The following is a 55,426-nucleotide window of genomic DNA, read 5'->3' as shown; positions in this document are numbered from 1 at the left end:
GCCGCCTGGAAGCGCTGCTGAACTTCCAGACCCTGATCAGCGACCTCACCGGCCTGCCGATCGCCAACGCCTCCTTGCTCGACGAAGCCACCGCCGCTGCCGAAGCCATGACCTTCTGCAAGCGCCTGTCGAAGAACAAGGCCAGCCACACTTTCTTCGCCTCCGTGCACTGCCACCCGCAGACCCTCGACGTGCTGCGCACCCGTGCCGAACCGCTGGGCATCGAGATCGTGGTCGGCGACGAGCGTGAACCGGGCGATGTCAGCGCCTTCTTCGGCGCCCTGCTGCAATACCCGGCCAGCAACGGCGAAGTGTTCGACTACCGCGAAGTCGTCGCGCGTTTCCACGCCGCCAACGCCCTGGTCGCCGTTGCCGCCGACCTGCTGGCCCTGACCCTGCTGACCCCACCGGGCGAGTTCGACGCCGACGTAGCCATCGGCAGCGCCCAGCGCTTCGGCGTGCCACTGGGCTTCGGTGGCCCGCACGCGGCCTACTTCGCCACGCGTGATGCCTTCAAGCGCGACATGCCGGGCCGCCTGGTCGGCGTGTCCATCGACCGCTTCGGCAAGACCGCCCTGCGCCTGGCCATGCAGACCCGCGAACAGCACATCCGCCGCGAGAAGGCCACCAGCAACATCTGCACCGCCCAGGTGCTGCTGGCCAACATCGCCAGCATGTTCGCCGTGTACCACGGCCCGGCCGGCCTCAAGCGCATTGCCGAACGCACCCACGCCCTGACCGCGATTCTGGCTGCCGGCCTGAAAACCCTGGGCCTGGAAGTGGTGGGCGAAACCGCCTTCGACACCCTGACCCTGGCCACTGGCAGCGCCACCGCCGGCCTGCACGACAAGGCCCGCGCCCAACGTATCAACCTGCGCCAAGTCGACGCCGCCCACCTGGGCCTGTCGCTCGACGAAACCAGCACCCAGGCCGACGTCGAAGCCCTCTGGCAGCTGTTCGGCGCTGACCAGGCCCAGCCTGACTTCGCCGCCCTGGCCGCCAGCAGCGGCTCGCGCCTGCCGGCCGCCCTGCTGCGCCAGTCGGCCATCCTCGAGCACCCGGTGTTCAACCGCTACCACAGCGAAACCGAGCTGATGCGCTACCTGCGCCGCCTGGCCGACAAGGACCTGGCGCTGGACCGCAGCATGATCCCGCTGGGCTCGTGCACCATGAAGCTCAACGCTGCCAGCGAAATGATCCCGGTGACCTGGGCCGAATTCGGCAACCTGCACCCGTTCGCCCCGGCCGCACAGAGCCAGGGCTACCTGCAGATGACCACCGAGCTGGAAGCCATGCTCTGCGCCGCCACCGGCTACGACGCCGTGTCGCTGCAGCCCAACGCCGGTTCCCAGGGTGAGTACGCAGGCCTCTTGGCCATCCGTGCCTACCATCGCAGCCGTGGCGAAGGCCACCGCGACATCTGCCTGATCCCGTCCTCGGCCCACGGCACCAATCCGGCGACCGCGCACATGGCCGGCATGCGCGTGGTGGTCACTGCCTGCGACGCCCGCGGCAACGTCGATGTCGAGGACCTGCGCGCCAAGGCCATCGAGCACCGCGAGCGACTGGCCGCGCTCATGATCACCTACCCGTCGACCCACGGCGTGTTCGAGGAAGCGATCGGCGAAATCTGCGCGATCATCCACGACAACGGCGGCCAGGTTTACATCGACGGCGCCAACATGAACGCCATGGTCGGCCTTTGCGCCCCGGGCAAGTTCGGCGGCGACGTTTCCCACCTGAACCTGCACAAAACCTTCTGCATTCCCCACGGCGGTGGCGGCCCGGGCGTCGGCCCGATCGGCGTCAAGTCGCACCTGGCGCCGTTCCTGCCAGGCCACGCGCAGCTGGAAAACACCGAAGGTGCGGTATGCGCCGCGCCGTTCGGCAGCGCCAGCATCCTGCCGATCACCTGGATGTACATTCGCATGATGGGTGGAGCCGGCCTCAAGCGTGCTTCGCAGATGGCAATCCTCAACGCCAACTACATCGCCCGCCGCCTGGAAGAGCACTATCCTGTCCTGTACACCGGTGGCAATGGCCTGGTCGCCCACGAATGCATCCTCGACCTTCGCCCGCTCAAGGACACCAGCGGCATCAGTGTCGATGACGTGGCCAAGCGCCTGATCGACTTCGGTTTCCATGCGCCGACCATGTCGTTCCCGGTGGCCGGCACGCTGATGATCGAACCGACCGAGAGCGAGTCCAAGGAAGAACTGGACCGCTTCTGCGACGCGATGATCCAGATCCGTGAGGAAATTCGCGCGGTGGAAACCGGCAGCCTGGACAAGGACGACAACCCGCTGAAGAACGCCCCGCACACCGCGGCCGAGCTGGTTGGCGAATGGGCCCATGGCTACAGCCGAGAGCAGGCGGTGTACCCGCTGCCGAGCCTGGTGGAAGGCAAGTACTGGCCACCGGTTGGTCGGGTCGACAACGTGTTTGGTGACCGCAACCTGGTCTGCGCCTGCCCGTCGATCGAGAGCTATCAGGACGCCTGATAGCGTTCTGACCCATTTCCTGATCTGAGGTATGGGCCTTTGTGGGAGCGGGCAAGCCCGCTCCCACAGGGTTCATCGTCCGCCCCACGAACCTGGCAGGAGGTCACCATGTCACTGAGCGTCTTCGACCTGTTCAAGATCGGCATCGGCCCCTCCAGCTCCCACACGGTTGGCCCGATGCGCGCCGCCGCACGCTTCGCCGAAGGGCTGCGCCGCGATGGCCTGCTGGCCAGCACCGTTTGCGTCAAGGCCGAGCTGTATGGCTCGCTCGGCGCCACCGGCAAGGGCCACGGCAGCGACAAGGCGGTATTGCTCGGCCTGGAAGGCGAGCACCCTGATACCGTCGACACTGAATCCATCCCCGCCCGCCTGCAGGCCATCCGCACCAGCGGCCAGCTCAGCCTGCTGGGTGAGCAGACCATCGCCTTCGTTGAGAAGCAGCACCTGGCGATGATCCGCAAACCCCTGGCCTATCACCCCAACGGCATGATCTTTCGTGCCTTTGACGCTGCCGGCTTGCAAATCCGCAGTCGTGAGTACTACTCGGTGGGCGGCGGTTTCGTGGTTGACGAAGATGCCGCCGGCCAGGACCGCATCGTCGAGGACAGCACCGTGCTGACCTACCCTTTCAAGACCGCCAAGGAGCTGCTCGGCCACTGCACCGCGCAGCACCTGTCGATCAGCCAGGTGATGCTGGCCAACGAAGGGGCCTGGCGCCCGGAAGCCGAAACCCGCGCCGGGCTGCTGCGCATCTGGCAGGTCATGCAGGACTGTGTCGAGGCCGGCTGCCGCCACGAGGGCATCCTGCCTGGCGGGCTCAAGGTCAAGCGCCGTGCTCCGGCGTTGTACCGGCAACTCAGCCGCCACCCGGAAGCGAGCCTGCGCGATGCCCTGTCGGTACTTGACTGGGTCAACCTCTACGCCTTGGCAGTCAATGAGGAAAACGCCTACGGCGGGCGCGTGGTCACCGCACCGACCAATGGCGCTGCGGGCATCGTCCCTGCGGTGTTGCACTACTACATGCGCTTCGTCCCTGGCGCCAGCGAGGACGGCGTGGTGCGTTTTCTGCTCACCGCTGCCGCGATCGGCATCCTTTACAAGGAAAACGCCTCGATTTCCGGAGCCGAAGTCGGCTGCCAGGGCGAGGTCGGCGTGGCCTGTTCGATGGCCGCAGGCGCCCTGTGCGAAGTGATGGGTGGTACCCCGCCGCAAGTGGAGAACGCTGCTGAAATCGGCATGGAACACAACCTCGGCCTGACCTGCGACCCGATAGGCGGCCTGGTTCAGGTGCCTTGCATCGAGCGCAACGCCATGGGCTCGGTGAAAGCTATCAATGCCGTACGCATGGCGCTGCGCGGTGACGGGCAGCACTACGTGTCGCTCGACAAGGTGATCCGTACCATGCGCCAGACCGGTGCCGACATGAAAAGCAAATACAAGGAGACCGCCCGCGGCGGTCTGGCCGTCAACATCATCGAATGTTGACCCAATAAAAAAACCAAGGAGTCACCGATGTCCGAAACACTGCAAAAGACCCCGCTGCACGCCCTGCACCTGGAACTGGGCGCGCGCATGGTGCCGTTCGCCGGCTTCGACATGCCGGTGCAGTACCCGCTGGGCGTGCTCAAGGAACACCTGCATACCCGCGAACAAGCCGGCCTGTTCGACGTCTCGCACATGGGCCAGATCGTCCTGCGTGGCGCCGATGCAGCCAAGGCGCTGGAGTCGCTGGTGCCGGTGGACATCATCGACCTGCCGGTGGGGATGCAGCGTTATGCCATGTTCACCAACGAGCAGGGCGGCATCCTTGACGACCTGATGGTAGCCAATCTCGGTGACGACACCCTGTTCCTGGTGGTCAATGCCGCCTGTAAGGAGCAGGATCTGGCGCACCTGCAGAAACACATCGGCGCACGATGCGAGGTGGAACCACTGTTCGAGCAACGCGCCCTGCTTGCCCTGCAAGGCCCGGCGGCGGTGAATGTGCTGGGGCGCCTGGCGCCGGAAGTGGCGGGCATGACCTTCATGCAGTTCCGTCCGGTGAAACTGCTGGGTGAAGACTGCTTCGTCAGCCGTTCGGGCTACACCGGCGAAGATGGCTACGAGATCTCGGTGCCAGTCGGCGCTGCCGAAACCCTGGCGCGTCGTCTGCTGGCCGAGCCTGAGGTGCAGCCTATCGGCCTGGGTGCTCGCGACTCGCTGCGCCTGGAAGCCGGCCTGTGCCTGTATGGTCACGACATGAACACCACCACTACGCCGATCGAAGCCAGCCTGCTCTGGGCAATGTCCAAGGTCCGCCGCGCCGACGGTGGCCGTGCCGGTGGCTTCCCGGGTGCCGAGGCGGTATTCGCTCAGCAGAAACAAGGCGTAGCCCGCAAACGAGTGGGTTTGTTGCCACAAGAACGTACGCCCGTACGTGAAGGTGCGGATATTGTTGATGCGTTCGATAAAACTGTGGGCAAAGTCTGCAGCGGCGGTTTCGGCCCGACACTCGGCGCCCCTGTTGCGATGGGCTATGTCGATATCGAACACAGTGCACTCGACACCGCTCTGTTTGCCTTGGTACGCGGCAAGAAGGTTGCCTTGAAAGTCAGTAAAATGCCTTTCGTTGCACAGCGTTACTACCGGGGTTGAAAGCACGGCCTGAGGTTTGCGGGCGGGCTCCACATATTCGATTTCGAACCTGCCCAATAACTTTTGAACATGGCGCCAGGCCAGGCGCCATGCCGTTTCCGACAAATCCGTCGGTTATCGGCAAAAGGCCAATTTTCCATACGACCAAGGGCTTGTTTTTTTCTCGGGAGTTGGCGTAGAGTCAACGCACTGTGTTTGCATGGGTCGCAACAGTTCGTGACCTGGGCCAGTAGCCGAGATTTGCTACAACCCGTTCGACGTCTCTTACTTTCCTGCAACCCAGCCCAGTAGTCTTTCACTCATATATAACGTGAAAGAAACTGTCATCAAAATTTAAGCTTCATAGGAAATAAGACAATGGCTGAGCGTCAGAACGGTACCGTCAAGTGGTTCAATGACGAAAAAGGTTACGGTTTCATCACCCCAGAAAGCGGTCCGGATCTGTTCGTGCACTTCCGTGCCATCGAAGGCAACGGCTTCAAGAGCCTGAAAGAAGGCCAGAAGGTCACCTTCGAAGCAGTCCAAGGCCAGAAAGGCATGCAGGCTGACAAAGTCCAGCCTGTCTAAGCACAAGCCCGACTCCTAAAAAGCCCCTGCCATGTGCAGGGGCTTTTTTTTGCCCGTAGAATAGCGCCTTAGCCATTCGGAGCTGTTCTGCATGTCCAAGCCTCTGCTTTCCCCCCAGGGTGATTTCCCACCGGTCGGCCTGGGCCGACGTCTGGCGGCGATGTTCTATGACTTCCTGCTGTGCACGGCACTGCTGATCGTCACTGCCGGGGCCTACAAGATGATCCAGATGACCATCATCGGCGAAGCCCGCATGCGTGAACTGACCGAGGCCGGCGCGCTGGATGGCGACCCACTGCTCTCGACCGTGCTGCTGTTCGCCCTGTTCGGCTTCTTTGCCAAGTTCTGGACCCATGGCGGCCAGACCCTGGGCATGCAGGTGTGGGGCGTGCGCGTACAGAACGCCGACGGCAGCGCTATCAGCCTGTGGCAGGCACTGTTGCGCTTCGTGGTGTCGATTGCCTCCTGGCTTTGCCTGGGGCTTGGGTTCTTCTGGTCGCTGATCGACAAGCGCAAACGCGGCTGGCATGACATCTATTCGGACACCCAGCTAGTGCGGGTACCGAAGCAGAAAAAGTAGGCACAAAAAAGCCGACCCTTGGGTCGGCTTTTTCAGCTGCTCAGGCCATCAACCCGCCCGGCGCAACAACCACACCCCAGCCAAGGCACAGATGCCTGCAGGAATCACCACTGCCAGCAACGGCGGGAAGCCGAACACCTGGCTCGACGGACCCAGCAGGTCCTGGCCGATGCGGAACGCGAAGCCCACCAGTACGCCGGTGAACACGCGCTGGCCGAGGGTAACCGAACGCAGCGGGCCGAAGATGAAGGAGATCGCCATCAACACCAGTGCCGCGGTCACAATCGGTTGCATCACCTTGGTCCAGAACGCCAGCCAGTAGCGGGCGTTGTTCAGGCCCTGGTCGGACAGGTAGTGGATGTAGTCCCAAAGCCCAGTGATCGACAGCGACTCGGGGGCCATGATCACGGTATTGAGCAGTTGCGGCGTCAGCGAAACGTCCCAGAGCTCCGTCGGTGCCTTCACCACTTCGGTGCGGTCACCGTGGAAGTAGGTGGTGCTGATATCGCTGAGCGTCCAGTGGTCGTCGTTGTACTCGGCACGACGGGCAAAGCTCGAGGTCTGGATCTTGCGTTCGTTGTCGAAGCGGTAGCGCGTCACGCCCAGCAGCAAGCCATTGGGCTGCACCGAGTTGATGTGCACGAACTCCTCGCCCTGGCGGTGCCACATGCCATGCCTCGAGCTCTGCGCTTCACCACCTCCCTGAGCCAGGGAACGGTCGGCCTGGGCCTTGTTCTCGGTGACCGGGGCGACGTATTCACCAATCAGCAGGCCGACCAGCATCAGCACCAGCATCGGCTTCATCACCGCCCAGACGATGCGACCGATGGAGACCCCAGCGGCGCGCATGATAGTCAGTTCGCTGTTGCTGGCCAGGCTGCCGAGGCCGATCAGGCAACCAATCAGTGCCGCCATCGGCAGCATTTCGTACAGGCGCCGAGGTGCCGTCAGCAGGACGAAATTGCCCGCGTCCAGCAAGGTGTAGGTATCGCTCAGTTCACCCATCTCGTCGATGAAGGCGAACAGCGAGGCCAGGCCGAGGATGATCCCCAGCACGGCCAGGATGGCCAGCAACACGCTCATGCCGATGTAGCGGTCGAGCTTACCCATGGGCCACCTCCGCACGACGAGCAGCCATTTTCAGGCGCAGCGGTTCCCAATACATCAAGGTCAGGCCGATCAGCAGGAACAGGCCATGCACCCACCAGATGCCCAGGCTGATCGGCAATTTGCCCTTCTCCAGAGCGCCGCGTACGGAAATCAGCATTGTCAGGTAAGCCATGTACAGAAGAATCGCCGGCAGCAGCTTGAGGAAGCGGCCTTGGCGCGGGTTGACCCTGGCCAGCGGCACCGCCATCAGGGTCACGATGAACACCAGAATCGGCAGCGACAGGCGCCATTGCAGCTCGGCACGCTCGCGCAGGTCGGTCTTGCCGAACAGCTCAAGGGTCGGGATGGCTTCGCGATCGGTCACGTCTTCGGCGACTTCAGGCTTGGGCAGCAAGACACCATAGGTGTCGTACTTGATGGCACGGTAGTCGGCCTGGCCAGGATTACCGTCGTAGCGGTAGCCGTTCTCCAGCACCAGGTAGCGATTGCCATCGGCCTGGATTTCCTGATGGCCTCTTTCGGCAACCAGCACCGAAGGCGCACGATCCTTGGTCTTGTCCTGGTTGAAGCGCTTCTCGGAAATGAACACCCCGCCAAGTTTGACGCGATCGTCCGACAGCTGTTCGGTGTAAGTGACCCGTGAACCGTCGCGCAGGGTCTGGAAACGGCCCGGCACCAGGGTGTCGAACTCGGTCATGGCATCCTGCTGGGCAACGATCTTCTGCACCTGCGCAACGCCCAGCGGAGACAGGCTCAGGCTCAGCCAGGCCACCAGCAGGGCGACCAGGGCCGCCGGCGCCATGGTCAGGGCCAGCAGACGCTGCTGGCTCATGCCGGTCGCCGACAGGACGGTCATTTCGCTTTCCAGGTACAGCCGGCCGTAGGCCAGGAGAATGCCGAGGAACAGGCCCAGCGGCAGAATCAGCTGCAGGAAACCTGGCATGCGGAAGCCCATGATCAGGAACAGCACGCCAGGGTCGAGAATGCCCTGGGCCGCCTGGGCCAGGTACTTGATGAAGCGCCCGCTCATGATGATCACCAGCAGCACGGCACTGACGGCGCTCAAGGTCACCAGGACCTCGCGGGACAAATAACGAAAGACGATCAAACCAGACACTCCTGGGTTGTCAGGGGCGGACTGCCAAACATTGGCCTGTGACAGCCAGGACCAAAGCCGGTTCGCCAACGGCGAACCTCCATATGAAGTGCGCGCATTATCCTGTGATTGGCCGCGCCTGTCACTTGGCCGCGCATGAAGGCCCACATCGGGCTTGTCAGCACGCTTGCGGGAGGCTCAAACTGGCAGCTTTTCCACTGGCACGCGACAACGCGGCCAGGCCCGTCCAGAGCGCGAAATCGCATAGCGCCAACTGCATAGATCATTCGGGGACCCTGACATGGAACTGGTTGTAAAAAGCGTAGCCGCTGCATCCGTAAAAACCGCCACTCTGGTCGTGCCGGTCGGTGAAGGGCGCAAGCTCGGTACCGTTGCCAAGGCCGTCGACGACGCCTGCGAAGGCGCCATCAGCGCGGTGCTCAAGCGTGGCGACCTGGCCGGCAAGCCTGGCCAGACCCTGTTGCTGCAGAGCGTGCCTGGCCTGAAGGCCGAGCGCGTGCTGCTGGTCGGCAGCGGCAAGGACGAAGCCCTCGGTGACCGCGCCTGGCGCAAGCTGGTGGCCAGCGTGGCTGGTGTACTCAAGGGCCTGAACGGCGGCGATGCCGTGCTGGCCCTGGACGACATCACGGTCAGCAACCGCGACGCCCACTACGGCAAATACCGCCTGCTGACCGAGACGCTGCTCGACGGTGAATACGTGTTCGACCGTTTCAAGAGCCAGAAGGCCGAACCGCGCGCCCTGAAGAAGGTTACCCTGCTGGCCGACAAGGCCGGCCTGGCCGAGGTCGAGCGCGCCATCAAGCATGCCAGCGCCATCGCCACCGGCATGGCCTTCACCCGTGACCTGGGCAACCTGCCGCCCAACCTGTGCCACCCGAGCTTCCTGGCCGAGCAGGCCAAGGAACTGGGCAAGGCCCACAAGGGCCTGAAGGTCGAAGTGCTGGACGAGAAGAAGATCAAGGACCTGGGCATGGGCGCGTTCTACGCCGTGGGCCAGGGCAGCGACCAGCCGCCACGCCTGATCGTCCTCAACTACCAGGGTGGCAAGAAGTCCGACAAGCCGTTCGTACTGGTGGGCAAGGGCATCACCTTCGATACCGGCGGCATCAGCCTCAAGCCAGGCGCCGGCATGGATGAAATGAAATACGACATGTGTGGCGCCGCCAGCGTGTTCGGCACCCTGCGCGCGGTCCTCGAACTGCAGCTGCCAATCAACCTGGTGTGCCTGCTGGCCTGCGCCGAAAACATGCCGAGCGGCGGTGCCACCCGCCCGGGCGACATCGTCACCACAATGAGCGGCCAGACCGTCGAAATCCTCAACACCGACGCCGAAGGCCGCCTGGTGCTGTGCGACACCCTGACCTACGCCGAGCGCTTCAAGCCGCAGGCGGTGATCGACATCGCCACCCTGACCGGCGCCTGCATCGTCGCTCTGGGCAGCCACACCTCGGGCCTGATGGGCAACAACGACGAGCTGGTTGGCCACCTGCTCGATGCCGGCAAGCGTGCCGACGACCGTGCCTGGCAGCTGCCGCTGTTCGACGAGTATCAGGAACAACTCGACAGCCCGTTCGCCGACATGGGTAACATCGGTGGGCCGAAAGCCGGCACCATCACCGCTGGCTGCTTCCTGTCGCGCTTCGCCAAGGCCTACAACTGGGCGCACATGGACATCGCCGGCACGGCCTGGATCAGTGGCGGCAAGGACAAGGGCGCTACCGGTCGCCCGGTCCCGCTGCTGACCCAGTACCTGCTGGACCGCGCTGGCGCCTGATGCCGTGAGGCCGATGGCGCCCCTGGCGCCATCGGCTGGCAGACCACACCATGAGCAAAGTCGATTTCTATATCCTGCCCACCGACTCGCTGTCGGCGCGGCTGGACTTCGCCTGCAAGCTGTGCGAGAAGGCCTGGCGCCTCGGCCACCGGGTCTACCTGCATTGCCAGGACGCCGAACAGCGTGCCGAACTGGATCAACGCCTGTGGCGCTTCAAGGGAGAAGCCTTCGTGCCCCACGACCTGGCCGAAGTGCACGCAGATGCCAGGGTAGCCTTGGGCCTCGCCGACGATGCCGGCGAACACCGTGACCTGCTGATCAACCTGGGCGCCGGTGTACCGGGGTTTGTCGGCCAGTTCGAGCGGGTTGCCGAGATCGTTGTCGAGGAGCCCGGCATTCGCCAATCGGCCCGCGAGCGGTTCCGTTTCTACCGCGAACAGGGCTATGCTCTGCAAGACCACCGCTTACAGCGACTTTGACGACGATGGACAAGCCTTCCGCCCTACCCGATTCCGCCCATCTGCTGGATGATCTGGAGTCGATTCGCCAGCTGCTCGGCGATGCCGACCTGCAGCCGCCGCTGCTGACCGAAACGGTCGAGCAGATTCCCCTGTTGCTCGATGTACCTGCAGGTAACGCGGCGCCAGCCCCTGAAGCTGAGCCCGCAGCAGCAGCTGAACCCGAGGATGATCCGCAGACCCGCCGCCAGGACACCCTGCTGCACCTGGAGAGCGAGTTGCGCGCCGCGGCGCAGATGATCATGCAGGACGTGATCAACGACTTCACCCCGCACATCGAGAACGAGATCAAGCGCCGCCTGGATGCGCGGATCGAACGTCTCATCAAGCGTTCCGAGTAACCCGGTAGATCGGCGCCGCCTGCTTCGCGGGTAAACCCGCTCCCCAAGTGCACCGCAGCTCTTGCGGGTTGGCGTGCACCTGTTGGGAGCGGGTTTCCCCGCGAAGAGGCCAATCCTGCCTTGCCAGATAGCAGCAGCTTGTCGCCTGCGGCCCCCAGCTTGGTTATACTTCTCGGCTTTCCCGAATAAATGCACAGGGTCCCGCCGCGCATGGATAAGACCTACCAGCCGCACGCCATCGAAACTTCCTGGTACAACACCTGGGAGTCCGAAAACTATTTCGCTCCACAAGGTGCAGGTGAGTCCTACACCATCATGATCCCGCCACCGAACGTGACGGGCAGCCTGCACATGGGCCACGGCTTCAACAACGCGATCATGGACGCCCTGATCCGTTTCCGCCGCATGCAAGGCCGCGACACCCTGTGGCAGCCCGGTACCGACCACGCCGGTATCGCCACGCAGATGCTGGTCGAGCGCCAGCTCGAGGCCAAGGGCCAGAACCGTCACGACCTGGGCCGTGAGAAGTTCCTGGAGAAAGTCTGGGAATGGAAGGATCAATCGGGTGGCAACATCAGCCGCCAGATCCGCCGCCTGGGCTCGTCGGTCGACTGGAGCCGCGAACGCTTCACCATGGACGAAGGCCTGTCTGAGGCGGTCAAGGAAGCCTTCGTGCGCCTGCACGAGGACGGCCTCATCTACCGCGGCAAGCGCCTGGTCAACTGGGACACCAAGCTGCACACGGCCATTTCCGACCTCGAAGTGGAAAACCACGACGAGAAGGGCCACCTGTGGAACCTGCGCTACCCGCTGGCCGACGGCGCCAAGACCGCCGAAGGCAAGGACTACCTGGTGGTCGCCACCACCCGTCCGGAAACCCTGCTCGGTGACGCCGCCGTTGCCGTCAACCCGACCGACGAGCGCTACCAGGCACTGATCGGCAAGTTCGTCGAACTGCCGCTGGTCGGCCGCCGCATCCCGATCATCGCCGACGACTACTGCGACCCGGAATTCGGCACTGGCTGCGTGAAGATCACCCCGGCCCACGACTTCAACGACTACGAAGTCGGCAAGCGCCACAACCTGCCGCTGCTGAACATCTTCGACAAGAACGCCCTGGTGTTGTCCGCCGCCCAGGCCTTCAACCTCGATGGCAGCCTCAACGAGCAGATCGACACCAGCCTGCCTGCCCAGTACGCCGGCCTCGACCGTTTCGTCGCGCGCAAGCAGATCGTTGCCGACCTGGACGCCCAGGGCCTGCTGGTAAGCATCGACGACCACGCTTTGAAGGTGCCGAAAGGCGACCGTTCGGGCACCGTCATCGAGCCCTGGCTGACCGACCAGTGGTACGTCTCCACCAAGCCACTGGCAGAACCTGCCATCGAAGCCGTGGAAGACGGCCGCATCCAGTTCGTGCCCAAGCAGTACGAGAACATGTACTTCTCCTGGATGCGCGATATCCAGGACTGGTGCATCAGCCGCCAGCTGTGGTGGGGGCACCGCATTCCGGCCTGGTACGATGAGGCCGGCCAGGTCTATGTCGGCCGCAATGAAGAAGAAGTGCGTGCCAAGCACAACCTCGGCAGCGATGTGAACCTGCGCCAGGACGACGACGTCCTCGACACCTGGTTCAGCTCGGGCCTGTGGACCTTCTCTACCCTGGGCTGGCCGGAACAGACCGAGTTCCTGAAGAAGTTCCACTCCACCGACGTACTGGTGACTGGCTTCGACATCATCTTCTTCTGGGTTGCGCGCATGATCATGCTGACCATGCACCTGATCAAGAACGAGGACGGCACCCCGCAGGTACCGTTCAAGACCGTGTACGTGCACGGCCTGGTGCGCGATGGCCAGGGCCAGAAGATGTCCAAGTCCAAGGGCAACGTGCTCGACCCGCTGGACATCGTCGACGGCATCACCCTCGATGCCCTGCTGGAAAAACGCACCAGCGGCATGATGCAGCCCAAGCTTGCCGAGAAGATCGCCAAGCAGACCAAGGCCGAGTTCCCGGAAGGTATCGCCAGCTACGGCACCGACGCCCTGCGCTTCACCTTCTGCTCGCTTGCTTCCACCGGCCGCGACATCAAGTTCGACATGGGCCGCGTCGAAGGCTACCGCAACTTCTGCAACAAGATCTGGAACGCCGCCCGCTACGTGCTGGACAAGGGTGAGGACTGCGGCCAGAACGGCGAAGCCTGCGAACTGTCGCTGGCGGACCGCTGGATCATCTCGCAGCTGCAGCGCACCGAAGCCGAAGTGACCCGCCAGCTGGAGCAGTTCCGCTTCGACCTGGCCAGCCAGGCGCTGTACGAGTTCATCTGGAACCAGTACTGCGACTGGTATCTGGAGCTGTCCAAGCCTGTGCTGTGGGACGAGAACGCCCCGGTCGAGCGCGCCCGTGGCACCCGTCGCACCCTGGTCCGCGTACTGGAAGTGGCGCTGCGCCTGGCGCACCCGTTCATGCCGTTCATCACCGAAGAAATCTGGCAGCGCATCGCGCCGCTGGCCGGTATCGAAGGCAAGACCATCATGCTGCAGCCATGGCCAGTGGCCAATGAAAGCCGCATCGATGCCGCCGCCGAAGGTGATATCGAGTGGCTCAAGGAGCTGATGGTCGGCCTGCGCAACATCCGCGCCGAGATGAACATCGGCCCGGGCAAGCCACTGCCGCTGTTCCTCAAGAACGCCAATGCCGACGACCAGCGTCGCCTGCAGGAAAACGAAGCCCTGCTGAAGAAGCTGGCCAAGGTCGAATCGTTCACCGTGCTCGGCGATGCCGACGAAGCACCGCTGTCGGCCACCGCTCTGGTTGGCGACCTGCAGGTGCTGGTGCCGATGGCTGGCCTGATCGACAAGGACGCTGAACTGGCGCGCCTGAGCAAGGAAATCCAGCGTCTGCAGGGTGAAGTCCAGCGCGTGGGTGGCAAGTTGTCCAACGCCGCCTTCGTCGACAAGGCGCCGCCTGCCGTAATCGAGAAGGAACGCGCCAAGCTGGCCGAGTCCGAACAGGCCCTGGCCAACTTCACCGAGCAGCACGCGCGGATTGCAGCGCTGTAACTTAAAGTGAAGCCATAGCGGGCTGCATTGCAGCCCATCGCCGGCATGCCGGCTCCCACAGGTGCTGCACTATCCTGTGGGAGCCGGCTTGCCGGCGATGCTTTTTCAGGACCCCACCATGACTGACAAACCCACCCTGCACCCGCGCAACCGCCACCAGGGCCGCTACGACTTCCCCAGCCTGATCAAGGCCCACCCTGACCTGGCCCGCTTCACCATCACCAACCCCCACGGCAAACCCAGCATCGACTTCGCCAACCCGCAAGCCGTGCGCGTGTTCAACCGTGCCCTGCTCAAGGCGCAATACGGCATCCAGCACTGGGACATCCCGGCCGACTACCTGTGCCCGCCAATCCCCGGCCGCGCCGACTACATCCACGTGGCCGCCGACCTGCTGGCCGAGGACAATGCCGGCGAGGTGCCCAGAGGCGCCCAGGTGCGTGCGCTGGATATCGGCGTAGGCGCAAACTGCATCTACCCACTGCTCGGCCATAGCGATTACCGTTGGCGCTTCCTCGGCTCGGACATCGACCCGGTGGCATTGGCATCGGCCAAGGCCATCGTCCAGGCCAACGGTTTGAGCAAGGGCATCAGCCTGCGCCAGCAAGCCAGCCTCAAGCACATCCTCAGCGGCCTGTTGCACGCGGATGAGCGTTTCGACCTGACCCTGTGCAACCCACCCTTCCATGCCTCGCGCGAGGAAGCCACCCGTGGCAGCCAGCGCAAGTGGAAAAACCTCGGCAAGCAAGACCCCAAGCGCAAACTGCCAGTGCTCAACTTCGGCGGGCAGAACAACGAACTGTGGTGCGAGGGCGGCGAGATCCGCTTCGTCACCCAACTGGTCGACGAAAGCGCGCAATACGCACAGCAGGTGCTGTGGTTCACCAGCCTGGTGTCCAAGGCCAGCAACCTGCCTGGCATCGAGGCGGCACTGAAGAAAGCCGGTGCCAAGGCGGTGCGCATCGCCGAGATGGGCCAGGGCCAGAAGCAGAGCCGCATGGTCGCCTGGAGCTTCCACGATGACATCGCACGCCAGGCCTGGCACGCCGGGCGCAAATCGCAGGCATGAAAAAACCGCGCCCGGGCAAGCCGGGCGCGGTTAGGGTCAACGCATCAACAATTACTTGTTGATGGAATCGTTCAGGGCTTTGGCCGGAACGAACTTGACGACTTTCTTGGCAGCGATTTCGATGGCAGCGCCAGTCGAAGGGTTGCGGCCGGTACGGGCAGGACGCTCGGAGACTTTCAGCTTGCCGATGCCTGGCAGGGTGATTTCAGCGCCGTTTTCCAGTTGGTCGGCAACGATCTGGCCCAGTTGCTCCAGTGCGTTGCGAGCGGTGGTTTTTGGCGCATCGATGGCTTCAGCGATGTCGGCAATCAGTTGGTCTTTGGTCAATGCCATGGTGGTGTTCCTTCCCTATCTAAATCAGTGGTTATGCAGCGTTCTACGACGTTATCGGGCCAGCCCCTGAGTTCTGGAGGGCCGCGCCAATCGCGCATGTAGATGCGTAAATCGGCGTTTGGTTCGACACGGTATGAGCACACTGCCAGCAATGCGCCACACGAGGGGCGCAAGACCGCGCAAAGCTACCACAGGAATGGATAAATATCCGCTACCCGCTTCGATTTAGTGCAGGTTTTTCGGGGGTTTCAGCCGAAAACCTACAAATCTGAACAAAAAACGAACAACCGGCATTTCTGCCAACATCCGGCCACTGCAGCGCCTGTTGCTTGGGGTAAACTGGACGACTTTTGCAGCGCGGCCCATGGCCGCCCCAGACTCACCGAGAATTCCATGCCAATCCGACATTGCATCGTTCACCTGATCGACAAGAAGCCCGATGGCAGCCCCGCCGTGCTCCATGCGCGGGATACCGAGCTGAGCGCATCGGACGCCATCGAAAACCTCCTGGCCGACCTCAACGACAGCTACAACGCCAAGCAAGGCAAGGCCTGGGGCTTCTTCCACGGCGAGTCCGGCGCCTATCCGCTGAGCGGCTGGCTGAAGCAGTACCTGGAAGACGAGAAAGACTTCGCCGCGTTCAGCCGGGTGGCAGTCGAGCACCTGCAAAAGCTGATGGAAGAGTCGAACCTCTCCACCGGTGGCCACATCCTGTTCGCCCATTATCAGCAAGGCATGACCGACTACCTGGCCATCGCCCTGCTGCACCACAGCGAAGGCGTGGCGGTGAACGCCGAACTGGACGTGACACCGTCGCGCCACCTCGACCTCGGCCAGCTGCATCTGGCGGCGCGCATCAACCTGTCCGAGTGGAAGAACAACCAGAATTCCAAGCAGTACATCTCGTTCATCAAGGGCAAGAACGGCAAGAAGGTCTCGGACTACTTCCGCGACTTCATCGGCTGCCAGGAAGGCGTCGATGGCCCAGGCGAGACGCGCACTCTGCTCAAGGCCTTCAGCGACTTCGTCGAAAGCGAGGACCTGCCGGAAGAGTCCGCCCGCGAGAAGACCCAGACCCTGGTCGAGTATGCCACCACCCAGACCAAGCTGGGTGAGCCAGTGACCCTGGAAGAACTGTCGAGCCTGATCGACGAGGACCGCCCGAAGGCGTTCTACGATCACATCCGCAACAAGGACTACGGCCTGTCGCCGGAAATCCCCGCAGACAAACGCACCCTGAACCAGTTCCGCCGCTTCACCGGGCGTGCCGAAGGGTTGTCGATCAGCTTCGAAGCGCACCTGCTGGGTGACAAGGTGGAATATGACGAGGCCGCCGGCACCCTGATCATCAAAGGCCTGCCGACCACACTGGTGGATCAGCTCAAGCGCCGCAAGGACTGATCAGACGGCCACATAGGAGGCCACTAGCGCCTCCTTGGCCGACTTGCGCAACTTCTTCACCAGACGCTCCTGGCGCAGCGCCTCCCCCTTGTCCGGCCACTGTTCGACATAGACCAGCGCCTGCGCCGGGCTGGTCTTGAAATAGCGGGCGCCCTGCCCTTTCTGGTGCGCAGCGAAACGCCGCTGCGGGTCATCGCTGACACCGCAGTACAGCGAGCCATTGGCAGCCCGCACCAGGTACACGTACCACGGTTTGCACAGCGGGGTTAAGTCGACTTCGTTGACGATGCTCATGGCAGACAGCTTAACCGCTCAATGCGCTTGCTGGAACGCCCGCAGCCCTTTGAAAGCCTGCTGGCGCACCTTGTTCTGCAACATCGGCGACCAACCCAGCAGCAACCCTGGAGTTCCCAGCGCCTGACGCGACCAGCGCCACAGATCGAAGCTGTCGTCATGCTGGCAGATCAGCCCATCGCGAATGACGAAGCGCGCCTGGATATCGTTGACCACGGTGCGGCCGGTCTGGCTGAACAGGTAAGTTGCAACCCAGTGCGCGCAGCCGCTGCGTGGGTCGGCACGGACCTGGTCGAAAGTCAGGGTGAAGTCCTTGGCGCGCGCCGTGAGCATGCGCCACATGTCACCGGCATCACGACCGCGCAGGGTGCCGAATACCGGGTCGCTGAAAACGATGTCGTCGCTGTAGCAGGCCACCATGGCCTCGGCGTCCAGGCGCTGGAAGGCCTGGTAGAAGCGGGTGATCAGGTCACGGTTGGCGTCAGTCATGAGAAGCAGATCCGTCCTGGGAGTCGAAGTCTGCACGATAATCTGCCAACAATGCTTTCGCCAGCGCCGGCCTCCATATCAGAGTTTTTCGCTAGTCACCTGCACATGCAGCGCCCGCCCGGCGCCAAGCCCGAACACGATGGCCCCTACACCCAGCACTGCAAAAATCCACCCCACTGCTGCCCATCCACCGGTCAGGTCATGCACCAGGCCAACCGCGAACGGCCCCATGGACGCCAGGGTATAACCCACCCCCTGGGCCATGCTCGACAGGTTCGCCGCCACATGGGCATCCTTCGAACGCAGCACGATCAGCGTCAACGCCAAGGCAAAGGTACCGCCCTGCCCCAGCCCCAGCAGCACCGCCCAGCCCCACAGCCCGCCGATCGGGGCATACAGACATCCGAACAGCCCCGTCAACGTAACCAGCATCACGATTACGATGGCCAGCCGTTGGTCCTTCCCGCGGGTCGCCAGCCAGGGCGCGCCCAGCGAACTGATCAACTGCACAATCACCGAGCCGGACAGCACCAGCCCAGCCTCAGTCGGGCTCAGGCCACGGCCAATGAGGATCGATGGCAACCAGCCAAAGACGATGTAGGCCAGCGACGACTGCAGCCCCATGTACAACGTGACCTGCCATGCCAGCGGGTCGCGCCACAAACCGCGCACCCGGTAGGCTGCCTTGTGCAGACCATGGCCCTGACGCGCTTGCGGTAACCAGATGAGCACGGCCAAAAGCGCCGGTAGCATCCAGAAGCCCAGGCCAAAGGCCCAGTTGTCATCGAAATGCTGGGCCAACGGCACGGTAGCCCCCGCCGCCATAGCCGCCCCCAGGCACAGGGCCATGGTGTAGACGCCAGTCAGGGTGCCCGCATGCTGCGGGAAGTCACGCTTGACGATACCGGGCAGCAGTACGCCGATGATGCCGATGCTGGCCCCAGCCATGACGCTGCCGAGGAATACGCCGACAGCCCCCAGGGCGCTGCGCACCACGATCCCCAGCGCCAGCGTGAGCAGGATGCCCAGGATCACCCGCTCGCTGCCGAATCGGCGCGCCAGGAGCGGGGCCAGCGGTGCGAACAGCCCCAGGCAGAGCACCGGCAAGGTGGTCAGCAGACCCGCTTCGGAGGCATTCAGGCCCAGCCCCGCAGAGACCTGCCCGAGCACCGGCGCCATGCTCGACAACGCCGGGCGCAGGTTCAATGCCACCAGCACCAGGCCCAGCAGCAACAGCCAGGGCCGCTGCAGGGCCGGTGGCTGTTGCTGCACCTGGGCATCGTCGGCCTCGGCATCGATCAGCAGTTCTTCCAATTCGCGCTCGCGGGCAGGCGCGTCTCGGGTCATTGGTTCAGCCATGGCTTTCTCGTCTTCAGGATTCGATGAGGGTCCGGCTCAGGGCCTTGGCCCGTTGCGGATCGCGTTGTTCGATGGCGTCGAGGATCTGCCCGTGCAGGTCGAAGGTCGCCTGGCTGCGCGGGACAGTCGCCATGTTGTGTTGCAGCGCTGCGGCGACGACGCCGGAAAAGTAGCGATACAGCTCACTCAGTGCCGGGTTGTGCGCGGCGTCGATCAAGCGCTGGTGAAATACCAGGTCGCAGCTGACATAGGCATCGACATCACCGTGAAAGTGCTCGGCACTGCCCGTCAGTGCTGCACGCAGGCCTTGCAGGTCCTCGTCGGTACGGCGCAACGCCGCCAGGCCGATCGCCTCGGATTCGAGGATGTGCCGTGTCTCGCGGGCCTGCTCCAGGGTGCAGCGCGCCATGGCTTGCACAGCCTGCAGTGGGTCCTGGCAGGTGCGCAGGTAGCTGCCGTCACCCTGGCGGATCTCCACCAGGCCGCTGAATGCCAGCACGCGCATGGCTTCACGCACGGTATTGCGGCTGATGCCCAACTCCAGCGCCAGTACTGGCTCGGTTGGCAGGCGCTGCCCGACTTGCCAATCGCCGTGCAGGATGCGCTCACGCATGCGTTCGACCGCAAGTTCGACCAAGGAACGCTTGGCCAATTCGCTGCTCATTTCACTCAACCAATCATCCGATGAATTCGCAAAGCTTAATGGAACGCCTTCCAGACATCAATTCAACTGGCATTTCTACCAGTTGTCAGCCAAGTATCTTGTTGTAACGCTTGGCACGACTCCATCAAGGCCCCATTCATGTCCATGTTCAGAACATTGCGGTTGATTGCCCTGACAGCAGCCGGCCTGCTGCTCGTCCTGCTCTTCAAAGGGTGCGACGCCAGACAACCGCTAATGCAGCCCAAGACGCTCATCATCGGAATGGACGGCGTGCAACTGCAGCACTATGAACAACTGGGCGACGATACCAACCTGCAGAAACGCCTGATCTACGGCAAGGCCTATGCCGGAGGCATCAACGGCCGCGCCAGCGAACAGGCGACTAACAGTGGGCCAGGCTGGATGACTTTGCTCACCGGGGTATGGGCCAACAAGCACGGGGTCATTGCCAATACCGAGTCCTTGCGAGTCGACCCTGAGTTCCCCAGCCTGTTCAAACGACTGCGTGATGCCCTGCCTAACGCCTACCTCTCCAGCATCGTCAATTGGTCACCGATCAACACGGCCTTCCTGCTGGAGGACGCGCAAGGCAACAATGTGCGCGAAAGCGGCCTGAGCGATGAGCAGGTAACCGCCCGAACCCTGGAGATCCTCGAAAACACACCTGCCGACTTCACCTACATTCAGCTTGACGAGCCCGATCAAGCAGGCCACGCCAGCGGTTTCGGCCCAGCTTATCAGTTCGCCTTGCGCGAAACTGACAACAGACTGGGGCGCCTGCTGGACAAGGTCGAGGCGCGTGCCTACAAGCACCCGCAGGAGGACTGGTTGGTGATCGTCTGTACCGACCACGGTCGTGATTACGGGGGGGCAGGCCATGGCGGTGTGACCGAGCAGGAAAAGACGGTGTTCATTGCCAGCAACAAGCGGTTGAACGAAGAGTTGCACCAACCGAGCATTCCAGAGGACAACCCGGGGCCCAACAACTTGTATGGCTATGCTGCGCAGACATCGGTGGCCCCGACCGTGCTCCGGCACATGGGGCTCGACCTGCTGCCGCAATGGAAGCTCGATGGCACGCCGCTGCTGGGGGCTACCGGAGTGCGCAAGGCACGGGCCATTGAAGGTGAAGCCAAGTTGCTGTGGAACAGCGATTCACAAGGCACTGTGACCATTCACAGAAATGGCCAGTTAGTCGCGACCGTGCAGGCTTACCTGCAGCAATGGACTGATCCGCAGGGCATGCGCCAAGCCAGCGACTATGTGCTCGAACTGGATGAAACACCCGTAGCGGTGCGTACCCGGCCAGTCAGCCAGCCATTCGTCATCGAGCAAAGCAGCAACCATGTACGCGGGATCACCTGCAGGAACGAGTTCACTCGCTCCTGCAAATGGCCGTGATCAGTTCAGCGCATCGACCAACGCCTGGTTCATCTGCGGCGTGCCAATGGTGATACGCAGGAACTGGGCAATCCGCTCCTGCTTGAAGTGACGCACGATCACCCCTTGCTCACGCAGGCGCGCGGCCAACTGCGCGGCATCCTGCTGCGGATGGCGGGCGAAGATGAAGTTGGCCGCCGATGGCAGCACTTCGAAGCCTTTTGCAACCAGCTGCTCGACCAGCGTTTCACGGCTGTCGATCACTTTGCGGCAGGTCTCCTCGAAATAAGCCTGGTCTTCGAACGCCGCCGCCGCACCCACGATGGCCATGCGGTCCAGCGGATAGGAGTTGAAGCTGTTCTTGATCCGCTCCAGGGCCTCGATCAGCTCCGGATGGCCGACGGCCAGGCCGACGCGCAGCCCGGCCAGCGAACGCGACTTGGACAGGGTCTGGGTCACCAGCAGGTTGTCGTAGCGATCCACCAGGCTGATGGCGGTCTCGCCGCCAAAGTCGATGTAGGCTTCATCCACCACCACCACCGAGTCACGGTTGGCTTGCAACAGCTGCTCGATCGCTTGCAGCGGCAGCAGGCAGCCAGTTGGCGCGTTGGGGTTGGGGAAGATGATCCCGGCGTTGGGCTTGGTGTAGTCGGCGATGCGGATCTGGAACTGCTCGTCCAGCGCCACCTGCTCGAACGGAATACCGTACAGGCCGCAGTAGACTGGATAGAAGCTGTAGCTGACATCCGGGAACAGCAGCGGCCCGCGATCGTGCTGGAACAGGCCGTGGAAGATGTGCGCCAGCACCTCGTCCGAACCGTTGCCGACGAACACCTGGGCCGGGGTGACGCCATAATATTCGGCCACCGCCTGCTTGAGCCGGTCACTGTTCGGGTCCGGATACAGGCGCAGATTGTCGTTCAGCTCGGCGCGCATGGCTTCCAGTGCCTTGGGCGACGGGCCATAGGGGTTCTCGTTGGTGTTCAGCTTGACCAGGCGGGCCAGCTTTGGCTGCTCGCCCGGCACGTAAGGCACCAGCGCCTTGACGAAGGGGCTCCAGAATCGACTCATGCTCAGTTCCCCTTGTCTTGGGTCAGGATACGGTATTCAGCACTGCGGGCGTGGGCGGTCAGCGACTCGCCACGGGCCAGGACCGAAGCGGTGTGGCCAAGCTCGGATGCGCCCTGTTCGGAACAGAAGATGATCGACGAGCGCTTCTGGAAGTCGTACACCCCCAGCGGCGACGAGAAGCGTGCGGTGCCGGAAGTCGGCAGCACGTGGTTGGGACCAGCGCAGTAATCGCCCAGCGCTTCGCTGGTGTGGCGGCCCATGAAGATCGCGCCGGCGTGGCGGATCTGCGGCAGCCAGGCCTGCGGGTCGGCGACCGACAGTTCCAGGTGCTCGGGTGCGATGCGGTTGGCCACTTCGATGGCCTGCTGCATGTCGCGCACCTGGATCAGCGCACCACGGCCGTTGATCGACTTCTCGATGATCTCGGCACGTTCCATGGTCGGCAGCAGCTTGTCGATGCTGGCGGCGACGCGGTCGAGGAAGGCGGCATCCGGGCTGACCAGGATGGCTTGGGCGTCTTCGTCGTGCTCGGCCTGGGAGAACAGGTCCATGGCGATCCAGTCCGGGTCGGTCTGGCCGTCGCACACTACGAGGATTTCCGACGGCCCGGCGATCATGTCGATACCGACCTGGCCGAACACGTGGCGCTTGGCGGTAGCCACATAGATGTTGCCCGGACCGACGATCTTGTCTACCTGTGGCACGCTTTCAGTGCCATAGGCCAGGGCGGCTACGGCCTGGGCACCACCGACGGTAAATACCCGGTCGACACCGGCGATGCAGGCAGCGGCCAGTACCAGTTCATTGACCTCGCCACGCGGGGTTGGCACCACCATTACCACTTCGGCGACACCGGCGACCTTCGCTGGAATCGCATTCATCAGCACCGACGACGGGTACGATGCCTTGCCGCCCGGCACGTACAGGCCGGCACGGTCCAGCGGGGTGACCTTCTGGCCGAGCACGGTGCCGTCGGCTTCGGTGTACTGCCAGGAGTCCTGCTTCTGCCGCTCGTGGTACAGGCGCACGCGGCTGGCGGCTTTCTCCAGGGCTTCACGCTGGGTGTCGGTGATGCGGGTCAGGGCCAGTTCCAGGCGCTCGCGGCCGAGGATCAGGTCATTGATACTTTTGGCGTCAACACCGTCGAAGCGCTGGGTGAACTCCACCAGCGCGGCGTCACCGCGCTCGCGCACGGCCTTGATGATGTCGAGCACGCGTTGGTTGACCGCGTCATCGGACACACTTTCCCAGCTCAGCAGATGATCCAGATGTCGGGCGAAATCCGGATCAGCAGCGTTGAGACGGGCAATTGCAGTGGACACGGTCATGGCGAGGGCCTCGATTATTAGCGAATGCTCAGGCGCCCTAGGCTACCAGTCCATCCGCGCGGGCACCCGAGAAAAATGGCTATGACGCGGATAGACGGGCGCGACAGCAAAGGCCGCGCGCAGATGTCAGCCGCGGTGTCGCGATTCGACCGCTTTGCGCAGCGTGTCGATCAGGCTCTGGATGCGGGCATGCTGCATCTTCATGGAGGCTTTGTTGACGACCAGGCGCGAGCTGATCGTGGCAATCAGGTCCTGGGGTTCCAGGCCGTTGGCGCGCAGGGTGTTGCCGGTGTCGACCACGTCGATGATCTTGTCAGCGAGGTTGATCAGCGGCGCCAGCTCCATCGAGCCGTACAGCTTGATGATGTCGACCTGGCGGCCCTGCTCGGCGTAGTAACGCTTGGCCACGTTGACGAACTTGGTGGCGACGCGCAGGCGGCCCTTGGGCTCGGGTGCGCCGACCACGCCGGCGGTCATCAGCTTGCACTTGGCAATCTGCAGGTCCAGTGGCTCGTACAGGCCCTGGCCGCCGTACTCCATCAGCACGTCCTTGCCAGCCACACCAAGGTCGGCGGCACCATGCTCGACATAGGTCGGCACGTCGGTGGCACGCACGATCAGCAGGCGCACGTCGTCCTGCGTGGTGGGGATGATCAGCTTGCGGCTCTTGTCCGGATTCTCGGTCGGCACGATACCGGCCTCGGCCAGCAACGGCAGGGTATCGTCGAGAATACGGCCTTTGGAAAGCGCGATGGTCAACATTGGAACGTCGGTCCTTAAGCGGCTACTGCCGGCCGGGCTGCTACAGCCCGACCGCATTCAATTCGAATGGCACGTCCGTGTGCCAGCGGGCAACTAGCCCGGTACGCGGCGGATTATCGCGCCGAGCATCTGCAGTTTTTCTTCGATGCACTCGTAACCACGGTCGATGTGGTAGATGCGGTCGATAAGGGTATCGCCTTCGGCGACCAGCGCCGAGAGTACCAGGCTGGCGGATGCACGCAGGTCGGTGGCCATCACCGGAGCACCCTTGAGTGCCGGCACGCCGGTGACGATCGCGGTGTTGCCTTCGACCTGGATCTGCGCGCCCATGCGGTGCATTTCGTACACGTGCATGAAGCGGTTTTCGAAGATCGTCTCAATGACTGCGCCAGTGCCTTCGGCGATGGCGTTCAGCGAGATGAACTGCGCCTGCATGTCGGTTGGGAACGCCGGGTATGGGGCCGTGCGCAGGTTGACGGCTTTCGGCCGCTTGCCGTGCATGTCCAGCTCGATCCAGTCCTCACCGGTGGTAAGTTCGGCGCCTGCTTCCTTCAGCTTTTCCAGCACTGCCTCGAGGATGGTCGGGTCGGTGTCCTTGACCTTGACACGGCCGCCGGTCACGGCAGCGGCGACCAGGTAGGTGCCGGTCTCGATGCGGTCGGGCATGACACGGTAGGTAGCCGAAGCCAAACGCTCGACGCCATCGATGATGATGGTGTCGGTGCCGGCGCCCTGGACCTTGCCGCCCATGGCGTTGATGAAGTTGGCCAAGTCGACCACTTCAGGCTCGCGCGCGGCGTTTTGCAGCACACTGCGGCCTTTGGCCAGGGCAGCGGCCATCATGATGTTCTCGGTACCGGTGACGCTCACGGTGTCGAAGAAGAAGTGCGCACCGCGCAGGCCGCCTTCGGGGGCCTCAGCCTTGATGTAGCCGCTTTCGACTTCGATCTTCGCCCCCATGGCCTCGAGGCCGCGGATGTGCAGGTCGACCGGGCGCGAACCGATGGCGCAGCCGCCTGGCAGGGCTACTTCAGCCTTGCCGAAGCGCGCGACCATGGGCCCGAGCACCAGGATCGAGGCGCGCATGGTCTTGACCAGCTCGTAAGGGGCTACCAGAGTCTTGATGGTGCGCGGGTCGATTTCCACCGCCAGCTTTTCGTCGATCACAGGCTCGATGCCCATGCGCCCGAACAGCTCGATCATGGTGGTGATGTCGTGCAAGTGCGGCAGGTTGCCCACGGTGACCGGGCCATCGGCCAGCAGGGTCGCCGCCAGGATCGGCAGGGCCGCGTTCTTCGCGCCGGAAATGCGGATCTCGCCGTCGAGACGAGCGCCGCCAGTAATAATCAGTTTGTCCATTGGTGTCTCGCCGCCAAGTTGGCTCAGGTGCGCTCAGCCCAGGCTGCGCTGCTGAAAAATTTCATGGTTACCGCATGGATGCTGCCATTGGCAATCCACGGATTCAGGTGAGCATAGATCGCCTGTTGACGTTTGACCGGGCTCAGGCCAGCCAACTCGTCGCTGATCACGTTCAACTGGAAGTTGCAGCCTTCGCCTTCAACTTCGACCCGGGTTCCCGGCAATTTCTCTTCAAGGAAGCTCTTAACTTCTACGGCCTGCATGCTCAACCTCAATCGGCGCCCGATGCGCACGGGTCGGCCATCATACAAAAAAGCCCCTCGCCTGCGAAGCCCAACGAAAGGGCGCGCGACCGAGGGGCCTCTCATCACTGCCAAGCCATCAGCTTGCCAGCACCTCATCCAGGTCATAGACCCCGGCGATTTCCCGCATGTCGTCGGGCATGCCGCGCACCTCGACGGCCTTGCCGGCTGCCTCGGCGTCACGGATGAACGCCAGCAGCAGCGACAGGCCGACACTGGTGGAGCGCGCCACGGCCGAGCAATCCAGCACCAGACGCGCCTCACGGCAGGCGCCGATCAGCGCCTTGCCCTGCTTGCGCAGGGCCGGCCCGCTGCGGTAATCCAGCTCGCCGACCAGGCACAGCACGCCCGGCTCGGCCATGGTTACAGCGGCCTCACTCATTTGACGGTCTTCTCCGGCGATTCGTCGGCCTTTTCCTTGGCTTTGGCCACTTCGCCGGCCCAGCCGTCGATGGTCTTGTCCAGGTTGTTGCCGTTGCGCTGCATGGCGTCGGCGAACTGGTCACGGAACAGCTTGCCGATGTTGATGCCGTTGACGATGACGTTACGCACCTTCCACTCGCCCCCCAGGTTCTCCAGGGTGTACTGCACCGGGTACACGGCACCATTGTTGCCGGTGACCTTCATGCCTACAGAGGCGCGCTTGCCGTCATCGGCCTTGGCCGGGTCTACGACGATGCCCTGGTTGTTGTACTCCAGCAGCGCGTTACCGTAGAACTGGAACAGGCTGCGCTTGAAGTTTTCCTGGAAGCGCTGCATCTGCTCGGGCGTGGCCTTGCGCGAATACTTGACGGTCATGATGCTCTTGGAAATACCGTCGGCATCGACCACCGGCGCGAGGATCCGGTCAAGGGTGTCGTAGAACGCTTGCGGGTTGGATTTGTACTGCTCCTTGTTGGCCTTGAGCTCACCCAGCAGCTCGGTGGTCGTGCTCTGCACCACGTCGTGCGGCGACTGCGCGGCCAGGGCAAACAGGGGGACGGCCGCCAGCAACACCAGCAGGCCACGTCGCAGGATCGAAATCATGGAAACTCCTTAATTAGCCGGTTGCGCTTCTTTGGGTTCCTTGCCAACGGAGTTGAGCAGGAACTTGCCAATCAGATCTTCCAATACCAGCGCCGACTGAGTGTCATGGATGGTCGAACCGTCTTTGAGCACGTCTTCTTCACCGCCCACGCTGATACCGATGTACTTCTCGCCAAGCAAGCCGGCGGTCAGGATCGAAGCAGTGGAGTCGGTCGGCAGGTTGTTGACCGCCTTGTCCAGCTGCAGGGTCACCCGACCGGTGTAGGAATCACGGTCCAGATCGATGGCGGTGACCTTGCCGATCGTTACACCGGCCATGGTCACTTTAGCTCTGACCGTCAAACCGGCGATATTGTCGAAGTACGCATAAACTTTATAGGTATCGCTGCTCGGGCTGGCCGACAGCCCGCTGACACGCAGGGCCAGCAGCAGCAGTGCCAGGATCCCGGCCAGGAGGAACAGGCCGACACCGATTTCCAGGGTGCGGTTTTGCATCAGAAATCTCCAAACATCAAGGCGGTCAAAATAAAGTCCAGACCCAGTACTGCCAACGAGGCATAGACCACGGTCTTGGTAGTGGCACGGCTGATCCCTTCTGAGGTGGGTTCGCAGTCGTATCCCTGGAATACCGCAATCCAGGTGGTGACGAAGGCGAACACCAGGCTCTTGATCAACCCGTTGAGCACGTCGTCGGTAAAGGAAACGCTGTTCTGCATGTTGCCCCAGAACGAACCTTCGTAAACGCCCAGCCAGTCGACTGCGACCCATGAACCACCCCAGATGCCGACCACGCTGAAGATCAGCGCAAGCAGCGGCAGCGAGATGAAACCGGCCCACAGGCGTGGCGCAACGATGTACTTGAGCGGATCGACGCCGATCATTTCCAGGCTCGACAGCTGTTCGGTGGATTTCATGTTGCCGATTTCGGCGGTCAGCGCAGAACCTGCGCGGCCGGCGAACAGCAACGCAGTGACCACCGGGCCAAGCTCACGCAGCAGGGTCAGGGCAACCATTTGCCCGACCGCCTGCTCGGAACCGTACTTGGTCAGGATGCTGTAGCCCTGCAGGGCCAGCACCATGCCGATGAACACGCCGGAAACGACAATGATCGCCAGCGACAGCACGCCCACCGAGTAAAGCTGCTTGGTCAGCAGCTGGAAACCGCCGCCAATGCCGCCACGGCCGATCAGCGCATGGAACAGGAACAGGCACGAGCGCCCGAGCACGGCCAGCACGTCGATCGCCGAGCGCCCGAGCAGGCGGATACGTTCGAGTAAGGATTTTCTGCGCATCACCGCACTCCCAGCAGATCGGCGCGGTAGTCAGGCGCAGGAAAGTGGAATGGCACCGGGCCGTCCGGGTCGCCTTTCATGAACTGGCGAATGCGCGGATTGTCCGAGCCCATCAGCTCGTCGGGCGTACCCTGGCCCAGCACCTGACCATCACCGACCACATAGATGTAGTCGGCGATACTGGCGGTTTCGGCCAGATCGTGGGAGACCACGATGCTGGTGATGCCCAGGGCATCATTGAGCAGACGGATCAAGCGCACGAGTACACCCATGGCAATCGGGTCCTGGCCGACGAACGGTTCGTCGTACATCAGGATCTGCGGGTCCAGGGCAATTGCCCGGGCCAACGCCACCCGGCGCTTCATGCCGCCGGACAGCTCGTCCGGCATCAGGTCGATGGCACCGCGCAGGCCAACCGCCTGCAGTTTCATCAGCACGATGTCACGGATCATTTCGTCCGAAAGCTGGGTATGCACGCGCAAAGGAAAGGCAACGTTCTCGAACACATCGAGATCGGTGAACAACGCACCGCTCTGGAACAGCACGCCCATCTGCTTGCGTGCATCGAACAGGTCGCTGCGCGAAAGGCTCGGCAGGTTCTGCCCGGCCACCCACACTTCACCGCCCGACGGGCGTAGCTGCGCGCCCATCAGGCGCAACAGCGTGGTCTTGCCGCAACCCGACGGCCCCATGATCCCGGTGACCTTGCCACGCGGAATACGGATGTCGACATTGCTGAAAATGCTGCGCGAACCGCGCTTGAAGGTGACGCCCTTCAACTCGACCGCGTAGGCGCTATCCACACTCATCTAGACTCCTTGCTAGTGCAGCCTCGCACTAATGGACGCCGGCCTTCATCGTGAAGGCACACACACCCTTGGCAGGCCGAATAGCGGCGAACTATAGCACCGCAGACCCTGCGCCCCCAAGGGTATGGAAACAGGTCGTTCAGGCCAACGACAGGCTTTGATGACATTTGAGAGGGCAATCGAAAGGATGAGGCTTTCTCGTATTGCGGCTATAATCGCCGCCTTTTAATCAGGCATTGCTTTTCGACATGAGCCAATCCAGCGAGCTGATCCACTCCGCCCAGCGCACCCTGCGCCTGGAACTCGAGGCCGTAGAAGGCCTGGTGGCCCGCATCGACGCCAATTTCGTCAAGGCCTGCGAACTGATCCTGGCGAGCAAGGGTCGGGTCGTGGTGGTCGGCATGGGCAAATCGGGGCATATCGGCAACAAGATCGCCGCCACCCTGGCCAGTACCGGCACGCCAGCGTTCTTCGTACATCCGGCTGAAGCCAGCCATGGCGACATGGGCATGATCACCCGTGATGACGTCATTCTGGCCCTGTCCAACTCCGGCAGCACCGCCGAGATCATTACCCTGCTGCCGCTGATCAAGCGCCTGGGGATCCAGTTGATCAGCCTGACCGGCAACCCGGACTCGCCCCTGGCCCAGGCCGCCGAGGTCAACCTCGACGCCAGCGTCACCCAGGAAGCCTGCCCGCTGAACCTGGCCCCGACCTCTTCCACTACCGCGGCACTGGTACTGGGTGATGCGCTGGCCATCGCCCTGCTCGAAGCCCGTGGCTTCACCGCCGAAGACTTCGCCTTCTCGCACCCTGGTGGTGCCTTGGGCCGCCGCCTGCTGCTGAAAGTCGAGAATGTCATGCACGCCGGTGACGAATTGCCCCAGGTGCAGCGCGGCACACTGCTCAAGGACGCGCTCCTTGAAATGTCCCGCAAAGGTTTGGGCATGACCGTGATCGTGGGCGCCGATGGCAAGCTGGCCGGGATCTTCACCGACGGCGACCTGCGCCGCAGCCTGGACCGCAATATCGACGTGCACACCACTCTGATTGACCAAGTGATGACCGTGCACGGCAAGACGGCTCGTGCCGAAATGCTTGCCGCCGAGGCCCTGAAGATCATGGAAGACCACAAAATCAGCGCCCTGGTGGTCGTGGACAAGGACGACCGCCCGACCGGCGCCCTGAACATGCATGACCTGCTGCGCGCCGGCGTGATGTAAAGGAGAACGAATCGATGACCCAAGATCTCATGCAACGCGGCAAGGCGATCAAGCTCGCCGTTTTCGACGTCGATGGCGTGCTGACCGATGGCCGCCTGTATTTCCTTGAAGATGGCAGCGAATTCAAGACCTTCAACACCCTTGATGGCCAGGGCATCAAAATGCTCATGGCCTCGGGCGTTACCACGGCAATCATCAGCGGACGCAAGACCCCAGTGGTAGAACGCCGGGCGAAAAACCTCGGCATCCCCCACCTTTACCAAGGTCGTGAAGACAAATTGGTAGTGCTGGACGGTCTGCTCGCCGAACTGGGCCTAAGCTATGAACAGGTCGCCTACCTGGGCGACGACCTCCCCGACCTGCCGGTAATCCGCCGGGTCGGCCTGGGAATTGCCGTAGCCAACGCCGCACCATTCGTTCGCCAGCACGCCCACGGCGTAACCCAGGCACGCGGCGGCGAAGGTGCTGCACGCGAGTTCTGCGAACTGATCATGCAGGCCCAGGGCACCCTGGACGCTGCCAACGCCAACTACCTGTAAGGTTGCCCATGTTCAGCAAGAAAGCCCGCAACATTGCGTTGCTCGCGGTGATCGCCGCGGTGCTGGCAGCAGTCGGCTACTGGAATGTCAGCCCCGAGAGCTTCCTCGAAAAGCCGGTGGCCCAGGTTGACGAAAGTGCCATCGACTATTACGCGATCAACGCGCACAGCGTGCAGTTCCTGCCCGATGGCAAACTGCAATATGAAATGACTGCCGACAAGGTCGAACACCTCAAGGCCAGCGAGGTCACACTGGTGACCACACCCGACCTGCACATGTACCGCGGCACTCAGTACCCGTGGCACGTGCAGAGCGTGCGCGCCGAGGTCAACCCTGACGGCAGCGAAGTCGAACTGATCGACCAGGTGCGGATTGCCCGCACCGACGAAAAACAGCGCGATACCATCATTACCAGCTCGCGCATGACCGTATTCCCGCAGAAGCAATATGCGCAGACCGAGCAAGCCGTTAGAATCGACGGCGCCGGTGGCACAACCACAGGCAAGGGAATGAAAGCGTATTTGAAAGAAAGCAAGATCGACTTGCTCTCTAACGTAAGAGGACAGTATGAGGCTCGTTAAAACCCTCCCCCTTTTGCTCAGCCTGAGCGCAGCAGCACTGGGAAGCGCGAGCGCCTTCGCCCTGCCGAACGACCGTGACCAGCCTATTCGCATCCAGGCCGACAACGCGCACCTGGACGACAAGCAGGGCGTGGCCACCTACACCGGCGATGTGATCATCACCCAAGGCTCAATGATGATCAAAGGCAATACCGTGACCATGACCCGTGCCGCCAATGGCGACATCGACGTGGTGACCTCGGTGGGCAACCTGGCGTACTTCGAGCAGCAGCAGACCGCGGCCAAGCCCGACAAGATGAAAGGCTGGGCGGTGACCATCCAGTACCAGGCGCAGAAAGACACGGTGATCCTTACCGACCGCGCCAAGGTCGAGAACGAAGGCAACACCACCGAAGGCGAGAAGATCGTCTACAACACCAAGACCCAGGTTGCGACCGCCGGTCGTGGTGGCAACGTGACTCAACCACGTCAGCGCATCGACATGGTGATCCAGCCGAAGAAGAAGGCCGAGTAAATGGCAACCCTCAAAGCCCAGCACCTGGCCAAGAGCTACAAGGGGCGGCAAGTCGTGCGTGATGTCAGCCTGTCGATCGACAGCGGGCAGATCGTCGGCTTGCTCGGCCCCAACGGCGCCGGCAAGACCACCTGCTTCTACATGATCGTGGGGCTGGTCCAGGCAGACCAGGGGCGCGTACTGATCGACAACCTCGATGTCAGTCACCAGCCCATGCACGGCCGAGCCCGCGCCGGTATCGGCTACCTGCCGCAAGAAGCCTCGATCTTCCGCAAGCTGTCGGTGGCCGACAACATCATGGCCATTCTCGAAACCCGCAAGGACATCGATCGCGAAGGCCGGCGCAAGGAACTGGAAAGCCTGCTGCAGGAGTTCCACATCAGCCACATCCGCGACAACCTCGGCATGAGCCTTTCCGGTGGCGAACGCCGCCGCGTCGAAATTGCCCGTGCCCTGGCTACCGCACCGAAGTTCATCTTGCTGGATGAACCGTTTGCCGGTGTCGACCCGATCTCCGTGGGCGACATCAAGCAGATCATCCACCACCTCAAGGCCAAGGGTATCGGTGTCCTGATCACCGACCACAATGTCCGTGAAACCCTGGATATCTGCGAGACCGCCTACATCGTCAACGACGGTCGACTGATCGCCGAAGGCGACGCCGAAACCATCCTGGCCAACGACCTGGTCAAGGAGGTCTACCTGGGCCACGAGTTCCGACTCTGATCCCCGGGACCTGCCTGGAGCACTGGCATTAACGCCCTGTCGGGGCTTAAGTTGTTACAGTGCTCTAGGCAAACGCTACAATTTGAGGCATAAAACTTGCTTAAATTTGGCGCTCCGGCGCCCTCGTGTAGTGGATGGCGCATGCGCGCCGGCGAACAAGGTATTAAGCCCCAGCCATGAAACCATCGCTCGTCCTAAAAATGGGCCAGCAACTGACGATGACCCCGCAGTTGCAACAGGCCATCCGCCTACTTCAGCTCTCCACCTTGGACCTCCAGCAGGAAATCCAGGAAGCGCTGGAGTCCAATCCGATGCTCGAACGCCAGGAAGACGGCGACGACTTCGACAACAGCGACCCGATGGCGGACAACGCCGAAAACAAGCCGGTCGCCGAAGTCCAGGACAACAGCTTCCAGGAAAGCACCACCAGTGCCGAAACCCTGGAAGACGGTGAGTGGAGCGAGCGAATCCCCAACGAGCTTCCAGTCGACACCGCCTGGGAAGATATTTACCAGACCAGCGCCAGCAGCCTGCCGAGCAACGATGACGACGAGTGGGACTTCACCACCCGCACATCGGCCGGCGAAAGCCTGCAGAGCCACTTGCTGTGGCAGCTGAACCTGGCCCCGATGTCCGATACCGACCGCCTGATCGCCATCACCCTGATCGACAGCATCAACGGCCAGGGCTACCTGGAAGACACCCTCGAAGAAATCTGCGAAGGCTTCGACCCGGAGCTGGACATCGAACTCGACGAGGTAGAAGCGGTGCTGCACCGCATCCAGCAGTTCGAGCCGGCCGGTGTCGGCGCCCGCTCCCTGGGCGAGTGCCTGCTGCTGCAATTGCGCCAACTGCCAGCCAGCACGCCCTGGATGAGCGAAGCCAAGCGCCTGGTCACCGACTTCATCGACCTGCTCGGCAGCCGCGACTACAGCCAGCTGATGCGCCGCATGAAGCTCAAGGAAGACGAACTGCGCCAGGTGATCGAGCTGGTACAGAGTCTCAACCCGCGCCCAGGTTCGCAAATCGAGTCGAGCGAACCGGAATACGTGGTGCCCGACGTGATCGTGCGCAAGGACAGCGACCGCTGGCTGGTCGAGCTGAACCAGGAAGCGATCCCGCGCCTGCGGGTCAACCCGCAGTACGCCGGCTTCGTTCGCCGCGCCGATACCAGCGCCGACAACACCTTCATGCGTAACCAGCTGCAAGAGGCACGCTGGTTCATCAAGAGCCTGCAAAGCCGCAACGAAACGCTGATGAAGGTCGCCACGCAGATCGTCGAGCATCAACGCGGCTTCCTCGACCATGGCGACGAAGCGATGAAGCCGCTGGTCCTGCATGACATCGCCGAAGCGGTGGGCATGCACGAGTCGACCATTTCGCGGGTGACCACGCAGAAATACATGCATACCCCGCGTGGCATCTACGAACTGAAATACTTTTTCTCCAGCCACGTCAGCACTGCCGAAGGCGGAGAATGCTCGTCTACGGCGATCCGCGCGATCATCAAGAAACTGGTTGCCGCGGAAAATCAGAAAAAGCCATTGAGTGACAGCAAGATCGCTGGTTTACTGGAGGCACAAGGCATCCAGGTAGCCCGTCGCACCGTCGCCAAGTACCGCGAGTCCCTCGGCATCGCACCGTCGAGCGAGCGCAAGCGACTGATGTAGCCCCTGGATGTGCCACAGCGTTTGTGGGGCAGGTGCAAGACCTGCCTCTTTATGCACGGGCAACAAAGGAGAAGCTGTATGCAAGTCAATATCAGTGGACAGCATGTAGAAGTCACCCAGCCACTGCGCGATTATGTGCTTGAAAAGCTCGCTCGCGTGGAAAGTCACTTCGACAAGATCACCAACGTGCAGGTCATCATGAAAGTCGAGAAGCTGCAGCAGAAGGTCGAGGCGACCCTGCAGATTCCAGGCGGTGAAGTGGTTGCCAACGCGGAACACGAAGACATGTATGCAGCGATCGACGCCTTGGCCGACAAGCTCGACCGCCAACTGAAAAAACACAAGGAAAAACAGCAAAGCCTGCTGCAAGGTGCAGCCGCCCGCTGATCCCTCTCATCCATGATCCGACTTGAAACCATCCTGACCCCCGGCCGTTCCCTGGTGAACGTGCCGGGCGGCAGCAAGAAGCGCGCCCTGGAAAAGGTCGCTAACCTGATTGCCGAGCAAGTACCCGGGCTTGCGATGCAAGACGTCTTCGAAAAGCTCATCGCTCGCGAAAAACTGGGCTCGACCGGCTTTGGCAATGGCATTGCCATTCCCCACTGCCGACTTGAAGGCTGCTCTGCCCCGGTAAGTGCGCTGTTGCACCTGGACGCGCCGATCGACTACGACGCCATCGATGGCGCCCCGGTGGATCTGCTGTTCGTCCTGCTGGTGCCAGAGGCGGCCACCGATGCCCATCTTGAACTGCTGCGCCAGATCGCCAGCATGCTTGATCGCAAGGAGGTCCGCGATAGCCTGCGTGCCGCCGGTAGCAGTGAAGCCCTGTACCAGGTTGTCCTGGACGCCCAGAACGAGCACTGAACATGCGCCTGATCATCGTCAGCGGCCGGTCCGGCTCCGGCAAGAGCACCGCCCTCGATGTACTGGAAGACAACGGTTTCTACGTCATTGACAATCTGCCAGCGGGGCTGCTGCCACAGCTGGCAGAGAACGCGCTGATGAACACCGAGCTTTTGCAGCCAAGGGTGGCGGTCAGTATTGATGCACGCAACTTGCCGAGCCACCTATCACGCTTTCCCGAACTGCTCGAGGAGGCCCGTGCACGCCACATCCAGTGTGACGTGCTTTATCTTGATGCCGACGAGGACACGCTGCTCAAGCGCTTCTCGGAAACCCGCCGTCGCCACCCGCTGACCAATGCCGACCGCTCGCTGGCAGAAGCGATCCGGGTTGAAAGCGAACTGCTGGGGCCAATTGCCGACCTTGCCGACCTGAAAATCGACACCACCAGCCTCAACCTCTACCAGCTGCGCGATTCGATCAAGCTGCGCTTGCTCAATCAGCCTGAGCCCGGCACCGCATTCCTGGTCGAGTCGTTCGGCTTCAAGCGCGGGATGCCGGTCGATGCCGACCTGGTGTTCGACGTACGCTGCCTGCCCAACCCGTACTGGAAACCGGAGCTGCGCGAACATTCCGGCCTGGAGCAGCCAGTCATCGACTACCTCGCCGCACAGCCGGACGTCGAAGAAATGTTCAACGACATTTCCAGCTACCTGCTCAAATGGCTGCCACGCTTTGCTGCCAGCAACCGCGCCTATGTCACCATCGCCATAGGCTGCACAGGCGGCCACCACCGCTCGGTCTACATTACCGAACGCCTCGGCCAGCTGTTGCAGCAATCCCTGAAAAACGTCCAGGTTCGCCACCGCGACCTCTAGCCCACAGGATCCACCGCACGATGCCCGCCCGCGAAATCACCATCATCAACAAGCTGGGCCTGCATGCCCGGGCGGCAGCCAAGTTCGTCGGCGTGGCCGGCAAATACCCCTGCCAGGTCCGCGTCGGCCGCGCACCCGACAAGATGGTGGACGGCAAAAGCATCATGGCGGTGATGATGCTGGCGGCGGGCAAGGGCACCCAGGTGCACCTGCTGACCGAGGGCGAGCAGGACACCGACGCCCTGGAAGCGCTGGTGGCGTTGATCAACAACTACTTCGACGAAGGCGAGTAATCCCTGACCTGTAACATCCCCTGCCAATTGTCAGGGTGAAGTCTTGCGCGATTGCCTTTATACCTATATAGGTATAGATTGAGGTCGCACCTGAAGCTCATTCTCGAGGAGAGAAACATGATTGAGATCGAAGAAAGCAGCGGCAGCGTCTATAGCGACCTTGGCAGTGAAAATGCCAGCGAGATGCTGGTAAAGGCGCATCTCGCCAGCAAGATTTGCAGCATCATCAAGGCCCGTCATATGACCCAGGTGCAAGCATCGGCAGTCCTTGGCCTTCCGCAACCTAAGGTTTCCGACATGATGCGCGGCAAATTTCGCGGTATCAGTGAAACCAAGATGATTGATTGCCTGGCACGGCTCGGCCGCGATGTACAAATCGTGGTGAAAGCCGCTCCTCGCTCCCGGCGTGAAGGTCGGGTGGAAGTTATCTTCGCCTGAACCCACCCAAGGTACCCCGTTCGTCTTCATTCAAGACATTGCCGTATCCATCACCATCATCAAGCAAAAGCCGATGCACAGCCCCAGGCTGGCCAAGCGGTGATTCCCGTTGCTGCGCGACTCGGGAATGATTTCCTGGGTCACCACCAGCAGCATCGCCCCGGCCGCGCAGGCCAGGCCCACCGGCAGCAGCAACTCTGCCATGTTCACCAGCCAGGCACAGATCACCGCAGCCAGTGGCTCGACCAGGCCAGAGGCGGCACCGATCAGGAACGCCTTGAACCGTGGCATTCCCGCGCCTGCCAACACCAGGGCTATCACAAGTCCCTCAGGCACATCCTGCAAGGCGATGCCCATGGCCAGGCTATCAGCGTCGGCCATGCCACCGCCGGCAGACACTCCGATGGCCATGCCTTCGGGAATGTTGTGGGCGATGATGGCAATCACGAACAACCAGATCCTTGCAGCGATCACCGGCTGATTTTCGGTGCCTACCAGCACTTCCGGTGAAGCACCGGAAACCTTGAGGTCGACCAGAAACAGGCACAGGGCGCCGAGCATCAGGCCGAAGCTGATCAAGCCTCCGGCGCCCCAAGGGCTGAAACCGACGGCCTGGGCGGCATCCAGCCCAGGGATGATCAGCGAGAACGCCGTGGCCGCCAGCATCACCCCCGCCCCGAAGCCCAGCAAGGTATCGGCCAAGGCCACCGGCATGTTGCGAATCACCAGCACCGGTACTGCGCCCAGCGCCGTACCCAATGCGCACAGTACGCCCCCCTCCAGGGCACGCAACATGCGCGGTTCCAGGTCCAGCCAGGCAATGCCACGGGCCAGCAGCAGCGCTGTGCCGGCCAGCAGGAGCAAGGTTCCCAGCGCTAACCGGAACAGGCGCACACTGCTGACAGACATCACCTCAGAGTGCATACCGGTCCGACTCAATTCAGGGCTTCGTGATAGCGGCGAGCCACTTCCGCCCAGCCGATCACGTTGTAGAAAGCGCCAATGTATTCCGGGCGACGGTTCTGATACTTCAGGTAATAAGCGTGCTCCCACACGTCCAGGCCGAGGATCGGCGTATTGCCGTGCATCAGCGGGCTATCCTGGTTGCCGCTGCTTTCCACCACCAGCTTGTTCTGCGGGGTGACGCTGAGCCACGCCCAACCGCTACCGAAACGGGTCAGCGCCGCCTTGGTGAAAGCCTCCTTGAATGCTTCGAAGCCACCCAGCTCTGCTTCGATGGCCGTGGCCAGCGGGCCTTGTGGCTGACCACCGCCCTTGGGCGACATGACCGTCCAGAACAGGCTGTGGTTGGCGTGGCCGCCACCGTGATTGATGACTGCACCGCGCAGGTTCTCAGGCAGTTGCTTGACCGCACCGACCAGTTTCTCGACCGGCCATTCGGCCCACTCGGAGCCCTCGATGGCAGCGTTCAGGCCATTGACGTAGGTCTGGTGATGCTTGGTGTGGTGGATTTCCATGGTTTGCGCGTCGATGTGTGGTTCCAGTGCATCGTAGGCGTAAGTCAGTGCGGGCAGGGTATGCGGCATATCAATGGATTCCGTAGGCAGGGGTTCTGGGCACCAGGTTCGGCGCGGTAGTGAGCTCACTGGCCTCGGCGCCTTGTCGATTGAGCAGGCGCTCGGTACGCGGGTACTGGCCGTACTCGGCAATGAAATTCAGCAATTCGGTGTAAGTGCGGCCGCTGTGGCGCAGCGCAGCATTACGCAACGCATGCGGCAAGCGGGCTTCCTTGCTGGCCTGGAGCAATCGCTGATGCGCGGCGCACAGGTAGTCGGCGCTCTCGTGCGGCTGGTTCAGGCGCAGGTGCAGGTCGGCCAGGTTGTGATGGGCGATGACCAGGGCGGCCACCGCCTCATCGACGTCATGCCAGCGCTCGAACAGCACCTGAGCCAGGGCCAGTGCTTGCAGGTAGTGCTCCCGGGCGTCGACCAGCTCGCCCTGTTCGAACAGGCGGTTGGCCGTCTCGGTCGTGCGATTCCAGTGCTGCATGACGATGTTTCCTCTGGGCGCTTGGGCCTGTCAGATGCCACCAGCGGTGAGCTTTTCCGGGTCCAGCAGTGCCTCGAGCTGATCGCGCGACAGGTCGGTGTGCTCCAGAGCCACATCGATGATCGGGCGGCCCTGCTGATAGGCGGTCTTGGCGATTTCGGCGGCCTTGAGGTAGCCGATGATCGGATTCAGCGCCGTGACCAGGATCGGGTTACGCGCCAAGGCTTCCTTGAGCTTGCCCTCGTTGACCTTGAAGCTGGCAATGGCTTTGTCGGCCAACAGGCGGCTGGCGTTGGCCATCAGCTCGATGCTCTCCAGCAGGTTACGGGCGATCACCGGCAGCATCACGTTCAGCTCGAAGTTGCCCGATTGGCCGGCCACAGCGATGGTGGCGTCATTGCCGATCACCTGGGCAGCGACCATGGCAGTGGCTTCCGGGATCACCGGGTTGACCTTGCCCGGCATGATCGAAGAGCCCGGCTGAAGGCCCTGAAGCTCGATTTCACCCAAGCCGGCCAAGGGGCCAGAGTTCATCCAGCGCAGGTCGTTGGCAATCTTCATCAGCGCCACGGCAGTCGTCTTGAGCTGGCCAGACAGCGCCACGGCGGTGTCCTGGGAGCCGATCAGCGCGAACAGGTTATGGCCAGAGGTGAACTCGACCTTGGTGAGACCGCTCAGTTGCCGTGCGAAGCCAGCAGCGAACTGCGGGTGGGCGTTGATCCCGGTGCCCACCGCGGTGCCACCCTGAGCCAGTGCCTGCAGGCTCGGCAGGGTCGCTTCGAGGTGTGTCTTGGCGCCATTGATCTGCGCAGCCCAGCCATCGAGCACCTGGCTCATGCGCACCGGCATGGCATCCATCAGGTGGGTACGGCCAGTCTTCACATACTGATGCACCTGGGCCGACTTGGCCTCGATCACCTGAACGAGGTGGCTCAGCGCAGGCAACAGTTGCTCATGCAGTGCCAGCGCGGCACTGACATGGATGGTGGTGGGGATGATGTCGTTGCTGCTCTGCCCACAGTTGACGTGGTCGTTGGCATTGACCGCTTCACCGAGCACGCTGCTGGCCAGGGTGGCGATCACCTCGTTGGCGTTCATGTTCGAACTGGTACCGGAGCCGGTCTGGAACACATCCACCGGGAAGTGCTGGATGAAATCTTCGGCCAGCAGTTGCTCGACTGCCTTGACGATGGCCTGGCCCTGCCCTGCAGATAGTTGCTCCAGCTCGACGTTGGCCTTGGCCGCAGCGGCCTTGGCCAGCAACAGGGCGCGGATGAACTGGGCCGGCATGCGCTGGCCGCTGATCGGGAAGTTGTCGACCGCGCGCTGGGTCTGGGCGCCATACAATGCCTTGGCAGGTACCTGCAGCTCGCCCATGCTGTCACGCTCGATACGGGTATCACTCATCTTCAGATCCTTGCATCAGTTCATCGGGAGAAATAGACGGCAGCAGCCGGCAGTTGGCCAGCTGCAAGGCATAGGGCTGCCAGCGCTGGTTCTGCCCGCGGCGATCGAGGTTGCGCAGGTCGAGCAGTGGGCGCCAGGCCTGGTCCAGGCAAAGGCAGCGCCAATGCCAGGGCAACATGCGGTCGCAGGCGGTATCCAGCAGCAGACGGAAGGAGGTCAGTGCCACGGTCCATGGCGACGTTTCCGTGCAGCACACCAGGTAACGGCCTTCGGCCAAGTAGTGCTCGATCAGGCGCGGTTCGTCGGGCTCGAGCGCGCAGCGGATGCGCCGACTGAGCCAGCGCCAGTTTTCCAGGTAAGGCAGTTCGCGGAGGACGGATTTCATGAACATCATCGCCGGGCTACTGGAGAATGATATTCATTATTAAGTGATAAACTGAATCACTTCAACTGGGCAATGATGAAAAAAAAACCCGGCGCGAAGGCCGGGTTTCAACATCAGTGTGCATTTCAGGCGAATGTCAGCTGCCTGCGACCGTCATCCGCTCGATCAGCACCGACCCTGTGTGGATATTGCTACGCGTTTCAAGATCACTGCCAATCGCGACAATCTGCTGGAACATGTCCTTCATATTGCCGGCGATGGTCACTTCCTGCACTGCATGCTGGATCTCGCCATTCTCGACCCAGAAGCCCGCAGCGCCGCGCGAGTAATCGCCGGTAACCATGTTCAGACCATGGCCCATCAGCTCGGTCACCAGCAGGCCACGGCCCATGCGCCGGATCAGCGCCGCCTGGTCTTCTACGCCATGGGTGACATACAGATTGTGCACGCCCCCGGCGTTGGCAGTGCTCGGCAAGCCCAGTTTGCGCCCGGAGTAGGTACCCAGCAGGTATGACACCAGCTCGCCTTTGTCGACGAACGGCTTGGCGTAAGTCGCCAGCCCGTCACCGTCGAATGCAGCGCTGCCCAGTGCGCGCGGGATGTGCGGACGCTCGTCGAGGGTCAGCCAGGACGGGAACAGGCGCTGACCGATGGTACCCTCGAGGAACGAAGACTTGCGGTACAGGTTGCCGCCCGAGATGGCCGACAGGAAACTGCCGAACAAGCCACCCGCCAGCTCGGCGGAGAACAGCACGGGGACCTCGCAGGTCGGTACCGGCCGCGCACCGAGGCGGCTGGCGGCGCGCTGGGCGGCGCGCACGCCAATGCTACGCGGGTCGGCCAGCAGATTGCCTTGGCGGTTCACATCGTACCAGTAGTCACGCTGCATCTGGCCTTCGCCTTCGGCGATCATCACGCAGCTGAGGCTGTGCCGGGTCGAGGCGTAGCCACCAATGAAGCCGTGGCTGTTGCCATACACGCGGCAACCCTGGTGAGTATTCAGGGTGGTGCCATCGGCATTGAGGATGCGCTTGTCGGCATCGAATGCCGCCGCCTCGCAGGCCAGCGCCATCTCGATGGCCTTCTCCGGCTCGATGTCCCAGTCGTGATAAAGGTCGAGGTCGGGGATCTCGCGGGCCATCAGCGCGGCATCCGCCAAACCCGAGCATTCGTCCTCGGAGGTATGCTTGGCAATCGCCAATGCGGCGGCCACGGTTTCGCGGATGGCATCCGGGCCACTGGCCGAGGTGCTGGCCGAGCCCTTGCGCTGGCCGACATAGAGGGTGATGCCAAAGCCCTGGTCGCGGTTGAATTCTACCGTCTCGACCTCGCGCTGACGCACCGTGGTGGACAGGCCCTGCTCCAGCGATACCGCCACTTCGCAGGCACTGGCGCCTTGCTTGCGTGCTTGCGCAATGATCGCTTCGACCTGCTCCTGCAACGCTGGCAGGTCCTTGGGGCCTACGCTCTGGACTGCACTCATGGTTTTCTCCACTCAAATTCTGCGTTCGGCGAGGGTCATTCTACGACCGGGCACGGACAAGCGGCCCCCGACTGGTTATCATGGCGGCGATTTCTAGCGGACTGCCACCATGGTTGATTCATACGACGACGCCTTCGACGGCGAAAAAAGCAAAACCCAGATCAAGCGCGAGCTGCATGCGCTGGTCGAACTCGGCGAGCGCCTGACCACGGTCAAGGCCGATACCCTGGCGCGCCTGCCGCTCACCGACGAACTGCGCAAGGCCCTGGCCGATGCCAGCAAGCACACCGCCCACGGTGCACGCAAACGCCACATGTCGTTCGTCGGCAAGCTGATGCGCGACCAGGACCTGGACGCCATCCACGCCGTGCTCGAGCAAATCGACAGCTCCAGCCGCCAGTACAACGAGCGCTTCCATAATCTGGAGCGCTGGCGCGACCGCCTGATCGACGGTAACGACGAAGACCTCGAGCGTTTCGTCAACGATTACCCCGAGACCGATCGCCAGCAATTGCGCTCGCTGATCCGTCATGCCCAGCACGAAAAGGCGCGGAACAAACCGCCTGCCGCTGCGCGCAAGGTGTTCAAGTACATCCGCGATCTGGACGAGATGCAGCGCGGTCTGCGCTGACTCCCGCCGTCTGGGGCTGCATTGCAGCCCCCGGACATTCATCAAGCGCCAGTACCGCCCACGGTAATCGCATCCAGCTTCAAGGTCGGCTGCCCGACGCCTACCGGCACCGATTGCCCATCCTTGCCGCACGTTCCCACTCCACTGTCCAGCGCCAGGTCGTTACCGACCATCGACACCCGGCTCATGGCCTCCGGCCCGTTGCCGATCAAGGTCGCGCCCTTCACTGGCGCGGTGATCTTGCCGTCTTCGATCAGGTAGGCTTCGCTGGTCGAGAACACGAACTTGCCACTGGTGATATCGACCTGGCCACCGCCGAGGTTGGCGCAGTAGATGCCTTTCTTCACCGAAGCGATGATTTCTTGCGGGTCGCTCTTGCCGGCCAGCATGTAGGTGTTGGTCATGCGCGGCATCGGCAGATGCGCATAGGACTCGCGGCGACCGTTGCCGGTAACCGCCATGCCCATCAGGCGTGCATTGAGCTTGTCCTGCATGTAGCCCTTGAGAATGCCGTTCTCGATCAGCGTGGTGCATTCGGTCGGCGTGCCTTCGTCATCGACACTCAATGAGCCACGGCGACCTTCGAGGGTGCCGTCGTCGACAATGGTGCACAGTTCCGAAGCGACCTTCTCGCCGATCCGCCCGCTGAATGCCGAGCTGCCCTTGCGGTTGAAGTCACCTTCCAGGCCGTGGCCGACCGCTTCGTGCAGCAGCACGCCCGACCAGCCGGAACCCAGCACCACCGGCAACGTGCCGGCCGGTGCCGGGATAGCTTCAAGGTTCACCAGCGCCTGGCGCAGCGCTTCGCGGGCATAGCCCATGACCCGCTCTTCAGTGAAGAAGCGGTAGTCGGTACGCCCGCCACCGCCCTGCCCGCCACGCTCGCGACGGCCATTCTGCTCGACGATGACGCTGACATTGAAACGTACCAGTGGGCGTACATCGGCGGCCAGGCTACCGTCGGCAGCAGCAATCAGGATGCGCTCCCAGACCCCTGCCATGCTGACGCTAACCTGCTGGATACGCGGGTCGAGGGCACGGGTGGCGGCATCGACACGCTTGAGCAGTTCGACCTTTTCGGCACGGCTGAGCACATCCAGCGGATTGTCCGGCGCATACAGCGCAGTGACGTCCTGGCTACGGAACGCCTGCACCGTGCCGTTCTGGCCGGCGCGGGAAATCGAGCGGGCAGCACGGGCCGCCGAAGTCAGCGCCTCAAGGTTGATCGCATTGCTGTAGGCGAAGCCGGTCTTCTCGCCGGACTGGGCACGCACGCCCACACCCTGGTCGAGGTTGAAGCTGCCTTCTTTGACGATGCCGTCCTCCAGCGCCCAGGTTTCCGAGATCTGGCCCTGGAAATACAGGTCCGCGGCGTCAATGCCGGGGCCGGCCAGTTCGCCCAGCACGCTCTGCAGGCTGTCGAGGGTGAGTCCGCCCGGGGCCAGGAGCTGCTCGCTGACGGTGGATAACATCTGGCTCATAGTCACTCCGAGGTGTGCGCAGGCCGCAAGGCGTCCTGCGAGAAAAAGCGCCGGTGCGTGGTGACCGGCATGCGCGCCCGGATGGACGCCTGTTCATCAATGTCGCGCTCGGCGAGCAATACCGCTTCGCCGTGCGCCTGTTCTGCGACGATCCGCCCCCAAGGGTCGACGATCGCCGCATGGCCGTGGGTTTCCCGCGGGCCTGGATGAGTACCGCCCTGGGCCGCCGCCAGCACATAGCACTGGGTCTCGATGGCCCGGGCACGGATCAGCACTTCCCAATGCGCAGCACCTGTGACCGCAGTGAAGGCGGCCGGTGCCGTGATCAGCTCCGCGCCTGCAGCGCGCAAGGCGCTGTACAGCTCGGGGAAGCGCAGGTCGTAACATACGCTGAGCCCCAGGCGGCCTACCGGCGTATCGGCCACCACCACCCGCGCGCCATGGGCATAGTCATCGGACTCGCGGTAGCGACCACGGTTGTCGGCCACATCCACGTCGAACAGGTGCAGCTTGTCGTAGCGCGCCACCACTTCGCCGTGTTCGTCGATCAGCAGCGAACAGGCATGGGCTCTGGCGTCTGGCTGGCCTTGTGGCGGCAGCGGCAAGGTACCGGCAACAATCCATAATCTGAGGTCGCGTGCGGTACGTTTCAACCATGGCAGGATCGGACCTTCGCCCATGGCTTCGGCGCGGCCGATGGCAGCGGCATCCTTGCGTCCCATTGCCGCGAAGTTTTCCGGCAGCACCGCCAGCCGTGCACCGCCCAAGGCCGCCTGCTCGAGCAGGGCGCCCGCACGCTGCAGGTTGGCCAGCACATCGTCCTGGCTGACCATCTGGATGACCGCTGCCTTCATGGGCACTCCCGAAGTTATTTATCGAACGGTTTCACAAAGGTGATTTTAGGCTCTTTCACCGGGCCTTCGACGCGATAGTGCACGCTGGCGAAACGCGACACCCGGTCGCCGATCAGCCGATCGACCAGGAACAGCGCGCCGCCGACCGCTGGCGCACCGACGATCAGCGCGGCCAGCGGCAGGTTGTTGGTCACCGGCAGGGTCACCTGCAGGTTGGCAGCGACCCGGTCGCGCACCAAGTCCAGCGTGCCATCCAGCTCGAAGTTGCTCGACGGCCCGGTCACGGCGATCGGCTCACGGGTCACGTAGACACCGCTGCTGGCCACCAGCAGGCCCTTGACCCGGTCGTAAGCCAGGCCCTTGTCGAACAGGTCGGAGAAGTCCAGGCGCAGTCGCCGGCCAATCGAGTTGAAGTTGAGCAGGCCGAACACACGCAGGGCCTGGGCGCCACCTTCCACTTCGACGAACTGACCGCTGCGCAAGGCGGCATCCATACTGCCAGAGAAGCGCTTGAGGCCGACCCAGGCCGGCGAACCGGGCCAGCGGCCGTCGACATCCAGGCGGAAATCGCGGCTGGTCACGGTCGGAGCGAAACCCCAGGCCTTGAGCACATCGGCGAGGTTCTTGCCATCGAGTCGGCCTTTGTACCAGCTGCTGGTGGCCCCGGTTTGGCCTTCCCAACCGCCACTGCCATCGACATGCAGGCCTTTGAAATCCAGGTCGATGTCCTGCGCCGCCACCCCCCGTGCAGTCGGGCGCAGCTTCAGCGCGGCATTGCCGAACAGGTCGTCGCCGCGGTACAGCTTGTCGATGCTCAGGTCCAGAGCCGGCACCTTGCGCGGGTCGAACGAAGCCAGCGGGTCAGGGCCTTCTTCCGATTGCGTCTCAGCCGGGTCGGCCGGCGGCAGCCGCAGGGTCTGCAGGCGCACGACCATCGGCGCAGCCTTGGCATCCGGCACGCGCGCGTTACCGATGACTTCCTTGCTGTCCAGGCGCAGGTCCCAGGCGGCGGCGCCTCGGGTCAGGCGCACCACGGCCTGGTTCAGGCTCATGCCGAAGGCTTTCAGCTGGCCGATGCTCAAGTCCACACCCTGCAGGTTCTGCCGGGCATTGCCACCGGGGTCGTTACCGGCAAAGCGTGCGGCCTGTTCCTGCCAAGGGCCCAGGTCCAGGCTTTCCAGCCGCCCCTTCACCCGCAACCCCTGGCCCGTTGGCAGTTGCGCCTGGCCAGCTCCAAGCAGCAATTCGCCACGGCCCTGGCCCAGCTTGTCGGCCGGGGCGGCGTAGGCGAAACGAGCCAGGTCGGCGTAAGCCACATCAAAACGCCGCTCAGGCCCTTGCAGGTTCATGCTGAAACGGGTGTCGCGAGTATCCGCGGCCGCCTTGCCGAAGGGGGCCGGCAGGTCGATGGTCAGCCCCTTGAGCGAAGAACTGACATTCAAGCTGTTGTCACGGCTACCCAGATTGACCTGCAACTGGTACGGCAGATCGCCGGAGGCGGGCAAGGTCTGCTTGAACTGCAGCCAGTCGGTCAGGGACTTCAGCGAAGCCCGGCCACTTGCGTTGATGCGCGTCTGCATCTGCCCAGGCTGGCCCTCGGCGCTGATCTGCGCAGTGGCCGGCTTGCCGAACACTTGCAAGCTGATGTTCTTGCCGCTCAGCCCCTTGTCGAAGTCGAAGCTGAAGTCGCCCTTCAGGTGCGTCAGGTCCAGGCTGGGCGGGGCCACCTTCAGGCGTGCGTCGGCAGTGGCGAAGTCCACCAGCACTTTTGGCCGCTCGCCGTGGGCCAGGGGTACGTCGAGCTTGAGCTTGCCCTCGAGTGGGCCCTCGCCTTCCCAGCCGGCGAAGATCTCGCCCGTGCCGATCGGCGCTTCCTTGAGAATCTTCAAGCCATCGCCGAGGCTGCCGTCGAAATTGCCGTCAAGGTACAGGTGACTGTGCTGGCCGCTGTCGACATGGGGAATGTTCACGCTGACGTCGCTGACTTTGGTGTCGAGCAGCAGGCCCTTGCTGGCCTTGATGCGCACGCCGCTGTCTTCGATCAGCACATCGCCATCCACCTGCTGCACCTGCGGCCAGCCTGGCTGGAAGTCCAGTGCGGCATCGTGGACCTTGAAGAACAGGCTGATGCTGCGAGATTCCGGCGTGGCACCGTGGTTCAACGAGCCCTGGTACTGGAAGTAGCCCTGGTCGACGTTGCCTTTGACGATGGCGCTGCGCAACCATTCGTCGAGGGCCGGGCTCAGCACTTGCGGCAGGTACTTGGCGGTGTAACGGCCATCGCCTTCGGTCAGGCCGACGCGCAGGTCCATGTAGCTTTCGGCGCCTTCGTCGAACAGCAGGCGAATCAGGAAGTCGCCGGCAATCTTGCCTTCCTCGCCCAGCACCTTGAGGTAGGGTGCGATGAGGGTGAAACCGTGCTTGTCCAATGCCCAGGTCAGGCGCGCATTGGCCTTCTGGTACTGCCAGGGTTTGGCGAAGATCGGATACAGGTGCAGCATGAAGGCGTCGGTATCCAGACGCAGCTCGCCATGCCCGAGGTCACCGCTGATGCTGCCGCTGACATTACCGGCCGCCGGTGCACCATGATAGGCATCGAAACCGACCCGCTCCAGGTTGGCAGCAAACTGCAGGCGCTGGTCGCCCTCGGCTTTTGGCCGTGCTTCCAGGCGAACGTTGCGCAGGGCCCCGGTGACTTTCAGCGCATCGACCACTGTCATGAGCTTGTCTGGCAAGGGGGCCAATGCATCGATCAAGGGGGTCAAGGGAGTGAGATCAAGGCGGTCAGCCTGCACTTGCCAGGTTTCGTCCGCCGGGTCATCGCCCAGCCGCTGGTTCACTTGCAGGTGCGATTCCCAGCGCGTCTTGCCGATGCTCGCAGCGAGTGAATCCACCACCACATCGAAGCCTTGATCGCGGCGCTGGAACCAGGCAGAAACGGCAAGATTGTCCAGGGCCACGGCCTTGCGCCCGGCGTAGGCACCGCGCAACTGCGGGGCATTGAGACGGACCACCGCCTGCTGCAACTGGCCCTTGCTCCAGTCGACCCAGAACTCGCCACCGGCCTTCAACGCTTCAGCCCGCCACTGGCCCTGCAAACCAGGCGGCAACCAGCGCGCCCAGTCGCTTTGTGGGAGGCTCAGGTAGGCCTCGACCTCGCCTTCGCGCCAGGCCTTGGTGTTTACCCGGCTGCGCAGATTGATCGCCAGCGGCTGGCCGTCGGGCAAGGTGGCACGCAGGTCGAGGGCCTGGCGTGATGCGCCGGCCTGCAGGCCGACACTGACATAGGTAAGGGTCAGCGGATCCCGCTGCCAAGGCTGCAGGGTGACCTGGCTATCGAACACATCGATGCGGCCCAGTTGGCGCAAGCGCTGCAAAAGCTCGGCAGGGTCCAACGGCGCGTCGTCCTTTTTCGGCAGCCCTTCGAGGGCCCAGGCCCCCTGCTCGTCTTCGCGCAGAATCAGCTGCAGGCCACCGAGTTCGATACGCGCCAGGCGCACTTCACGGGAGGTCAGGCTGGCCCACAGGTCGGGCACCACCTTGACGTCATCCAGGCGCAGGGCCGATGCGCCCTCGCCCAGCTGCAGGTCGCGCACGCGCAATACAGGCGCCAAGCCACTCCAGCGCCCTTCCAGAGCCCCCACATGCACGGGCAGGCCCAGCGCCTGTTCGGCTTTGCTTTCGACGTCGGCACGGTATTCGGCCACCAGTGGCACCAGCTCGCGACCGAGGCTGACATACAACGCCACCAATACCGCGAGCAGGGCGCAAATGCCCAGCCCCCAGCGGGTCAAGGCGACAAGAACGCGGTTCAGACGTCCCATGGCCTTGGCCCTCCAGGTCGTTTATCCATCATGGCCTGACGTGCCGATTTTGCCAGCCAGTACCATCCAGGGCGGGTATAAGAAATCCTCAGAGCAGCACCACGTCATATTGTTCCTGCGAATACATCGACTCGACCTGGAAGCGAATGGTTCGACCAATGAAGGTTTCCAGCTCGGCAACGTTGCCAGACTCTTCGTCCAACAGGCGATCGACCACTTTCTGGTTGGCCAGCACGCGATAGCCTTCAGCCTGGTAGGCACGGGCTTCGCGGAGGATTTCGCGGAAGATCTCGTAACAGATGGTTTCGGGGGTCTTCAGCTTGCCACGGCCCTGGCAAGCGACGCAGGGCTCGCACAGGACCTGTTCGAGGCTTTCGCGGGTGCGCTTGCGGGTCATCTGCACCAGGCCCAGCTCGGTGATGCCGATGATGTTGGTCTTGGCGTGATCGCGTTCCAGCTGCTTTTCCAGGGTCCGCAGCACCTGGCGCTGGTGCTCTTCGTCTTCCATGTCGATGAAGTCGATGATGATGATCCCGCCGATGTTGCGCAGGCGCAGCTGCCGGGCAATGGCCGTGGCGGCCTCGAGGTTGGTCTTGAAGATGGTTTCTTCGAGGTTGCGGTGGCCGACGAAGGCACCGGTGTTGACGTCGATGGTGGTCATCGCCTCGGCCGGGTCGACCACCAGGTAGCCACCGGACTTGAGCGGCACCTTGCGCTCCAGGGCACGCTGGATTTCGTCCTCAACCCCATACAGGTCGAAGATCGGCCGCTCGCCTGGGTAATGCTCCAGCCGATCGGCGATTTCCGGCATCAGTTCGGCGACGAACTGTGTGGTTTTCTGGAAGGTTTCCCGCGAGTCGATGCGGATCTTCTCGATCTTCGGGTTGACCAGGTCGCGCAGCGTGCGCAGGGCCAGACCAAGGTCTTCGTAAATGACCATGGGCGCGCCGCAGGTCTGGATCTGGCTGCCGATCTGCTCCCACAGGCGACGCAGGTAGCGGATGTCCTGGAGGATTTCTTCGGCCCGCGCGCCCTCGGCGGCGGTACGCAAGATGAAGCCCCCGGCGTCCTTGATATTCTCGCTGACCATGCAGTCGCTGACCACCTGCTTGAGGCGGTCGCGTTCGGCTTCATCTTCGATCTTCAGGGAAATGCCGACATGGCTGCTGCGAGGCATGTACACCAGGTAACGCGAGGGAATCGACAGTTGGGTGGTCAGGCGTGCCCCCTTGGTGCCGATCGGGTCCTTGGTCACCTGCACCACCAGGGCCTGGCCCTCGTGCACCAGCGCGGTGATGTTCTCTACCGCCGAGCCTTCGCGCTGGGAGATTTCCGACGCATGGATGAACGCCGCGCGCTCCAGGCCGATGTCGACAAAGGCCGCCTGCATACCTGGCAGCACCCGCACCACCTTGCCCTTGTAGATATTGCCGACGATGCCGCGGCGCTGGGTGCGCTCGACATGCACTTCCTGCAGCACCCCGTTTTCCACCACCGCCACACGCGATTCCATCGGGGTGATGTTGATCAGGATCTCTTCACTCATGGCAGGCTCTCGTCAAAGGTCTTCGGTAATGATGGATCGCGCGTGCCGTACTGGCTACCGCTGGTTTGTTACCTCTGGCAAAAGCGCCGGTACCTGCCAGCAGGCGATACCGAACCGGGCGAGCATGTCGGCCGTTTCGCTCAAGGGCAGGCCGACCACCGCCGAGTAACTGCCTTCTAGCCCGGTGACAAACACCGCGCCCAGGCCCTGGATGGCGTAGCCCCCCGCCTTGTCCGCAGGTTCGCCACTGGCCCAATAGCGCTCGGCTTCTGCGGCATCGACAGGGCGAAAACGCACAGTGCTGCTGACGCACAGGCTCTCGCAGTGTTGGCCATCGCTCAAGGCCACCGCTGTCAGCACCTGGTGCTCGCGGCCAGCCAGGTCGGCCAGCATCGCCAGGGCATGTTCCCGGTTTTCCGGTTTGCCGAGAATACGACCATCGAGCACCACCGCAGTGTCGGCGCCAAGCGCCACGGCAGGGCCCTGCAGAGTGGCCAGGCCGGCTTCGGCCTTGGCCCGGGCCAGGCGCTCGACATAGGCCTCGGCGCGTTCGCCCGGCAGCGGAGTTTCATCGATGGGTGCACTGATGACGGTGAACGGCACGCCGATCTGGCCGAGCAATTCACGCCGGCGCGGTGAGCCGGAGGCAAGATAGAGGGGTTTCATTAAGACATCTCCCTGTCAGTGGCAGCGCCGTCAGTTGATATGCAAACGTCGGCGCAGGTCGCGCAGGGCGAAACTGATCCATGGCCAGAGCAAGGCACTGATCACGGCAGACCAGACCAGCGCCAGGGTCGGAAGGCGGTTGCCGGTGAGCGCGCTAAGCCACAGCTGGATCAGCTGGGCGATGCCGAAGATCACCAGGATCACCAGGCTCTGCTGCCACAGCGGGAACATACGCAGGCGCTGCTGCAGCGACAGTACGAGGAAGGTGATCAGGGTGAGGATGAACGCGTTCTGCCCCAGCAAGGTGCCGTACAGTACATCCTCGGCCAGGCCCAGGACGAAGGCGGTGGTCATGCCAACCTTGTTCGGCACGTTCAAGGTCCAGAACGACACTAGCATTGCCAGCCACATGGGCCGGAACACTTCGAGGAACTGCGGCATGGGCGAGACGCTGAGCAGCAGGCCAATGGCGAACGTCAGCCAGATGACCCAACCGTGATTACGGCGCGACTTGGCCATCATTGCCTCCGTGGATGGGCGGGTGCCGCCGGTGCGGCGGCGGGGCTGGCAGGCGCTGCGGCCGGGGCCGCAGGTGGCTGGCCCGGAGCGGGCGCGGTAGCCGAGGCCGCCGGAGCCGCTGCCGGATGCTCGGCATTGGCAGCAGGTTGGCCGGTGCCTTTGCGATCGGCTTCTTCCTGGGCGATGGCAGCGTCGGTGGCGCGTTGCTCCGGGGTCCGGCGGTCGCTGAACACCAGCAGCATGTAGCGGCTGCGGTTGAGCGCGGCAGTAGGAATGGCGCGGACGATGGCGAACGGCTGGCCGGAATCGTGGATCACTTCATTGACCGTGGCCACCGGGTAGCCGGCCGGGAAGCGCTGGCCCATGCCGGAACTCACCAGCAGGTCGCCTTCCTTGATGTCGGCGGTGTCGGCGACATGACGCAGTTCGAGGCGCTCCGGGTTACCGGTGCCGCTGGCGATGGCGCGCAGGCCGTTGCGATTGACCTGCACCGGAATGCTGTGGGTCGTGTCGGTCAGCAGCAGGACGCGCGAAGTATACGGCATCAGTTCGACCACCTGGCCCATCAGGCCACGGGCATCGAGCACCGGCTGGCCGAGGAACACGCCGTCGCGCTCGCCCTTGTTGATGAGGATGCGGTGGGTAAACGGGTTGGGGTCGACACCGATCAGCTCGGCCACTTCAACCTTCTCGTTGACCAGCGCCGAGGAGTTGAGCAGCTCGCGCAGGCGCACGTTCTGCTCGGTCAGGGCCGCCAGCTTCTGCAGGCGCCCCTGCAGCAACAAAGCTTCGGTCTTGAGTTTTTCGTTTTCGGCGATCAGCTCGGTGCGGCTGCCGAACTGGCCGGCCACGCCTTGCCACGCTCGCTGCGGCAGGTCGGTGATCCAGTACGATTCCATAAGCACCAGGCCCATCTGGCTGCGCACCGGTTTGAGCACGTCGAAACGCGCATCGACAACCATCAACGCGACCGACAGCACCACCAGTACCAGCAGGCGAACGCCCAGCGAAGGGCCCTTGGAGAAAAGCGGTTTAATGGGCCGTTCCTCGTGGACGACTCAGGAGGTCATTGGACATGGGACAACGCACCAGCCTGGTTGCGGGTTGACGGAAACGACGCCCGGATGGACGCCAGCCAGCGCATACAGGTAGCACTGCGCGTGCTACCTGTAAACCGGGCTTTCGAAAGCAGCGGGGATCACTCGCTGGAGAGCAGGTCCATCGCGTGCTTGTCCATCATCTCCAGAGCGCGACCGCCGCCACGGGCGACGCAGGTCAGCGGGTCTTCGGCGACGATCACCGGCAGGCCGGTTTCCTGGGCCAGCAGCTTGTCGAGGTCGCGCAGCAGTGCGCCACCACCTGTCAGCACCAGGCCGCGCTCGGCGATGTCGGAGGCCAGCTCCGGCGGCGACTGCTCCAGGGCGCTCTTGACCGCCTGGACGATGGTCGCCAGGGATTCCTGCAGGGCTTCCAGGACTTCGTTGGAGTTCAGGGTGAAGGCACGTGGTACGCCCTCGGCCAGGTTACGCCCGCGCACATCGACTTCGCGCACTTCGCCGCCCGGGTAGGCGGTGCCGATTTCCTGCTTGATGCGCTCGGCGGTGGATTCGCCGATCAGGCTGCCGTAGTTGCGGCGCACGTAGGTGACGATGGCTTCGTCGAAGCGGTCGCCGCCTACGCGGACGGACTCGGCATAGACCACGCCGTTCAGCGAGATCAGTGCGATTTCGGTGGTACCGCCACCGATATCGACGACCATCGAGCCGCGGGCTTCTTCGACCGGCAGGCCGGCACCGATGGCAGCGGCCATCGGCTCTTCGATCAGGAACACTTCACGGGCACCGGCACCCAGGGCCGACTCGCGAATGGCACGGCGCTCTACCTGGGTCGATTTGCACGGCACACAGATGAGCACGCGTGGGCTCGGCTGCAGGAAGCTGTTTTCGTGAACCTTGTTGATGAAGTACTGCAGCATTTTTTCACAAACGCTGAAGTCGGCGATGACGCCGTCCTTCATCGGACGAATGGCAGCAATGTTACCTGGCGTACGGCCCAGCATGCGCTTGGCTTCGGTACCGACGGCGACGACGCTTTTCTGGTTGCCGTGGGTACGGATGGCAACAACCGAGGGCTCATTCAGGACGATACCGCGCTCACGCACGTAAATAAGGGTGTTGGCAGTCCCCAGGTCGATGGAAAGATCGCTGGAAAACATGCCACGCAGTTTCTTGAACATGGGAAAGTGACCCTGGGGAAAGCGTGGGTAAAAAAGTGCGGCAAACTCTAACAATGGCAGGGATTTTGGGCAAGGAGCCAATATGTTAAATTGGCTGTTTTTCCGAGCACGCCAGCAGATGATCGCGGCCGTTAGACCGCCAAAATGCTGACATGTTCCTCACCGCGGACCCTGATCGGTTCTTTGTTTCCCCTGGAGATCACCATGGCGCTTGAACGCAGCGACGTGGAAAAGATCGCCCATCTGGCCCGCCTGGGCCTGAATGACGGCGAACTGCCACGCATTACTGACGCCCTGAACAGCATTCTCGGGCTGGTCGACCAGATGCAAGCGGTCGACACCAACGGCATCGAGCCCCTGGCCCACCCCCTGGAGGCCAGCCAGCGCCTGCGCCCTGACCAGGTCACCGAAAGCAACCAGCGCGACGCCTACCAGGCGATCGCTCCATCGACCGAAAGCGGTCTGTACCTGGTACCCAAAGTCATCGAGTAAGGGATAGAGCCTGCCATGCATGAATTGACCCTGGCCGAGATCGCCCGCGGACTCGCCGACAAGTCGTTTTCCTCCGAAGAGCTGACCGGCGCCCTGCTGGCGCGCGTCAAGCAGATCGACCCACAGATCAACAGCTTCATAAGCGTCACCGAAGAGCTGGCCCTGGGCCAGGCCCGTGCCGCCGACGCCCGTCGCGCCGCTGGCGAGACCGGCGCTCTGCTCGGTGCACCGATCGCCCACAAGGACCTGTTCTGCACCCTCGGCGTACGCACCAGCTGCGGCTCGAAGATGCTCGACAACTTCAAGGCGCCGTACGACGCCACCGTGGTCGCCAAGCTGGCCGAAGCCGGCATGGTCACCCTGGGCAAGACCAACATGGACGAATTCGCCATGGGTTCGGCCAACGAATCCAGCCACTACGGCGCGGTGAAGAACCCGTGGAACCTCGAGCACGTGCCTGGTGGCTCGTCCGGTGGTTCGGCCGCGGCTGTGGCCGCGCGCCTGCTGCCGGTCACCACCGGCACCGACACCGGTGGCTCGATCCGCCAGCCAGCGGCACTGACCAACCTCACCGGCCTCAAGCCGACGTACGGTCGTGTATCGCGCTGGGGCATGATCGCCTACGCCTCCAGCCTCGACCAGGGTGGCCCACTGGCACGCACCGCCGAAGACTGCGCCCTGCTGCTGCAAGGCATGGCCGGCTTTGACGCCAAGGATTCCACCAGCATCGACGAGCCAGTGCCGGATTACAGCGCCGCGCTCAACGGCTCGCTGCAGGGCCTGCGCATTGGCCTGCCGAAGGAGTACTTCAGTGCCGGCCTCGACCCGCGCATCGCCGAGCTGGTCCAGGCCAGCGTCAAGGAGCTGGAAAAGCTCGGTGCGGTGGTCAAGGAAATCAGCCTGCCGAACATGCAGCACGCGATCCCGGCGTACTACGTGATCGCCCCGGCCGAAGCCTCCTCCAACCTGTCGCGTTTCGACGGCGTGCGCTTCGGCTACCGCTGCGAAGAGCCGAAAGACCTGACCGACCTGTACAAGCGTTCCCGTGGC

57 protein-coding genes (2 of these 57 only partly in view) are annotated in these 55,426 nt (G+C 62.9%); 26 read left to right on the top strand and 31 right to left on the bottom strand.

Going from position 1 to position 55,426, the window contains the following annotated elements; genetic code table 11:
• The 5 genes from gcvP to ACOKS3_RS05210 all read left to right on the top strand — a co-directional run.
• Positions 1–2,501: the 3' portion of an aminomethyl-transferring glycine dehydrogenase gene (gcvP, locus tag ACOKS3_RS05230; RefSeq protein WP_103445536.1), read on the top strand. Its footprint begins 355 nt before the window's first position; only the last 2,501 of its 2,856 coding nucleotides appear in the window; its start codon lies beyond the left edge, outside the window; the stop codon is at positions 2,499–2,501.
• A gap of 108 nt (positions 2,502–2,609) precedes the next feature.
• On the top strand, positions 2,610–3,986 hold the full coding sequence (locus tag ACOKS3_RS05225) for an L-serine ammonia-lyase (RefSeq protein WP_103445537.1): 1,377 nt from the start codon (positions 2,610–2,612) through the stop codon (positions 3,984–3,986).
• 27 nt (positions 3,987–4,013) lie between these two features.
• Entirely contained in the window at positions 4,014–5,135 is a 1,122-nt protein-coding gene (gene gcvT / locus ACOKS3_RS05220) for a glycine cleavage system aminomethyltransferase GcvT (protein WP_103445538.1), read from the top strand.
• A 357-nt stretch (positions 5,136–5,492) separates the two neighbouring features.
• Entirely contained in the window at positions 5,493–5,702 is a 210-nt protein-coding gene (locus ACOKS3_RS05215) for a cold-shock protein (RefSeq protein WP_016392187.1), read from the top strand.
• Between the two features lie 91 nt (positions 5,703–5,793).
• Positions 5,794–6,282 carry an RDD family protein gene (locus tag ACOKS3_RS05210; RefSeq protein ID WP_103445539.1) on the top strand — a complete coding sequence of 163 codons (489 nt, stop codon included), beginning with the start codon at positions 5,794–5,796 and terminating at the stop codon, positions 6,280–6,282.
• 48 nt (positions 6,283–6,330) lie between these two features.
• Here ACOKS3_RS05210 and lptG read toward each other — a convergent pair whose 3' ends face one another.
• Both lptG and lptF read right to left on the bottom strand, forming a co-directional pair.
• Complete coding sequence (gene lptG / locus ACOKS3_RS05205; protein ID WP_103445540.1) at positions 6,331–7,392, bottom strand: LPS export ABC transporter permease LptG; 1,062 nt, start codon at positions 7,390–7,392, stop codon at positions 6,331–6,333.
• Entirely contained in the window at positions 7,385–8,500 is a 1,116-nt protein-coding gene (lptF, locus tag ACOKS3_RS05200; RefSeq protein ID WP_103445541.1) for an LPS export ABC transporter permease LptF, read from the bottom strand. Before lptF ends, lptG begins: the two co-directional genes overlap by 8 nt.
• Positions 8,501–8,789: 289 nt before the next feature.
• On the opposite strand from lptF, the gene ACOKS3_RS05195 reads away from it, so the two are divergent.
• The 5 genes from ACOKS3_RS05195 (at position 8,790) to rlmF (ending at position 15,268) form a co-directional block, all read left to right on the top strand.
• The gene (locus tag ACOKS3_RS05195) at positions 8,790–10,283 is read left to right on the top strand and encodes a leucyl aminopeptidase (protein ID WP_103445543.1); all 1,494 of its coding nucleotides are present in this window, start codon (positions 8,790–8,792) and stop codon (positions 10,281–10,283) included.
• Between the two features lie 50 nt (positions 10,284–10,333).
• Positions 10,334–10,762 carry a DNA polymerase III subunit chi gene (locus ACOKS3_RS05190; protein WP_103445544.1) on the top strand — a complete coding sequence of 143 codons (429 nt, stop codon included), beginning with the start codon at positions 10,334–10,336 and terminating at the stop codon, positions 10,760–10,762.
• Positions 10,763–10,767: 5 nt separating this feature from the next.
• Complete coding sequence (locus ACOKS3_RS05185) at positions 10,768–11,142, top strand: DNA polymerase III subunit chi (RefSeq protein WP_103445545.1); 375 nt, start codon at positions 10,768–10,770, stop codon at positions 11,140–11,142.
• 210 nt (positions 11,143–11,352) lie between these two features.
• Positions 11,353–14,199 (top strand): valine--tRNA ligase, encoded by a 2,847-nt coding sequence (locus ACOKS3_RS05180; RefSeq protein WP_103445546.1) that lies wholly within the window; start codon positions 11,353–11,355, stop codon positions 14,197–14,199.
• A gap of 118 nt (positions 14,200–14,317) precedes the next feature.
• Positions 14,318–15,268 carry a 23S rRNA (adenine(1618)-N(6))-methyltransferase RlmF gene (gene rlmF, locus ACOKS3_RS05175; RefSeq protein ID WP_103445547.1) on the top strand — a complete coding sequence of 317 codons (951 nt, stop codon included), beginning with the start codon at positions 14,318–14,320 and terminating at the stop codon, positions 15,266–15,268.
• A gap of 51 nt (positions 15,269–15,319) precedes the next feature.
• Here the strand turns inward: rlmF and ACOKS3_RS05170 are convergent, their stop codons facing one another.
• Positions 15,320–15,601 carry an HU family DNA-binding protein gene (locus tag ACOKS3_RS05170; protein WP_103445548.1) on the bottom strand — a complete coding sequence of 94 codons (282 nt, stop codon included), beginning with the start codon at positions 15,599–15,601 and terminating at the stop codon, positions 15,320–15,322.
• A gap of 393 nt (positions 15,602–15,994) precedes the next feature.
• Here ACOKS3_RS05170 and yejK point away from each other — a divergent pair, with 393 nt between their 5' ends.
• Complete coding sequence (yejK, locus tag ACOKS3_RS05165) at positions 15,995–17,002, top strand: nucleoid-associated protein YejK (RefSeq protein WP_103445549.1); 1,008 nt, start codon at positions 15,995–15,997, stop codon at positions 17,000–17,002.
• Here yejK and ACOKS3_RS05160 read toward each other — a convergent pair whose 3' ends face one another.
• The 4 genes from ACOKS3_RS05160 to ACOKS3_RS05145 form a co-directional block, all read right to left on the bottom strand.
• Complete coding sequence (locus ACOKS3_RS05160; protein ID WP_103445550.1) at positions 17,003–17,296, bottom strand: GIY-YIG nuclease family protein; 294 nt, start codon at positions 17,294–17,296, stop codon at positions 17,003–17,005. It abuts the gene before it with no gap.
• 18 nt (positions 17,297–17,314) lie between these two features.
• Positions 17,315–17,785, bottom strand: a complete 471-nt coding sequence (locus ACOKS3_RS05155) for a nuclear transport factor 2 family protein (protein WP_103445551.1) — start codon at positions 17,783–17,785, stop codon at positions 17,315–17,317.
• A 78-nt stretch (positions 17,786–17,863) separates the two neighbouring features.
• Entirely contained in the window at positions 17,864–19,144 is a 1,281-nt protein-coding gene (locus tag ACOKS3_RS05150; RefSeq protein ID WP_103445552.1) for a CynX/NimT family MFS transporter, read from the bottom strand.
• A 13-nt stretch (positions 19,145–19,157) separates the two neighbouring features.
• Complete coding sequence (locus tag ACOKS3_RS05145; protein ID WP_103445553.1) at positions 19,158–19,808, bottom strand: FadR/GntR family transcriptional regulator; 651 nt, start codon at positions 19,806–19,808, stop codon at positions 19,158–19,160.
• Positions 19,809–19,946: 138 nt separating this feature from the next.
• On the opposite strand from ACOKS3_RS05145, the gene ACOKS3_RS05140 reads away from it, so the two are divergent.
• Complete coding sequence (locus ACOKS3_RS05140; RefSeq protein WP_374755338.1) at positions 19,947–21,209, top strand: alkaline phosphatase family protein; 1,263 nt, start codon at positions 19,947–19,949, stop codon at positions 21,207–21,209.
• On the opposite strand, the gene hisC is transcribed toward ACOKS3_RS05140, so the two are convergent.
• The 10 genes from hisC to ACOKS3_RS05090 all read right to left on the bottom strand — a co-directional run bounded on the left by hisC (position 21,210) and on the right by ACOKS3_RS05090 (position 29,137).
• Positions 21,210–22,259 (bottom strand): histidinol-phosphate transaminase, encoded by a 1,050-nt coding sequence (gene hisC, locus ACOKS3_RS05135; RefSeq protein WP_103445554.1) that lies wholly within the window; start codon positions 22,257–22,259, stop codon positions 21,210–21,212. It lies immediately after the preceding gene.
• Positions 22,260–22,261: 2 nt separating this feature from the next.
• On the bottom strand, positions 22,262–23,587 hold the full coding sequence (hisD, locus tag ACOKS3_RS05130) for a histidinol dehydrogenase (RefSeq protein WP_103445555.1): 1,326 nt from the start codon (positions 23,585–23,587) through the stop codon (positions 22,262–22,264).
• A gap of 126 nt (positions 23,588–23,713) precedes the next feature.
• Positions 23,714–24,349, bottom strand: coding sequence for an ATP phosphoribosyltransferase (hisG, locus tag ACOKS3_RS05125; protein WP_103445556.1), 636 nt, complete (start codon positions 24,347–24,349; stop codon positions 23,714–23,716).
• Between the two features lie 93 nt (positions 24,350–24,442).
• Positions 24,443–25,708: a UDP-N-acetylglucosamine 1-carboxyvinyltransferase gene (gene murA / locus ACOKS3_RS05120; protein ID WP_422763369.1), complete on the bottom strand. Its 1,266-nt coding sequence runs from the start codon at positions 25,706–25,708 to the stop codon at positions 24,443–24,445.
• A 23-nt stretch (positions 25,709–25,731) separates the two neighbouring features.
• On the bottom strand, positions 25,732–25,971 hold the full coding sequence (locus ACOKS3_RS05115) for a BolA family protein (RefSeq protein WP_103445558.1): 240 nt from the start codon (positions 25,969–25,971) through the stop codon (positions 25,732–25,734).
• Positions 25,972–26,089: 118 nt separating this feature from the next.
• Positions 26,090–26,392 carry an STAS domain-containing protein gene (locus ACOKS3_RS05110; protein WP_103445559.1) on the bottom strand — a complete coding sequence of 101 codons (303 nt, stop codon included), beginning with the start codon at positions 26,390–26,392 and terminating at the stop codon, positions 26,090–26,092.
• Entirely contained in the window at positions 26,389–27,036 is a 648-nt protein-coding gene (locus tag ACOKS3_RS05105; RefSeq protein ID WP_103445560.1) for an MlaC/ttg2D family ABC transporter substrate-binding protein, read from the bottom strand. The genes ACOKS3_RS05110 and ACOKS3_RS05105 overlap by 4 nt, the downstream gene beginning before the upstream one ends.
• Positions 27,037–27,045: 9 nt before the next feature.
• Positions 27,046–27,531: an outer membrane lipid asymmetry maintenance protein MlaD gene (mlaD, locus tag ACOKS3_RS05100; protein ID WP_054885956.1), complete on the bottom strand. Its 486-nt coding sequence runs from the start codon at positions 27,529–27,531 to the stop codon at positions 27,046–27,048.
• Positions 27,531–28,328 carry a lipid asymmetry maintenance ABC transporter permease subunit MlaE gene (mlaE, locus tag ACOKS3_RS05095; protein ID WP_054885955.1) on the bottom strand — a complete coding sequence of 266 codons (798 nt, stop codon included), beginning with the start codon at positions 28,326–28,328 and terminating at the stop codon, positions 27,531–27,533. Before mlaE ends, mlaD begins: the two co-directional genes overlap by 1 nt.
• Positions 28,328–29,137 (bottom strand): ATP-binding cassette domain-containing protein, encoded by an 810-nt coding sequence (locus ACOKS3_RS05090; RefSeq protein WP_103445561.1) that lies wholly within the window; start codon positions 29,135–29,137, stop codon positions 28,328–28,330. Before ACOKS3_RS05090 ends, mlaE begins: the two co-directional genes overlap by 1 nt.
• Positions 29,138–29,385: 248 nt before the next feature.
• Between ACOKS3_RS05090 and ACOKS3_RS05085 the strand changes: the two genes are divergently transcribed.
• From ACOKS3_RS05085 to ACOKS3_RS05035, 11 genes are all read left to right on the top strand, one after another.
• Positions 29,386–30,360, top strand: coding sequence for a KpsF/GutQ family sugar-phosphate isomerase (locus ACOKS3_RS05085; protein WP_103445562.1), 975 nt, complete (start codon positions 29,386–29,388; stop codon positions 30,358–30,360).
• 14 nt (positions 30,361–30,374) lie between these two features.
• A complete protein-coding gene (locus ACOKS3_RS05080; protein ID WP_103445563.1) occupies positions 30,375–30,899 on the top strand; it encodes a KdsC family phosphatase in 525 nt (174 codons plus the stop codon).
• An 8-nt stretch (positions 30,900–30,907) separates the two neighbouring features.
• The gene (gene lptC, locus ACOKS3_RS05075) at positions 30,908–31,480 is read left to right on the top strand and encodes an LPS export ABC transporter periplasmic protein LptC (RefSeq protein ID WP_103445564.1); all 573 of its coding nucleotides are present in this window, start codon (positions 30,908–30,910) and stop codon (positions 31,478–31,480) included.
• Positions 31,467–31,994 carry a lipopolysaccharide transport periplasmic protein LptA gene (gene lptA / locus ACOKS3_RS05070; RefSeq protein WP_060511296.1) on the top strand — a complete coding sequence of 176 codons (528 nt, stop codon included), beginning with the start codon at positions 31,467–31,469 and terminating at the stop codon, positions 31,992–31,994. The genes lptC and lptA overlap by 14 nt, the downstream gene beginning before the upstream one ends.
• Entirely contained in the window at positions 31,995–32,720 is a 726-nt protein-coding gene (gene lptB / locus ACOKS3_RS05065) for an LPS export ABC transporter ATP-binding protein (protein WP_060511298.1), read from the top strand. It begins immediately after the preceding gene.
• 176 nt (positions 32,721–32,896) lie between these two features.
• A complete protein-coding gene (locus ACOKS3_RS05060; RefSeq protein ID WP_103445565.1) occupies positions 32,897–34,390 on the top strand; it encodes an RNA polymerase factor sigma-54 in 1,494 nt (497 codons plus the stop codon).
• A gap of 78 nt (positions 34,391–34,468) precedes the next feature.
• Complete coding sequence (gene hpf, locus ACOKS3_RS05055) at positions 34,469–34,777, top strand: ribosome hibernation-promoting factor, HPF/YfiA family (RefSeq protein WP_003255135.1); 309 nt, start codon at positions 34,469–34,471, stop codon at positions 34,775–34,777.
• Positions 34,778–34,789: 12 nt separating this feature from the next.
• On the top strand, positions 34,790–35,254 hold the full coding sequence (gene ptsN / locus ACOKS3_RS05050) for a PTS IIA-like nitrogen regulatory protein PtsN (protein ID WP_103445566.1): 465 nt from the start codon (positions 34,790–34,792) through the stop codon (positions 35,252–35,254).
• 2 nt (positions 35,255–35,256) lie between these two features.
• Positions 35,257–36,111 (top strand): RNase adapter RapZ, encoded by an 855-nt coding sequence (gene rapZ, locus ACOKS3_RS05045; protein WP_103445567.1) that lies wholly within the window; start codon positions 35,257–35,259, stop codon positions 36,109–36,111.
• 20 nt (positions 36,112–36,131) lie between these two features.
• Positions 36,132–36,404 carry an HPr family phosphocarrier protein gene (locus ACOKS3_RS05040; RefSeq protein ID WP_103445568.1) on the top strand — a complete coding sequence of 91 codons (273 nt, stop codon included), beginning with the start codon at positions 36,132–36,134 and terminating at the stop codon, positions 36,402–36,404.
• Positions 36,405–36,521: 117 nt separating this feature from the next.
• A complete protein-coding gene (locus ACOKS3_RS05035) occupies positions 36,522–36,842 on the top strand; it encodes a helix-turn-helix domain-containing protein (protein WP_103445569.1) in 321 nt (106 codons plus the stop codon).
• 30 nt (positions 36,843–36,872) lie between these two features.
• Here ACOKS3_RS05035 and ACOKS3_RS05030 read toward each other — a convergent pair whose 3' ends face one another.
• The 6 genes from ACOKS3_RS05030 to pmbA form a co-directional block, all read right to left on the bottom strand.
• Positions 36,873–37,766, bottom strand: a complete 894-nt coding sequence (locus ACOKS3_RS05030) for a ZIP family metal transporter (RefSeq protein WP_103445570.1) — start codon at positions 37,764–37,766, stop codon at positions 36,873–36,875.
• Positions 37,767–37,777: 11 nt separating this feature from the next.
• Positions 37,778–38,389, bottom strand: coding sequence for a superoxide dismutase (locus ACOKS3_RS05025; RefSeq protein WP_103445571.1), 612 nt, complete (start codon positions 38,387–38,389; stop codon positions 37,778–37,780).
• A 1-nt stretch (position 38,390) separates the two neighbouring features.
• Entirely contained in the window at positions 38,391–38,852 is a 462-nt protein-coding gene (locus tag ACOKS3_RS05020) for a hypothetical protein (RefSeq protein WP_103445572.1), read from the bottom strand.
• A 30-nt stretch (positions 38,853–38,882) separates the two neighbouring features.
• The gene (locus tag ACOKS3_RS05015; protein WP_103445573.1) at positions 38,883–40,259 is read right to left on the bottom strand and encodes a class II fumarate hydratase; all 1,377 of its coding nucleotides are present in this window, start codon (positions 40,257–40,259) and stop codon (positions 38,883–38,885) included.
• On the bottom strand, positions 40,252–40,653 hold the full coding sequence (locus tag ACOKS3_RS05010; RefSeq protein WP_103445574.1) for a FagA protein: 402 nt from the start codon (positions 40,651–40,653) through the stop codon (positions 40,252–40,254). The genes ACOKS3_RS05015 and ACOKS3_RS05010 overlap by 8 nt, the downstream gene beginning before the upstream one ends.
• A gap of 127 nt (positions 40,654–40,780) precedes the next feature.
• Complete coding sequence (pmbA, locus tag ACOKS3_RS05005) at positions 40,781–42,127, bottom strand: metalloprotease PmbA (RefSeq protein ID WP_103445575.1); 1,347 nt, start codon at positions 42,125–42,127, stop codon at positions 40,781–40,783.
• Positions 42,128–42,236: 109 nt separating this feature from the next.
• On the opposite strand from pmbA, the gene yjgA reads away from it, so the two are divergent.
• On the top strand, positions 42,237–42,758 hold the full coding sequence (gene yjgA / locus ACOKS3_RS05000; RefSeq protein WP_103445576.1) for a ribosome biogenesis factor YjgA: 522 nt from the start codon (positions 42,237–42,239) through the stop codon (positions 42,756–42,758).
• Between the two features lie 41 nt (positions 42,759–42,799).
• Here the strand turns inward: yjgA and tldD are convergent, their stop codons facing one another.
• The 8 genes from tldD to mreB form a co-directional block, all read right to left on the bottom strand.
• Positions 42,800–44,239, bottom strand: a complete 1,440-nt coding sequence (gene tldD, locus ACOKS3_RS04995; protein ID WP_103445577.1) for a metalloprotease TldD — start codon at positions 44,237–44,239, stop codon at positions 42,800–42,802.
• A gap of 2 nt (positions 44,240–44,241) precedes the next feature.
• Positions 44,242–45,093, bottom strand: a complete 852-nt coding sequence (locus ACOKS3_RS04990) for a carbon-nitrogen hydrolase family protein (RefSeq protein ID WP_103445578.1) — start codon at positions 45,091–45,093, stop codon at positions 44,242–44,244.
• A gap of 14 nt (positions 45,094–45,107) precedes the next feature.
• The gene (locus ACOKS3_RS04985; protein WP_103445579.1) at positions 45,108–48,917 is read right to left on the bottom strand and encodes a YhdP family protein; all 3,810 of its coding nucleotides are present in this window, start codon (positions 48,915–48,917) and stop codon (positions 45,108–45,110) included.
• An 88-nt stretch (positions 48,918–49,005) separates the two neighbouring features.
• Positions 49,006–50,463 (bottom strand): ribonuclease G, encoded by a 1,458-nt coding sequence (rng, locus tag ACOKS3_RS04980; protein ID WP_103445580.1) that lies wholly within the window; start codon positions 50,461–50,463, stop codon positions 49,006–49,008.
• A 54-nt stretch (positions 50,464–50,517) separates the two neighbouring features.
• A complete protein-coding gene (locus tag ACOKS3_RS04975; RefSeq protein ID WP_103445581.1) occupies positions 50,518–51,129 on the bottom strand; it encodes a Maf family protein in 612 nt (203 codons plus the stop codon).
• 30 nt (positions 51,130–51,159) lie between these two features.
• Positions 51,160–51,648, bottom strand: a complete 489-nt coding sequence (gene mreD, locus ACOKS3_RS04970; protein WP_103445582.1) for a rod shape-determining protein MreD — start codon at positions 51,646–51,648, stop codon at positions 51,160–51,162.
• Positions 51,648–52,640: a rod shape-determining protein MreC gene (mreC, locus tag ACOKS3_RS04965; RefSeq protein ID WP_374755344.1), complete on the bottom strand. Its 993-nt coding sequence runs from the start codon at positions 52,638–52,640 to the stop codon at positions 51,648–51,650. The genes mreD and mreC overlap by 1 nt, the downstream gene beginning before the upstream one ends.
• A gap of 206 nt (positions 52,641–52,846) precedes the next feature.
• Complete coding sequence (gene mreB / locus ACOKS3_RS04960) at positions 52,847–53,884, bottom strand: rod shape-determining protein MreB (protein WP_003255163.1); 1,038 nt, start codon at positions 53,882–53,884, stop codon at positions 52,847–52,849.
• Between the two features lie 204 nt (positions 53,885–54,088).
• On the opposite strand from mreB, the gene gatC reads away from it, so the two are divergent.
• Together gatC and gatA are read left to right on the top strand one after the other, a co-directional pair.
• Positions 54,089–54,376, top strand: coding sequence for an Asp-tRNA(Asn)/Glu-tRNA(Gln) amidotransferase subunit GatC (gatC, locus tag ACOKS3_RS04955; RefSeq protein ID WP_060511330.1), 288 nt, complete (start codon positions 54,089–54,091; stop codon positions 54,374–54,376).
• 15 nt (positions 54,377–54,391) lie between these two features.
• Positions 54,392–55,426, top strand: the 5' portion of a protein-coding gene (gatA, locus tag ACOKS3_RS04950) for an Asp-tRNA(Asn)/Glu-tRNA(Gln) amidotransferase subunit GatA (RefSeq protein ID WP_422763368.1). It continues 417 nt past the right edge of the window; 1,035 of the gene's 1,452 nt are visible here — the first part of the coding sequence; it begins with the start codon at positions 54,392–54,394; its stop codon lies beyond the right edge, outside the window.

Origin of the sequence: Pseudomonas sp. HS6-2, from assembly GCF_049325675.2 — a bacterium.
Lineage (GTDB): Bacteria > Pseudomonadota > Gammaproteobacteria > Pseudomonadales > Pseudomonadaceae > Aquipseudomonas > Aquipseudomonas putida_N.
Note: the sequence above shows the minus strand (reverse complement) of the source record. Positions and strands in the feature narration are given on the sequence as shown.

What these genes read in the sequence shown, in the direction of transcription:
- ACOKS3_RS05225 (WP_103445537.1), top strand. Translation starts at nt 2,610, where the DNA reads ATGTCACTGAGCGTCTTCGACCTGTTCAAGATCGGCATCGGCCCCTCC.
- gcvT (WP_103445538.1), top strand. Translation starts at nt 4,014, where the DNA reads ATGTCCGAAACACTGCAAAAGACCCCGCTGCACGCCCTGCACCTGGAA.
- ACOKS3_RS05215 (WP_016392187.1), top strand. Translation starts at nt 5,493, where the DNA reads ATGGCTGAGCGTCAGAACGGTACCGTCAAGTGGTTCAATGACGAAAAA.
- ACOKS3_RS05210 (WP_103445539.1), top strand. Translation starts at nt 5,794, where the DNA reads ATGTCCAAGCCTCTGCTTTCCCCCCAGGGTGATTTCCCACCGGTCGGC.
- lptG (WP_103445540.1), bottom strand. Translation starts at nt 7,392, where the DNA reads ATGGGTAAGCTCGACCGCTACATCGGCATGAGCGTGTTGCTGGCCATC.
- ACOKS3_RS05195 (WP_103445543.1), top strand. Translation starts at nt 8,790, where the DNA reads ATGGAACTGGTTGTAAAAAGCGTAGCCGCTGCATCCGTAAAAACCGCC.
- ACOKS3_RS05190 (WP_103445544.1), top strand. Translation starts at nt 10,334, where the DNA reads ATGAGCAAAGTCGATTTCTATATCCTGCCCACCGACTCGCTGTCGGCG.
- ACOKS3_RS05185 (WP_103445545.1), top strand. Translation starts at nt 10,768, where the DNA reads ATGGACAAGCCTTCCGCCCTACCCGATTCCGCCCATCTGCTGGATGAT.
- ACOKS3_RS05180 (WP_103445546.1), top strand. Translation starts at nt 11,353, where the DNA reads ATGGATAAGACCTACCAGCCGCACGCCATCGAAACTTCCTGGTACAAC.
- rlmF (WP_103445547.1), top strand. Translation starts at nt 14,318, where the DNA reads ATGACTGACAAACCCACCCTGCACCCGCGCAACCGCCACCAGGGCCGC.
- ACOKS3_RS05170 (WP_103445548.1), bottom strand. Translation starts at nt 15,601, where the DNA reads ATGGCATTGACCAAAGACCAACTGATTGCCGACATCGCTGAAGCCATC.
- yejK (WP_103445549.1), top strand. Translation starts at nt 15,995, where the DNA reads ATGCCAATCCGACATTGCATCGTTCACCTGATCGACAAGAAGCCCGAT.
- ACOKS3_RS05160 (WP_103445550.1), bottom strand. Translation starts at nt 17,296, where the DNA reads ATGAGCATCGTCAACGAAGTCGACTTAACCCCGCTGTGCAAACCGTGG.
- ACOKS3_RS05155 (WP_103445551.1), bottom strand. Translation starts at nt 17,785, where the DNA reads ATGACTGACGCCAACCGTGACCTGATCACCCGCTTCTACCAGGCCTTC.
- ACOKS3_RS05150 (WP_103445552.1), bottom strand. Translation starts at nt 19,144, where the DNA reads ATGGCTGAACCAATGACCCGAGACGCGCCTGCCCGCGAGCGCGAATTG.
- ACOKS3_RS05145 (WP_103445553.1), bottom strand. Translation starts at nt 19,808, where the DNA reads ATGAGCAGCGAATTGGCCAAGCGTTCCTTGGTCGAACTTGCGGTCGAA.
- ACOKS3_RS05140 (WP_374755338.1), top strand. Translation starts at nt 19,947, where the DNA reads ATGTCCATGTTCAGAACATTGCGGTTGATTGCCCTGACAGCAGCCGGC.
- hisC (WP_103445554.1), bottom strand. Translation starts at nt 22,259, where the DNA reads ATGAGTCGATTCTGGAGCCCCTTCGTCAAGGCGCTGGTGCCTTACGTG.
- hisD (WP_103445555.1), bottom strand. Translation starts at nt 23,587, where the DNA reads ATGACCGTGTCCACTGCAATTGCCCGTCTCAACGCTGCTGATCCGGAT.
- hisG (WP_103445556.1), bottom strand. Translation starts at nt 24,349, where the DNA reads ATGTTGACCATCGCGCTTTCCAAAGGCCGTATTCTCGACGATACCCTG.
- murA (WP_422763369.1), bottom strand. Translation starts at nt 25,708, where the DNA reads ATGGACAAACTGATTATTACTGGCGGCGCTCGTCTCGACGGCGAGATC.
- ACOKS3_RS05115 (WP_103445558.1), bottom strand. Translation starts at nt 25,971, where the DNA reads ATGCAGGCCGTAGAAGTTAAGAGCTTCCTTGAAGAGAAATTGCCGGGA.
- ACOKS3_RS05110 (WP_103445559.1), bottom strand. Translation starts at nt 26,392, where the DNA reads ATGAGTGAGGCCGCTGTAACCATGGCCGAGCCGGGCGTGCTGTGCCTG.
- ACOKS3_RS05105 (WP_103445560.1), bottom strand. Translation starts at nt 27,036, where the DNA reads ATGATTTCGATCCTGCGACGTGGCCTGCTGGTGTTGCTGGCGGCCGTC.
- mlaD (WP_054885956.1), bottom strand. Translation starts at nt 27,531, where the DNA reads ATGCAAAACCGCACCCTGGAAATCGGTGTCGGCCTGTTCCTCCTGGCC.
- mlaE (WP_054885955.1), bottom strand. Translation starts at nt 28,328, where the DNA reads ATGCGCAGAAAATCCTTACTCGAACGTATCCGCCTGCTCGGGCGCTCG.
- ACOKS3_RS05090 (WP_103445561.1), bottom strand. Translation starts at nt 29,137, where the DNA reads ATGAGTGTGGATAGCGCCTACGCGGTCGAGTTGAAGGGCGTCACCTTC.
- ACOKS3_RS05085 (WP_103445562.1), top strand. Translation starts at nt 29,386, where the DNA reads ATGAGCCAATCCAGCGAGCTGATCCACTCCGCCCAGCGCACCCTGCGC.
- ACOKS3_RS05080 (WP_103445563.1), top strand. Translation starts at nt 30,375, where the DNA reads ATGACCCAAGATCTCATGCAACGCGGCAAGGCGATCAAGCTCGCCGTT.
- lptC (WP_103445564.1), top strand. Translation starts at nt 30,908, where the DNA reads ATGTTCAGCAAGAAAGCCCGCAACATTGCGTTGCTCGCGGTGATCGCC.
- lptA (WP_060511296.1), top strand. Translation starts at nt 31,467, where the DNA reads ATGAGGCTCGTTAAAACCCTCCCCCTTTTGCTCAGCCTGAGCGCAGCA.
- lptB (WP_060511298.1), top strand. Translation starts at nt 31,995, where the DNA reads ATGGCAACCCTCAAAGCCCAGCACCTGGCCAAGAGCTACAAGGGGCGG.
- ACOKS3_RS05060 (WP_103445565.1), top strand. Translation starts at nt 32,897, where the DNA reads ATGAAACCATCGCTCGTCCTAAAAATGGGCCAGCAACTGACGATGACC.
- hpf (WP_003255135.1), top strand. Translation starts at nt 34,469, where the DNA reads ATGCAAGTCAATATCAGTGGACAGCATGTAGAAGTCACCCAGCCACTG.
- ptsN (WP_103445566.1), top strand. Translation starts at nt 34,790, where the DNA reads ATGATCCGACTTGAAACCATCCTGACCCCCGGCCGTTCCCTGGTGAAC.
- rapZ (WP_103445567.1), top strand. Translation starts at nt 35,257, where the DNA reads ATGCGCCTGATCATCGTCAGCGGCCGGTCCGGCTCCGGCAAGAGCACC.
- ACOKS3_RS05040 (WP_103445568.1), top strand. Translation starts at nt 36,132, where the DNA reads ATGCCCGCCCGCGAAATCACCATCATCAACAAGCTGGGCCTGCATGCC.
- ACOKS3_RS05035 (WP_103445569.1), top strand. Translation starts at nt 36,522, where the DNA reads ATGATTGAGATCGAAGAAAGCAGCGGCAGCGTCTATAGCGACCTTGGC.
- ACOKS3_RS05030 (WP_103445570.1), bottom strand. Translation starts at nt 37,766, where the DNA reads ATGCACTCTGAGGTGATGTCTGTCAGCAGTGTGCGCCTGTTCCGGTTA.
- ACOKS3_RS05025 (WP_103445571.1), bottom strand. Translation starts at nt 38,389, where the DNA reads ATGCCGCATACCCTGCCCGCACTGACTTACGCCTACGATGCACTGGAA.
- ACOKS3_RS05020 (WP_103445572.1), bottom strand. Translation starts at nt 38,852, where the DNA reads ATGCAGCACTGGAATCGCACGACCGAGACGGCCAACCGCCTGTTCGAA.
- ACOKS3_RS05015 (WP_103445573.1), bottom strand. Translation starts at nt 40,259, where the DNA reads ATGAGTGATACCCGTATCGAGCGTGACAGCATGGGCGAGCTGCAGGTA.
- ACOKS3_RS05010 (WP_103445574.1), bottom strand. Translation starts at nt 40,653, where the DNA reads ATGATGTTCATGAAATCCGTCCTCCGCGAACTGCCTTACCTGGAAAAC.
- pmbA (WP_103445575.1), bottom strand. Translation starts at nt 42,127, where the DNA reads ATGAGTGCAGTCCAGAGCGTAGGCCCCAAGGACCTGCCAGCGTTGCAG.
- yjgA (WP_103445576.1), top strand. Translation starts at nt 42,237, where the DNA reads ATGGTTGATTCATACGACGACGCCTTCGACGGCGAAAAAAGCAAAACC.
- tldD (WP_103445577.1), bottom strand. Translation starts at nt 44,239, where the DNA reads ATGAGCCAGATGTTATCCACCGTCAGCGAGCAGCTCCTGGCCCCGGGC.
- ACOKS3_RS04990 (WP_103445578.1), bottom strand. Translation starts at nt 45,093, where the DNA reads ATGAAGGCAGCGGTCATCCAGATGGTCAGCCAGGACGATGTGCTGGCC.
- ACOKS3_RS04985 (WP_103445579.1), bottom strand. Translation starts at nt 48,917, where the DNA reads ATGGGACGTCTGAACCGCGTTCTTGTCGCCTTGACCCGCTGGGGGCTG.
- rng (WP_103445580.1), bottom strand. Translation starts at nt 50,463, where the DNA reads ATGAGTGAAGAGATCCTGATCAACATCACCCCGATGGAATCGCGTGTG.
- ACOKS3_RS04975 (WP_103445581.1), bottom strand. Translation starts at nt 51,129, where the DNA reads ATGAAACCCCTCTATCTTGCCTCCGGCTCACCGCGCCGGCGTGAATTG.
- mreD (WP_103445582.1), bottom strand. Translation starts at nt 51,648, where the DNA reads ATGGCCAAGTCGCGCCGTAATCACGGTTGGGTCATCTGGCTGACGTTC.
- mreB (WP_003255163.1), bottom strand. Translation starts at nt 53,884, where the DNA reads ATGTTCAAGAAACTGCGTGGCATGTTTTCCAGCGATCTTTCCATCGAC.
- gatC (WP_060511330.1), top strand. Translation starts at nt 54,089, where the DNA reads ATGGCGCTTGAACGCAGCGACGTGGAAAAGATCGCCCATCTGGCCCGC.